Annotated in this window: 49 protein-coding genes (1 of these 49 running past the window's edge); 23 read left to right on the top strand and 26 right to left on the bottom strand. The window is 68.5% G+C overall.

The window, feature by feature from the left end; translation table 11 throughout:
- Positions 1-341, top strand: partial view of an isoleucine--tRNA ligase gene (ileS, locus tag ACFWUR_RS23940; protein WP_378909722.1) — the 3' end only. 2,866 nt of this gene lie to the left of the window's left edge; the window shows 341 of its 3,207 coding nt (coding positions 2,867-3,207); its start codon lies off the left edge, out of view; its stop codon occupies positions 339-341.
- Positions 342-404: 63 nt separating this feature from the next.
- Here ileS and ACFWUR_RS23935 read toward each other — a convergent pair whose 3' ends face one another.
- Positions 405-818, bottom strand: coding sequence for an organic hydroperoxide resistance protein (locus tag ACFWUR_RS23935; protein WP_378909720.1), 414 nt, complete (start codon positions 816-818; stop codon positions 405-407).
- 110 nt (positions 819-928) lie between these two features.
- On the opposite strand from ACFWUR_RS23935, the gene ACFWUR_RS23930 reads away from it, so the two are divergent.
- Together ACFWUR_RS23930 and ACFWUR_RS23925 are read left to right on the top strand one after the other, a co-directional pair.
- The gene (locus ACFWUR_RS23930) at positions 929-1,462 is read left to right on the top strand and encodes a TetR/AcrR family transcriptional regulator (protein WP_378909719.1); all 534 of its coding nucleotides are present in this window, start codon (positions 929-931) and stop codon (positions 1,460-1,462) included.
- 273 nt (positions 1,463-1,735) lie between these two features.
- Positions 1,736-2,251, top strand: coding sequence for an NlpC/P60 family protein (locus ACFWUR_RS23925; protein WP_378909717.1), 516 nt, complete (start codon positions 1,736-1,738; stop codon positions 2,249-2,251).
- A 142-nt stretch (positions 2,252-2,393) separates the two neighbouring features.
- On the opposite strand, the gene ACFWUR_RS23920 is transcribed toward ACFWUR_RS23925, so the two are convergent.
- Entirely contained in the window at positions 2,394-3,269 is an 876-nt protein-coding gene (locus tag ACFWUR_RS23920; RefSeq protein ID WP_378909716.1) for a UTP--glucose-1-phosphate uridylyltransferase, read from the bottom strand.
- A gap of 177 nt (positions 3,270-3,446) precedes the next feature.
- Between ACFWUR_RS23920 and ACFWUR_RS23915 the strand changes: the two genes are divergently transcribed.
- The 3 genes from ACFWUR_RS23915 (at position 3,447) to ACFWUR_RS23905 (ending at position 8,668) form a co-directional block, all read left to right on the top strand.
- Positions 3,447-4,745 carry a DNA polymerase IV gene (locus ACFWUR_RS23915; protein ID WP_378909806.1) on the top strand — a complete coding sequence of 433 codons (1,299 nt, stop codon included), beginning with the start codon at positions 3,447-3,449 and terminating at the stop codon, positions 4,743-4,745.
- A gap of 59 nt (positions 4,746-4,804) precedes the next feature.
- Positions 4,805-5,302, top strand: a complete 498-nt coding sequence (locus tag ACFWUR_RS23910; protein WP_378909714.1) for a hypothetical protein — start codon at positions 4,805-4,807, stop codon at positions 5,300-5,302.
- A 105-nt stretch (positions 5,303-5,407) separates the two neighbouring features.
- The gene (locus tag ACFWUR_RS23905) at positions 5,408-8,668 is read left to right on the top strand and encodes an arabinosyltransferase domain-containing protein (protein ID WP_378909713.1); all 3,261 of its coding nucleotides are present in this window, start codon (positions 5,408-5,410) and stop codon (positions 8,666-8,668) included.
- Between the two features lie 181 nt (positions 8,669-8,849).
- Here ACFWUR_RS23905 and ACFWUR_RS23900 read toward each other — a convergent pair whose 3' ends face one another.
- A complete protein-coding gene (locus ACFWUR_RS23900; RefSeq protein WP_378909712.1) occupies positions 8,850-9,779 on the bottom strand; it encodes an ADP-ribosylglycohydrolase family protein in 930 nt (309 codons plus the stop codon).
- Between the two features lie 97 nt (positions 9,780-9,876).
- Positions 9,877-10,794 carry an EamA family transporter RarD gene (gene rarD, locus ACFWUR_RS23895; protein ID WP_378909711.1) on the bottom strand — a complete coding sequence of 306 codons (918 nt, stop codon included), beginning with the start codon at positions 10,792-10,794 and terminating at the stop codon, positions 9,877-9,879.
- Positions 10,795-10,828: 34 nt separating this feature from the next.
- On the opposite strand from rarD, the gene ACFWUR_RS23890 reads away from it, so the two are divergent.
- Positions 10,829-13,252, top strand: a complete 2,424-nt coding sequence (locus tag ACFWUR_RS23890; RefSeq protein WP_378909709.1) for an HAD-IC family P-type ATPase — start codon at positions 10,829-10,831, stop codon at positions 13,250-13,252.
- 125 nt (positions 13,253-13,377) lie between these two features.
- Positions 13,378-13,551, top strand: coding sequence for a hypothetical protein (locus tag ACFWUR_RS23885; protein WP_378909708.1), 174 nt, complete (start codon positions 13,378-13,380; stop codon positions 13,549-13,551).
- Between the two features lie 2 nt (positions 13,552-13,553).
- On the opposite strand, the gene ACFWUR_RS23880 is transcribed toward ACFWUR_RS23885, so the two are convergent.
- From ACFWUR_RS23880 to lspA, 3 genes are all read right to left on the bottom strand, one after another.
- Positions 13,554-14,432, bottom strand: a complete 879-nt coding sequence (locus ACFWUR_RS23880) for a hypothetical protein (RefSeq protein WP_378909706.1) — start codon at positions 14,430-14,432, stop codon at positions 13,554-13,556.
- On the bottom strand, positions 14,425-15,351 hold the full coding sequence (locus ACFWUR_RS23875; protein ID WP_378909705.1) for an RluA family pseudouridine synthase: 927 nt from the start codon (positions 15,349-15,351) through the stop codon (positions 14,425-14,427). The genes ACFWUR_RS23880 and ACFWUR_RS23875 overlap by 8 nt, the downstream gene beginning before the upstream one ends.
- Positions 15,352-15,424: 73 nt before the next feature.
- Positions 15,425-16,042 carry a signal peptidase II gene (gene lspA / locus ACFWUR_RS23870; protein ID WP_378909703.1) on the bottom strand — a complete coding sequence of 206 codons (618 nt, stop codon included), beginning with the start codon at positions 16,040-16,042 and terminating at the stop codon, positions 15,425-15,427.
- 148 nt (positions 16,043-16,190) lie between these two features.
- Between lspA and ACFWUR_RS23865 the strand changes: the two genes are divergently transcribed.
- Both ACFWUR_RS23865 and ACFWUR_RS23860 read left to right on the top strand, forming a co-directional pair.
- Entirely contained in the window at positions 16,191-17,081 is an 891-nt protein-coding gene (locus ACFWUR_RS23865) for a hypothetical protein (RefSeq protein ID WP_378909702.1), read from the top strand.
- The gene (locus tag ACFWUR_RS23860; RefSeq protein WP_378909700.1) at positions 17,078-17,794 is read left to right on the top strand and encodes a hypothetical protein; all 717 of its coding nucleotides are present in this window, start codon (positions 17,078-17,080) and stop codon (positions 17,792-17,794) included. The genes ACFWUR_RS23865 and ACFWUR_RS23860 overlap by 4 nt, the downstream gene beginning before the upstream one ends.
- A gap of 12 nt (positions 17,795-17,806) precedes the next feature.
- On the opposite strand, the gene ACFWUR_RS23855 is transcribed toward ACFWUR_RS23860, so the two are convergent.
- The gene (locus ACFWUR_RS23855; RefSeq protein ID WP_378909699.1) at positions 17,807-18,655 is read right to left on the bottom strand and encodes a TIGR03619 family F420-dependent LLM class oxidoreductase; all 849 of its coding nucleotides are present in this window, start codon (positions 18,653-18,655) and stop codon (positions 17,807-17,809) included.
- Positions 18,656-18,850: 195 nt separating this feature from the next.
- Here ACFWUR_RS23855 and ACFWUR_RS23850 point away from each other — a divergent pair, with 195 nt between their 5' ends.
- Positions 18,851-19,318: a VOC family protein gene (locus ACFWUR_RS23850; RefSeq protein WP_378909697.1), complete on the top strand. Its 468-nt coding sequence runs from the start codon at positions 18,851-18,853 to the stop codon at positions 19,316-19,318.
- 60 nt (positions 19,319-19,378) lie between these two features.
- Here ACFWUR_RS23850 and ACFWUR_RS23845 read toward each other — a convergent pair whose 3' ends face one another.
- Positions 19,379-19,801: a ubiquinol-cytochrome c reductase iron-sulfur subunit gene (locus tag ACFWUR_RS23845; RefSeq protein ID WP_378909696.1), complete on the bottom strand. Its 423-nt coding sequence runs from the start codon at positions 19,799-19,801 to the stop codon at positions 19,379-19,381.
- A 304-nt stretch (positions 19,802-20,105) separates the two neighbouring features.
- Here ACFWUR_RS23845 and ACFWUR_RS23840 point away from each other — a divergent pair, with 304 nt between their 5' ends.
- Positions 20,106-21,050 (top strand): NAD(P)-dependent alcohol dehydrogenase, encoded by a 945-nt coding sequence (locus ACFWUR_RS23840; RefSeq protein ID WP_378909805.1) that lies wholly within the window; start codon positions 20,106-20,108, stop codon positions 21,048-21,050.
- Positions 21,051-21,052: 2 nt separating this feature from the next.
- On the opposite strand, the gene ACFWUR_RS23835 is transcribed toward ACFWUR_RS23840, so the two are convergent.
- From ACFWUR_RS23835 to ACFWUR_RS23785, 11 genes are all read right to left on the bottom strand, one after another.
- Positions 21,053-21,673 (bottom strand): LON peptidase substrate-binding domain-containing protein, encoded by a 621-nt coding sequence (locus ACFWUR_RS23835; protein ID WP_378909694.1) that lies wholly within the window; start codon positions 21,671-21,673, stop codon positions 21,053-21,055.
- Between the two features lie 133 nt (positions 21,674-21,806).
- A complete protein-coding gene (acs, locus tag ACFWUR_RS23830) occupies positions 21,807-23,711 on the bottom strand; it encodes an acetate--CoA ligase (protein WP_378909693.1) in 1,905 nt (634 codons plus the stop codon).
- Between the two features lie 76 nt (positions 23,712-23,787).
- Positions 23,788-25,425, bottom strand: coding sequence for a cation acetate symporter (locus tag ACFWUR_RS23825; RefSeq protein ID WP_378909691.1), 1,638 nt, complete (start codon positions 25,423-25,425; stop codon positions 23,788-23,790).
- On the bottom strand, positions 25,422-25,778 hold the full coding sequence (locus tag ACFWUR_RS23820; RefSeq protein WP_378909690.1) for a DUF485 domain-containing protein: 357 nt from the start codon (positions 25,776-25,778) through the stop codon (positions 25,422-25,424). Before ACFWUR_RS23820 ends, ACFWUR_RS23825 begins: the two co-directional genes overlap by 4 nt.
- A gap of 150 nt (positions 25,779-25,928) precedes the next feature.
- Positions 25,929-27,683 carry a cation acetate symporter gene (locus ACFWUR_RS23815; RefSeq protein ID WP_378909688.1) on the bottom strand — a complete coding sequence of 585 codons (1,755 nt, stop codon included), beginning with the start codon at positions 27,681-27,683 and terminating at the stop codon, positions 25,929-25,931.
- Between the two features lie 45 nt (positions 27,684-27,728).
- Positions 27,729-28,094 (bottom strand): hypothetical protein, encoded by a 366-nt coding sequence (locus tag ACFWUR_RS23810; protein WP_378909687.1) that lies wholly within the window; start codon positions 28,092-28,094, stop codon positions 27,729-27,731.
- On the bottom strand, positions 28,091-28,888 hold the full coding sequence (locus ACFWUR_RS23805) for a LytR/AlgR family response regulator transcription factor (RefSeq protein ID WP_378909686.1): 798 nt from the start codon (positions 28,886-28,888) through the stop codon (positions 28,091-28,093). Before ACFWUR_RS23805 ends, ACFWUR_RS23810 begins: the two co-directional genes overlap by 4 nt.
- 170 nt (positions 28,889-29,058) lie before the next feature.
- Complete coding sequence (locus tag ACFWUR_RS23800; protein ID WP_378909685.1) at positions 29,059-29,970, bottom strand: trypsin-like serine peptidase; 912 nt, start codon at positions 29,968-29,970, stop codon at positions 29,059-29,061.
- 165 nt (positions 29,971-30,135) lie between these two features.
- Complete coding sequence (locus tag ACFWUR_RS23795) at positions 30,136-30,783, bottom strand: TetR/AcrR family transcriptional regulator (RefSeq protein ID WP_378909683.1); 648 nt, start codon at positions 30,781-30,783, stop codon at positions 30,136-30,138.
- A gap of 52 nt (positions 30,784-30,835) precedes the next feature.
- Entirely contained in the window at positions 30,836-32,119 is a 1,284-nt protein-coding gene (locus tag ACFWUR_RS23790) for a M20 family metallopeptidase (protein ID WP_378909682.1), read from the bottom strand.
- A gap of 127 nt (positions 32,120-32,246) precedes the next feature.
- Positions 32,247-33,428 carry a sensor histidine kinase gene (locus ACFWUR_RS23785; protein ID WP_378909680.1) on the bottom strand — a complete coding sequence of 394 codons (1,182 nt, stop codon included), beginning with the start codon at positions 33,426-33,428 and terminating at the stop codon, positions 32,247-32,249.
- A gap of 265 nt (positions 33,429-33,693) precedes the next feature.
- Between ACFWUR_RS23785 and dnaE the strand changes: the two genes are divergently transcribed.
- From dnaE to ACFWUR_RS23765, 4 genes are all read left to right on the top strand, one after another.
- Positions 33,694-37,239 carry a DNA polymerase III subunit alpha gene (dnaE, locus tag ACFWUR_RS23780; protein WP_378909678.1) on the top strand — a complete coding sequence of 1,182 codons (3,546 nt, stop codon included), beginning with the start codon at positions 33,694-33,696 and terminating at the stop codon, positions 37,237-37,239.
- A gap of 109 nt (positions 37,240-37,348) precedes the next feature.
- Complete coding sequence (locus ACFWUR_RS23775) at positions 37,349-39,265, top strand: hypothetical protein (RefSeq protein WP_378909676.1); 1,917 nt, start codon at positions 37,349-37,351, stop codon at positions 39,263-39,265.
- Between the two features lie 45 nt (positions 39,266-39,310).
- A complete protein-coding gene (gene treZ / locus ACFWUR_RS23770; RefSeq protein ID WP_378909675.1) occupies positions 39,311-41,062 on the top strand; it encodes a malto-oligosyltrehalose trehalohydrolase in 1,752 nt (583 codons plus the stop codon).
- Between the two features lie 76 nt (positions 41,063-41,138).
- On the top strand, positions 41,139-42,389 hold the full coding sequence (locus ACFWUR_RS23765) for a serine hydrolase domain-containing protein (protein ID WP_378909673.1): 1,251 nt from the start codon (positions 41,139-41,141) through the stop codon (positions 42,387-42,389).
- Positions 42,390-42,451: 62 nt separating this feature from the next.
- Here ACFWUR_RS23765 and ilvA read toward each other — a convergent pair whose 3' ends face one another.
- On the bottom strand, positions 42,452-43,804 hold the full coding sequence (gene ilvA, locus ACFWUR_RS23760) for a threonine ammonia-lyase IlvA (RefSeq protein WP_378909672.1): 1,353 nt from the start codon (positions 43,802-43,804) through the stop codon (positions 42,452-42,454).
- An 89-nt stretch (positions 43,805-43,893) separates the two neighbouring features.
- Complete coding sequence (locus tag ACFWUR_RS23755; RefSeq protein ID WP_378909670.1) at positions 43,894-44,328, bottom strand: nitroreductase family deazaflavin-dependent oxidoreductase; 435 nt, start codon at positions 44,326-44,328, stop codon at positions 43,894-43,896.
- Positions 44,329-44,425: 97 nt separating this feature from the next.
- Here ACFWUR_RS23755 and ACFWUR_RS23750 point away from each other — a divergent pair, with 97 nt between their 5' ends.
- The gene (locus ACFWUR_RS23750) at positions 44,426-44,641 is read left to right on the top strand and encodes a hypothetical protein (RefSeq protein WP_378909668.1); all 216 of its coding nucleotides are present in this window, start codon (positions 44,426-44,428) and stop codon (positions 44,639-44,641) included.
- An 84-nt stretch (positions 44,642-44,725) separates the two neighbouring features.
- Here the strand turns inward: ACFWUR_RS23750 and ACFWUR_RS23745 are convergent, their stop codons facing one another.
- Positions 44,726-47,446 (bottom strand): ATP-binding protein, encoded by a 2,721-nt coding sequence (locus ACFWUR_RS23745; protein WP_378909667.1) that lies wholly within the window; start codon positions 47,444-47,446, stop codon positions 44,726-44,728.
- Between the two features lie 158 nt (positions 47,447-47,604).
- Between ACFWUR_RS23745 and ACFWUR_RS23740 the strand changes: the two genes are divergently transcribed.
- Positions 47,605-47,961 (top strand): nuclear transport factor 2 family protein, encoded by a 357-nt coding sequence (locus tag ACFWUR_RS23740; RefSeq protein ID WP_378909666.1) that lies wholly within the window; start codon positions 47,605-47,607, stop codon positions 47,959-47,961.
- A 26-nt stretch (positions 47,962-47,987) separates the two neighbouring features.
- Positions 47,988-48,407, top strand: coding sequence for a hypothetical protein (locus ACFWUR_RS23735; RefSeq protein WP_378909664.1), 420 nt, complete (start codon positions 47,988-47,990; stop codon positions 48,405-48,407).
- Between the two features lie 58 nt (positions 48,408-48,465).
- Here ACFWUR_RS23735 and treY read toward each other — a convergent pair whose 3' ends face one another.
- The 3 genes from treY to ACFWUR_RS23720 form a co-directional block, all read right to left on the bottom strand.
- Positions 48,466-50,853: a malto-oligosyltrehalose synthase gene (treY, locus tag ACFWUR_RS23730; RefSeq protein WP_378909803.1), complete on the bottom strand. Its 2,388-nt coding sequence runs from the start codon at positions 50,851-50,853 to the stop codon at positions 48,466-48,468.
- Positions 50,854-50,902: 49 nt separating this feature from the next.
- Positions 50,903-53,005 carry a glycogen debranching protein GlgX gene (gene glgX, locus ACFWUR_RS23725; protein WP_378909663.1) on the bottom strand — a complete coding sequence of 701 codons (2,103 nt, stop codon included), beginning with the start codon at positions 53,003-53,005 and terminating at the stop codon, positions 50,903-50,905.
- 66 nt (positions 53,006-53,071) lie between these two features.
- Positions 53,072-53,617 (bottom strand): cupin domain-containing protein, encoded by a 546-nt coding sequence (locus tag ACFWUR_RS23720; protein WP_378909662.1) that lies wholly within the window; start codon positions 53,615-53,617, stop codon positions 53,072-53,074.
- 29 nt (positions 53,618-53,646) lie between these two features.
- Here ACFWUR_RS23720 and ACFWUR_RS23715 point away from each other — a divergent pair, with 29 nt between their 5' ends.
- The 4 genes from ACFWUR_RS23715 (at position 53,647) to bioD (ending at position 57,374) form a co-directional block, all read left to right on the top strand.
- Entirely contained in the window at positions 53,647-54,114 is a 468-nt protein-coding gene (locus ACFWUR_RS23715) for a MarR family winged helix-turn-helix transcriptional regulator (protein WP_378909661.1), read from the top strand.
- A 60-nt stretch (positions 54,115-54,174) separates the two neighbouring features.
- Positions 54,175-55,452, top strand: coding sequence for an adenosylmethionine--8-amino-7-oxononanoate transaminase (locus ACFWUR_RS23710; protein ID WP_378909659.1), 1,278 nt, complete (start codon positions 54,175-54,177; stop codon positions 55,450-55,452).
- A gap of 90 nt (positions 55,453-55,542) precedes the next feature.
- Positions 55,543-56,697 carry an 8-amino-7-oxononanoate synthase gene (locus ACFWUR_RS23705; RefSeq protein ID WP_378909658.1) on the top strand — a complete coding sequence of 385 codons (1,155 nt, stop codon included), beginning with the start codon at positions 55,543-55,545 and terminating at the stop codon, positions 56,695-56,697.
- Entirely contained in the window at positions 56,694-57,374 is a 681-nt protein-coding gene (gene bioD, locus ACFWUR_RS23700) for a dethiobiotin synthase (protein WP_378909657.1), read from the top strand. The genes ACFWUR_RS23705 and bioD overlap by 4 nt, the downstream gene beginning before the upstream one ends.
- Positions 57,375-57,671: the final 297 nt, after the last annotated feature.

Raw genomic sequence — 57,671 nt, 5'->3', positions numbered from 1 at the left:
CCCAGCGCCTGGTGGCCGCCGAACCGGAGTCCACCGCCGCCCTGCCCGGCAATGCCGGCCTGGTGGTGCTGAACTCGGTGGTCACCGAGGAGCTGGAGGCCGAGGGCTGGGCCCGCGACCTCATCCGCGACCTGCAGGAGACCCGCAAGTCGCAGGGTCTCGAGGTGTCCGACCGGATCAGCGTGGTTCTGGACGTGCCCGCCGAACGGGTGCAGTGGGCCGCGACCCACCGTGACCTGATCGCCGGGGAAATCCTGGCCACCGCACTGACTTTCGGTGATGCCGGTGCCGATGCCGCCGAGATCACCGGTGGCGTCAAGGTTTCGGTCGCGAAGGCCTGAGTTCTGCGCAGCGCGAAAAGGTCCGGGCTCGCCGAGCCCGGACCTTGTGTGTGCGGTGGACAGTTACTCGACGACCAGTTCCACCGGGATATTGCCCCGGGTGGCGTTGGAGTACGGGCACACCTGATGGGTGGTCTCGATGAGTTGGGTGCCCTGCTCGTTGTGCAGGTGCTCGGGCAGTTCCACGCGCAGCACGACCGAGAGTCCGAAACGGCCGCCCTCGAGGGGGTTCAAACCGACCTCGGCAGTCACCGACGCGTCGCTGGCTTCGATCTTCATCCGCTTGGCGACCAGTTGCAGCGCGCTGGCGAAACAGGCCGAGTAGCCCGCCGCGAAGAGCTGCTCCGGATTGGTGCCCGCGCCGTCGCCGCCCATCGCCTTGGGGGCGGCGAGCGTCAGATCGAGCACGCCGTCGTCGCTGTAGGAACGGCCTTCGCGGCCGACCGAGGTTGCGACCGCGGTGTAGATAGGTGCCATGGTGTCCTCCTAGACAGAACTGTCTGTTCTCTTGTGATCATCAGAGTAGACAGATCTGTCTGATATCGTCAAGGGGAAGCGCTGAATTTCTGAAAGGACGCAGGTCACCGATGAGTGCCGCTCGCGAACGTCTGCTCGACACGGCCACCCGGTTGTTCTATGCCGAGGGTGTCCACAAGGTGGGCATCGACCGGATCATCGCCGAGGCCGGTATCGCCAAGGCGACCTTCTACCGGCACTTCAAAACCAAAGACGACCTGGTGGTCGCCTACCTGCAGCGTGAGTACGCGCGCCAGCGCAACGCGCTGGAATCGGTGCCGGGTGAGGGCTACGCCACCATCACCACCATCTTCGACACGATCGGCGGCATCAGCTGCGGCCCCGGCTTCCGTGGCTGCCCCTTCCTCAATGCCGCGGTGGAATTCCCCGACCCGCGACATCCGGTCCGCCGCGTCGTCGACGACTACCGCACCTGGTTCCGTGAGCTCATGGCCGAACACCTGCGCGCAGGTGGCCACCCGGCGCCCGACGACGCCGCCCGCGCCCTGCTCCTGACCCGCGACGGCGTGACGATCAGCGGCGGCGTCGGCGACGACGACACGGTTCGAGCCGGCGTTCGCGCAGCATTGACGCTCATCACCTGAGCGTGTGCGAAAAGATGCTGGAAAGTTGCTGAATTCTGTGACATCGGCGAGCCGGTCGGGCAGAATTGTGATGTTACTGCTGATGCGCATGGAACCGCTGAGGCGACAGTGACTGCTCGTGACGATTGTCCTGTGGAAACGGTGCGCGCCGGTGATGGCGACATCTCGGCGCGACACCGGATCAGTGGGTGGCACACCCGAGGATCAGGCGACGCCGCCCGATAGCCGACCAGCCGGAGTCCTGGGCTCCCGGCCGTGAGGAAGGGCGCGCACATGAAGCGAAAACTCTCGAGACGGATGGGTATCGGCTTCGTCGCCACCGTCACCGCGACAGTCGTCCTGGCCGGGCCCGCGTGGTCACAGCCCGGCAGCGCGTCGGGCTCCGGCGCATCAGGCTCGTCGTCGGGAAGCTCCAGCGGCTCCGGCATGATCCCGCTGCCCAGCGCCACCGGCATCGGCGCCCTCACCGCCGCCATGACCCAGCTCGGCAAACCCTACGAGTGGGGTGCGGTGGGCCCACACTCCTGGGACTGCTCTGCGCTGGTCCAGTGGGCATTCCGGCAGGTCGGCGTCAGCTTGCCGCGCACCACCTGGGAGCAGGCGAAAGTCGGCCTTCCGGTGACCTTCGGCGGCCTGGCCCCAGGCGATGTCGTCATCCTCAACGGCGACGGCTCCCACGTCGGCATCTACGCGGGAATGGGCCAACTCCTCGACGCCCACGACTGGGGCGTTCCGGTCGGCCTGCACCCGTTGCGCGAGTTCGACATCTTCGCGATCCGTAGATTCTGAGTTCTTGGCGGCCGGGGCCGCGGGTCGCGGCCCTTCGGGCCCCGATTCTTCCCTCCCGGCGGGCGCTCCTTCGTCGCACCCTCTGGTCAGTCCAGAATCGGGCGGGCCGCGAGAAAAGAGCCCGTCCGGTGAGAAAAAGACCTCAGTCCACCAGTTGACGCAGTAGCGGGCCGTATTCGGGATGGGCCAGGGCCGAGGCGAACTGGGCCACCAGGTAGTCGGCGGGGTTGCCGGTGTCGTACCAGCGGCCCTGGATGACCTGGCCGTACACCGCGTGCTCGGCGGCGTAGTTGTTGATCGCGTCGGTCAGGTACACCTCGCCGGACTGGTGGGTGTACCAGTTCTCGGTCTGAGTGCGCAGCTCGTCGATGATGCCGGGTGTCACCACGTACCCACCGATCGCCGCGAAGGCCGACGGGGCGTCTTCGGGCTTGGGCTTTTCCATGAGGCCGGAGATGCGCAGCAGCCCGTCGTCGAGGTCCTCGCGCACCACGGGCACGCCGTAACGCTGCGACTCACCCGGCGACATGGGCAGCAGCGCCAACACCGGGCACCCCGTCGATTCGTAGGCGGTGATCAACTGCTGGGCGCGCGGTACTTCGGCCACGAACACGTCGTCGGGCCACAGCACCAGCATCGGTTCGTCGCCCAGGTGTCGCGCGGCGTTGAGCACCGGCGTGCCGTTGCCGTACGGGCCGTGCTGGTCGAGGTAGGTGATGTGGCCCTCGCGGGAGAGCTCACCGACCTCTTCCACGGCGTCGGCGTAGGCGGACTTGCCGTCGGCGCGCAGTTGTGCGACCAGGGCCGGATTCGGCCGGAAGTGATCCTGGATCAGCGACTTGCCGCTGCTCACGACGATGGTGATGTCGGTGATCCCGGAGGCCACCAGTTCACGCACCGTGTGCTCGATGACCGGCTTGTCCCCGACCGGCAGCATCTCCTTCGGCGTCGCCTTGGTCAGCGGAAGCAGCCGGGAGCCGATTCCCGCCGCCGGAATGACAGCCTTGCGGATCTTCATCCCCCGATCATCACACATTCGGCTGTGTCATCGGTGTGCGACGGCTGGCAACGGCTGGAGGAATTGTCGGAGCTGCGGCGTAGATTGCGGCTGGTGAGCACCCACACTCCCGCCGCCGGGGCTCCGGCCAGGCCCGATGCGGCGGCGACCGCCCGTCGCTGGGTGTTGCACATCGATATGGACGCCTTCTTCGCCTCGGTCGAACAACTGACCCGCCCCACCCTGCGCGGCCGCCCGGTGCTCGTCGGCGGGGCGAGCCAGCGCGGTGTCGTCGCGGGGGCCAGCTACGAGGCCCGGGTCTACGGCGCGCGCTCGGCCATGCCGATGCATCAGGCCCGGCGCCTGATCGGCGTGTCGGCGGTGGTCGTGCCGCCGCGGGGCGCGCTGTACTCGGTGCTGAGCGCGCGGGTGTTCGACACGTTGCGCGGCTGTGTTCCGGTGCTCGAGACATTGTCGTTCGACGAGGCCTTCGCCGAGCCCGCCGAACTGGCGGGCGCGAGCGTCGCCGCGGTCGAGGACTATTGCGCGATGCTGCGCGCTCTGGTTCGAGCCCAGACCGGGCTCACTGCTTCGATCGGTGCCGCGACCGGGAAACAACTCGCCAAAATCGGTTCCGGCCTCGCCAAACCCGATGGGATGCGGGTCATTTCACCCTCGGAACAGGGTGAGCTGCTCGCGTCGTTGCCGGTGCGCGCACTGTGGGGGATCGGGCCGGTCGCCGAGGCCAGGCTGCGCAGCCTCGGCATCGAGACGGTCGGCGCGTTCGCCGCGCTGCCGGAATCGGAGGCCGTGTCGACCCTCGGTGGCAGCGTCGGCGCCGCACTGCACCGGCTCGCGCGCGGGATCGACGATCGCCCTGTCACCGAACGCGCCGAGGCCAAGCAGATCAGCGCCGAGAACACCTACGAGCGCGACATCGTCACCATGGCCGACCTGCGCGCCGCCGTCACCGCGATGGCGGCGTCGGCACACCGCAGGCTCGAACGCGACGGTCGCGCCGCCCGCACCGTGGTCCTCAAATTGAAGAAGTCGGATATGGGCATCGTGACCAGGTCGTTCACCCTGCCCTACGCCACCGCCGACCTCACCACGCTGGCCGCGGCCGCGCAACGCTCCGCGATCGACCCCGCCGAACTCGGGCCGATCCGCCTCGTCGGTGTCGGGTACGGCGGGTTGTCGCTGGTGCGCCAGGAATCGCTGTTCCCCGAACTCGATCAGGCGGTGCCCGCCGATCTCGGCACCGTCGAGGACGCCCCGCCGCCGCCGGACGAACTACCGAATCCGCCTGCGGGACTGTGGTTTCCGGGAATGGATGTGAATCATTCGGAATTCGGGCACGGCTGGGTGCAGGGTGCGGGCTACGGCGTGGTGACCGTGCGCTTCGAGACCAGCTCGACAGGTCCCGGCCCGGCGCGTACCTTTCCAGCCGACGACACGGGGCTGACACGGGCCGATCCGCTGGCAAGCCTCGCCTGAGGAGTAGCCTCGGCTACCGCGATGGAACCACTCCCACCTCGAACGCAAAGGACGAGCAGTTGAAGCTTCGTACGACCGGACGTGTAGCGATCGCCGGACTGGCCGTGGTCGCCGCCCTCGGCCTGAGCGCGTGCAGCGACGACAAGGGCGACAAGCCCGCCGCCAAAACCACCACCAGCGCGAAGGCCGCGGCCTCGGCGACGGCGGAGCTGCCCCCCGTGCCGACCGTGGAGCAGCTCAACGAGCAGCTCAACACCGCGCTGGACCCGTCGGTCCCCAACGAACAGAAGCTGGACTTCGTGCAGGGCGGCGAGGCCGACCCCGAACTGCCCAACCGCTTGGCCCAGGCCGCCTCGGACGCCAATGTTCAGGTGCAGGTCACCGAGGTGACCTCCTTCGGTGACAGCGTCAACGCGAAGGCCGACTTCACCGTCAACGGCCAGACCAATGTCGTCGACGTGCCGTTCGTGGCCGAAGAGGGCAAGTGGAAGGTCCAGAAGTCGTGGGCCTGCGGGATGATGACCAACCTGGGTCAGACCTCGGTCGCCTGCCCCTGATCTTGTTCGCGCCAGCCCCGTCCGGACCTGTCCGGGCGGGGCTTTCGCCTACGAGTCGCTACGGTGTTTCGCCTGCTGTCGGTGGCGCGGCTACTATCGGGCCCCGTGGTAGAGACGATCGTGCGTCAGGGGCATCCGCCCAAGGATGTTTCCGGCTCCGCGCGACGTGATCGCGCGGGGTGGGCGCGCATCGTCGCGATCGTCGCGGGCCTGATCGGCATTCTCACTGCCGCCGTGCTCCCCTTCCTGCCCGTCCGGGTAGATGCCGCGACGGTGTCCTGGCCCCAACAAGGCTCACCCGCCGCCGTCGAATCGCCACTGATCGCCTACGCGCCCGCCGCCTTGTCCGCCACGGTGCCGTGTGCGGCGTTGAGTTCCCTGGCAGGCACCGGCGGTGTGGCTGTCTCCACCGTGCCGCGGCAATCGGCCGACATGGAGAAGTACGGCTTCGTCGTGAAGGTGGTCGCCGACACCGACCAACGCCCAGGTCGGGTCGACGTCGTCTCGCGCTCGACGCTGATCTGGACCGCGCCGCTGGCGCAGGTACTCGACCGCTCCTGCGCGCTCACGATCGCGATCACCCCGCAGGAATCCACGGTCACCACAACAGGTCTCGGTGAAGGCGCCGCGGTGGCCGCCGATCTGCGTCCCCAGGTCGTCGGCGTGTTCAGCGAACTGACCGGTGCCGCGCCCGCGGATCTCGCGGTGCGCGTCGACGTCGACGCGCGCTACACATCGTCGCCGACCTGGCTCAAACTGGCCGTGATCGTGCTCTGCCTGCTGGCAACGGTGGTGTCGCTGTTCGCGCTGCACCGCCTCGATGCCCTCGACGGCCGGTCCGCCCGCCGCTTCCTGCCGCAACGCTGGTGGCGACTGCGCCCCGTCGACTGGCTGGTGTTCTCGGTCCTGCTCGTCTGGCATTTCATCGGCGCCAACACCTCCGACGACGGCTACATCCTCGGCATGGCCAGGGGCGCCAGTAGTTCGGGCAACATGTCGAACTACTACCGTTGGTTCAGCGTCGACGAGGGCCCGTTCTACACCCCCTACGTCGACATCATCGGATGGCTCACCCATATCTCGGCGGTCAGCCCGCTGGTCCGGCTGCCTGCCCTCGGCGCCGGCGTGCTCACCTGGTGGTTGATCAGTCGCGAAGTGCTGCCCCGCCTCGGCGTGGCTCTGCGCCGCGAACGCGTCGCCACGTGGACCGCAGCCCTCGTCTTCCTGGCCTTCTGGCTGCCCTACAACAACGGTCTACGCGCGGAATTCGTTGTCGCACTGGGTGTTCTGGTCACATGGGTTTCGGTCGAACGAGCGATCGCGACCCGGCGGCTGCTGCCGTTCGCCGTCGCGGTGATCGTGGCCGCGTTCACCCTCACCGGCGCACCGTCGGGATTGATCTGTCTCGGCGCGCTGGTGGCTGGTGCGCGCATCGTCACCGCAGTGATCGTGACGCGGGCGAAGACCGTGGGTTATCTCGCGTTGCTGCTGCCGATTCTGGCGGCGGGTTCGGTGGTGCTGACCGTGGTCTTCGCCGACCGAACCTTCGCCGGTGTGCGCGAGATGTTCGCCGTGCACGGTGTGATCGGGCCGAAAGAATCCTGGTTCTTCGAATTCCTGCGCTACCAGTACCTGCTGCAACTCAATGCTGACGGCTGGCTGACCAGGCGTTTCGGTGTCTTTGCGATGCTGATCGGGCTCATCGTCTGCACCGCTGTCCTGCTGCGCCGCGGCGGACATATCCCCGGCACCGCGGTCGGCCCGGTCCGGCGCATGCTCGGCATCACCCTCGCCGCCATGGTTCTGATGATGTTCTCGCCCACCAAGTGGACCCACCAGTTCGGTGTGTTCGCGGGCCTGGCCACCTGTGTCGCCGCGGTGACCGCGGTCGCGGTGAGCTCGCAGGTCCTGCGACCGATGCGCAATCGCGCGCTGTACGCCGCAGGTGTCTTCTTCGCCCTGTCGATGACCTGGGTCGGTGCCAACGGGTACTGGTACGTCTCGTCGTGGGGAGTCCCGTGGTGGGACAAGCCGCCGACGGTCGCGGGGTACGGCGTTTCGACCTTCTTCGTCGGCCTGACTCTGCTTGCGCTCGCCGTGGCGGCGTGGTTCCACGTTCATCCGAATCCGAAACCGCAGCCCAAGGCTGAGCGGTTGGCCGGGCTGCCCGTTCTCGCGGTGGCCGCCGCGATGATGGTGCTGTTCGAAGTGGCCTCCTTCGCCAAAGCCACAGTGTCCCAATACCCCGCGTACTCCTTGGCCGGTTCGAACCTCTCTGCGGCGTTCGCGGGCGGATGTGGGATGGCCGACGAGGTGCTCGTCGAGACCGACCCGAATGCCTCGATGCTCGCCCCGCTGTCCGGTGACGTGACCACCGCGATGAACGGCGCCGAATCCACCGGCTTCCGGGTCGATGGTGTCGCTCCGGTGCTCACCTCCGACGAGGTGGAATCGACCACAGGCCAGGCCAACTCGGTGTCCGATGATCCCGAAGAATTGCGTGATGCCTCGACCTCGGCGGGCTCGGAATCGCGGCAGGGGTCATTGCAGCTCCCGTTCGGTCTCGACCCCGCGACCACCCCCGTCGTCGGTAGCTACCGCGCGGGCGCCCAGGAACCGGCGGCCCTGACTACGGGCTGGTTCCGCTTGCCGAACGGTCCGCGCGGCCCGCTGCTCGCGATGTCGGTGGCAGGCCGGATCCGCTCGGTCGACGCCGACGGCATCGTCCACCCTGGGCAGGAACTAGCGGTCGAATACGGCACTGCGGCCGACGGAGTGGCCGCTGCCGAGGGCACTGCTGATGTCGCCGTGACCGGCCGGATCGCGCCGATCGATATCGGTCCCGCCCCGATGTGGCGCAACCTGCGCGTCCCGCTCGACCAGCTGCCTGCCGACGCGAACGTCGTCCGACTGGTCGCCGCCGACAAGGATCTCGGCGGCGACCAGTGGCTCGCAGTGACCCCGCCGCGCATGCCGCAGACCACCACGCTCAGCGCGCTGGTCGGCCGACAGGCGCCGGTTCTGCTGGATTGGGCTGTGGGACTGCACTTCCCGTGCCAGAACCAGATGCCGACCTACAACGGCATCGCCCAGCTCCCCGAATACCGCATCCTGCCCGACCGCAACGGCGCCACCATCACCAACCTCTGGCAGGGCCACGACGGCGGCGGCCCACTCGGCTGGACCCAGCTCCTCTTCACCGCCCGCACCCTGCCGACCTATCTGAACAACGACTGGGATCGGGACTGGGGTTCGCTCGAGCAGTACCTCCCCCTCGACACCACCGCCACCCCCGCGAAGGTGGATATCGACTCCGGCAACCGCTGGGGCACATGGACTCCCGGCCCCACCATCACCGCCTGGTAGTCGCCGGTCGCGGTCGAGTACACCCCGCCCGGAGCTCTCGGCCGGTGCGGTCACCGACATTTCGCGCCGCGGCTCGGACGGGAATGTCAGGCGAGACGGGCATGTGCACACCGACTGTGGCGGCCACGCGGTATCGGCACGGTTGCCGGTCCGGTTGCCGTCGAAGCGTTTCGCGGACGGTCTAGCGGGAGTTGGTGGCGATGCGTAGGGCGAGGTCCGGGAGATCGGCGCCCGTGAGTCCGGGGTAGCCGTGGAGGAGGGCGCGCCAGCGGGCAGGCACGGCCGAGGCGCCCCATCGGGCGCCGAGCAATCCGCCCGCGATGGCCGCGGTGGTGTCGGTGTCGTTGCCCGCGCGCACGCACGCCTGCAGCGCCAGTGGGAGGTGTTCGGGCGTGGCGGCATCGGTGGTGGTGATCGCCCACCACGCGGTCTGCAGGGCATGCACCACCCAGCCGTTGTTCGGGAAGTCGGCGGGCGTGCCCTGCTCGGCTTCATCGAGGCGTTCGGTCCAGTACGCCGATTGCGGTGAGCCGCTGACGTATTCGCGAGCCCCGCCGAAATCGGCGTTCAGCACGGCATGCCGGATCGCGTAGGTCCACATCTTGCACGCCTCGACCGCGTGCTCGTCGTGGTGGGTGAGCAACCCGACCCGGCCCGCCGCCGCCACGCATTCCGCGGCGTCGTCGAGATAGGCCAACGCCACCGGCGCCGTCCGCATCAGCGACCCGTTGCCGCCGGTTCGACCTGTCAACGACATCGCCACGGCCTGCATGTCCAGCGCGGAAGAAGGGCGAGCGGACAGCACGGCTCGGGTCTGATTGCCGATGTCGGGTGGCTTCGAGTCGTACCAGGAGACGAATCCCGCCGCGACCGCGTCGAGATCGATTCCCGGTCCGCCGGTAGCGGCTACCGCTACGGCTAGCGCCATCGACGTATCGTCGGTCCACTCGCCCGGAGCCCAGCCGAACACCCCGCCGCCGACCATGTCGATCACCGTGTCCGGGCCCGGATGTGTGAACTCGTAGCCCGCCCCCAGCGCGTCCCCGGCCGCTGTACCCACCAGCACGCCGGCGACCCGATCCGAGAACCCCGCATCGTGCACAGAATCCACCCCTCTCGGGTGTCCATCACCGGATCGTCCGATCAGCGAGCCTACCGGTCGGCTTGTGCCGCACCGGCGATGCACGCCGGTGCGACACCGAATCGAGCTATTGCGCGACGACGTCGGTCGGCTCGACCACCGAGTGCCGCCGGTGCCGGCGCGCCCGCAGCAGGGCGTCGGTGGTGAACACCGCCAGCGCCGTCCAGATCAGGGCGAATCCGGCCCACCGTGATGCCGGCATGGGTTCGTGCATGACCGCGACGCCCCAGGCCATCTGCAGGGCCGGGGTGAGGTACTGCAGGATGCCCATGGTCGAGAGCGGGACCCGCTTGGCCGCGACAGCGAACAGCAGCAGCGGCAGCAGGGTGACGGGTCCGGTGGCGAGCATGAGACCGAAATGGGCGGGGCTGGAGGTCATTTCACTGCTGCCGGTGGCCATCACGACGATCAGGAAGGCCAGCGCGAACGGCACGGCCACGATGCCCTCGGCCGCGATGCCGGGGAGCGCGTCGAGCCGGATCACCTTCTTCACCAGCCCGTAGGTGGCGAACGAGCAGGCCAGGATCAACGCGATCACCGGTGGTCTGCCGTAATCCACGGTCAACACCACCACCGCCAGCGCCCCCAGTCCCAGCGCCACCCACTGCGCCCTGGTGAGCCGTTCCCGGAACAGCAGCACCCCGACGGCGACGGTGACCAGCGGATTGATGAAGTAACCCAGCGCGCATTCCACGATGTGTCCGGTGGTGACGCCGAAGACGTAGACGCCCCAGTTCAGCGACAACGCCGCCGAGGCGGCCGCGGCCAGGCGCCAGGTCCTGGCATCGATCCCCCGCAAGCCACCCAGTCGCCCGGTCAGCGTGAGCACCAGCAGCACCACTACCAGCGTCCAGACGATCCGCTGCGCCACCACTTCGGCCGGCGAGGCAAACGACAGCAGCCCGAAGAAGGCGGCGAACGAACCCCAGATGAGGTAGGCGCCCGCACCGAAAACGACACCGGGCGGGGATGAGCTGCGCTGCATTCATCCCATGATACGACCGGCTAATCTGACGGGCATGTCCATATCCGTGCAGGAACCCGCGGCCACGGGCCTGACCGCAGCACAGGTCGATGAGCGCCGCCGTGACGGACGAACCAACGACGTCCCCGCGAGGGCGAGTCGCTCGGTCGGCGAGATCGTTCGCGCGAACGTCTTCACCCGCATCAATGCCATCCTCGGCGTGCTGTTCCTGCTCGTCCTGTCGACAGGCTCGATCATCGACGGCATGTTCGGGCTGCTCATCGTGGCCAACAGCGCGGTCGGCATCATCCAGGAGGTCAGGGCCAAGCGGACCCTGGACGAACTGGCGATCGTCAGCCAGGCCAAGCCGACGGTGCGCCGCGACGGCACCGCCCAGCAGGTCTCGCCCGGCGAGGTCGTCCTCGATGATCTGATCGAGCTCGGCCCCGGCGATCAGATCGTGGTCGACGGTGAGGTCGAGGAAGCCGCCGCGCTCGAGATCGACGAGTCGCTGCTGACCGGTGAGGCCGACCCGATCGACAAGGGCGTCGGCGCGCCGGTGATGTCGGGCAGCTTCGTGGTGTCGGGGTCGGGCGCCTACCGCGCTACCAAGGTCGGCAAGGACGCCTACGCCGCGAAGCTGGCCGAGGAGGCCAGCAAGTTCACGCTGGTGCACTCCGAACTGCGTTCGGGCATCAACAAGATCCTGAAGTTCATCACCTACCTGCTCATTCCCGCCGGCCTGCTGAGCATCTACAACCAGCTGGTCTCGAGCGGGGAATCGTGGCGCCCGGCCGTCACCGGCATGGTCGCCGCGTTGGTGCCGATGGTCCCCGAAGGCCTGGTGCTCATGACATCGATCGCCTTCGCGGTCGGCGTGGTGCGCCTGGGCAAACGCAAGTGCCTGGTGCAGGAACTGCCCGCGATCGAGGGTCTGGCCCGGGTCGACGTGGTGTGCGCCGACAAGACCGGCACTCTCACCGAGAACGGCATGCGTCTGGCGCAGGTCGAACCGCTCGGCGAATTCGACGAAGCGCAGGCCGAGGCCGCCCTGGCCGCGCTCGCCGGCGACGATCCGCGCCCCAATGCCAGCGTCCAGGCCATCGCCGAAGCGCTGCCCGACTCGCCGGGCTGGTCGCGGACCGCCGTGGCGCCGTTCTCCTCGGCCAAGAAGTGGAGCGGCATTTCCTATGGCGCCCACGGTGATTGGCTGCTCGGCGCCGCCGACGTGCTGCTCGATCCCACCTCCGCCGACGCCTCCCGTGCCGAGGAGCTGGGTTCCTCGGGCCTGCGCGTGCTGTTGCTGGCGCGCGGCGACCGCCCGGTCGACGCCGACGACGCACCCGGTCGGGTGGAGCCCGCCGCGCTGGTCGTGCTCGAGCAGAAGGTGCGTCCCGACGCCAAGCAAACCCTCGAATACTTTGCGAGCCAGCAGGTGTCGATCAAGGTGATCTCCGGCGACAATGCCGTGTCGGTCGGCGCGGTCGCCTCCTCGCTCGACCTGCCCGGCGGCGACCACGCCGTCGACGCCCGCACTCTGCCCGACGATCCGGCCGCGCTCGCCGACGTCCTCGATCACGAAACCACCTTCGGCCGGGTGCGACCCGATCAGAAGCGCGCCATGGTCGGTGCCCTGCAGTCGCGGGGGCACACCGTGGCCATGACCGGTGACGGCGTCAACGACGTCCTCGCGCTCAAGGATGCCGATATCGGTGTCGCGATGGGCGCGGGCAGTCCGGCCACCCGCGCGGTGGCGCAGATCGTGTTGCTGGACAACAAGTTCGCGACCCTGCCGTATGTGGTGGGGGAGGGGCGCCGGGTGATCGGCAATATCGAACGCGTCTCGAACCTGTTCCTCACCAAGACCGTCTACTCGGTGCTGCTGGCGTTCCTCGTCGGCCTGGCGGGCGTAGGTTCACAGATTTTCGGCTACGACCCCATCGGGTATCCGTTCCTGCCCCGCCACGTCACCATCGCGGCCTGGTTCACCATCGGCATCCCCGCGTTCGTGCTCTCGCTCGCACCGAACAACGAGCGCGCCCGCACCGGTTTCGTCGGCCGGGTGATGCGCCTGGCGGTGCCCTCGGGCGTGGTGATCGGCGTCGCGACGTTCGTGTCCTACCTCATCGCCTACGCCGGGCCGGAAGCCTCGGAAACGCAGAAGGTGCAGGCGGGCACCACCGCGTTGATCACGCTGATCATGATCGCGGTGTGGGTGCTCGTGCTGGTGGCGCGCCCGTATGTGTGGTGGAAGGTGGTGCTGATCGTGGTGTCGGTGCTGGCCTACGTCGCGCTGTTCACGATCCCGTTCACCCGCGAGTTCTTCAAGCTCGACCCGTCCAACCCGCGACTGACCCTCGCGGCGGTGGTCTCGGGTGTGATCGGCATCGTGCTGGTCGAGCTGGCATGGTGGGTGCAGGCACGGCGCTCCGGCGGCGCGGGCAAGCTCTTTCCCGCGGTGGGTGCGCAGGGCGCGTGACCGCTCGCTGACCAAGGCCCGGGCGGCTTCGAGAACCCTTGCGGCGGACGAACATTCGGTGTTGGAGTACCTTTGCCGACTATGGAGGCAAAGCTGTCGATGTCGCATCGTCTCGGGGTCATCCGGTGACCCCCGACGAACTGGACGATCTGTTTTCCGACCTCATCGCGCAGATCGACCGGCTCGACGCCGGTGCGCTGGAATTGATGGCAGATGCCTACGACAGCGCCGGCGATGTGGACCGGGCGCGCGCGTTGTGGGAGCTGGCCGACACCCGCCGCGACGTGGATCGGCCGTAGCGCTATTCGGCGGGAACCGGCCCGTCGTCGGGGCTCGGTGTGACGGTGTCGCTGCTGCCCGGCAGCAGCGGACTCACGGCGAACCGGCCCCCGACGGCGTCGGCCGGTAGTGCCTGTACCGCTCGGACATCGGGCCGGTTCGCGAGATCACGCAATCGAGGTAGCGTGCCGCGCACCACGATGCCGGCCGTGCACGCGCAGCCCGCGCGCAGCCGGTTCTCGGTGACGCGGGCGATGTCGGCGCTGCGCTGATCGCGGAACTGTTGTGCCGCAACCAAACCCGCGGCCGCCTCGGCCGACTTCAGTGCGGGCTCGTCACCGGCAGGCGTCGCGACGGTGATCACCGGCGTCTGGACCCGCTCGATCGGCACGTGTTGGATCACCCCGGCGATCCGCAATCCCTCGGCCGCGGCCGGAAGTTGTGGGGGCGTGAGGTATTCGGTGAACGACACCAGCGCCCAATGCTGGTCGCCGTCGACCCCGTCGAGGGAGGTCCGTGCCTCGTCCAGGTATCGCTGAACCTGCTCACCGGGCGCGGGCCCCAGGCGATCGGTGGCCACCGCCGACGCGGGTGGCGGTGCGCGGAACGCGGCGACCAACAGGATCACCGCGCCGATCGCGGCGATACCGATGATGGCGGCATTGCGTAGCGAGAACCCTCCGCTGCCCGAATCGCCTTCTGCGCCAGCCGATCCGGCGACGCCTGCCTGCTCGGGGGGCATGTTGCCGAGTTCATCGGCGGATGTAGCCGCGCGGTCGTCGGCGGGTGCCCGCTCGGCCGGGGAGCCCTCGGGAGTTCCCGCGTGCCCGGTAGGTGAATCCCCGCGGTCGTCCGACGCCGTCTCCGGCGCCGGTTCGGACGACCGCGGGTCGTCAGGCATTACGTAATACGTCCAAGGCGCCCGCCAGATCGTCGGGGTACTCGCTGGTGATCTCCAGCCAGCGCCCGTCGGCGGGGTGGTGGAAGCCGAGCTGACGCGCGTGCAGCCACTGCCGTTCCAGGCCGAGGCGCTTGGCCAGCGTCGGATCGGCGCCGTAGGTCAGGTCACCCGCACAGGGGTGGCGCACCGCGGAGAAGTGCACCCGGATCTGATGCGTGCGACCGGTCTCCAGATGGACATCGAGCAGGCTGGCCGCCTGGAACGCCTCGATGGTGTCGTAGTGGGTGACACTGGGCCTGCCGTCGCCGGTCACCGCGAACTTCCAGGCATTGCCACGCGCACGCCCGATCGGGGCGTCGATGGTGCCGCTGCTCGGATCCGGGTGTCCCTGCACCAGTGCATGGTATTGCTTGTCGACCGTGCGTTCCTTGAAGGCGCGCTTGAGCATCGTGTAAGCGTGTTCGGATTGTGCCACCACCATCACACCGGAGGTGCCCACGTCGAGGCGGTGCACGATGCCCTGCCGTTCGTGCGCGCCCGAGGTGGAGATGCGATAGCCCATCGCCGCCAGGCCGCCGACCACGGTCGGGCCGGTCCAGCCGACGCCGGAGTGCGCGGCGACGCCGATCGGCTTGTCCACGGCGACGATGTCGTCGTCGGCGTAGAGGATGTTCATGCCGTCGACCGGGGTGGCCTCGACCGTCAGTTCGCGCTTGGGTTCGGGGAAGATCACTTCCAGCCACGCGCCCGCGGTCAGCCGATCGGACTTCCCCGCGGCGATCCCGTCGATCTGCACCGAGCCGTCCTCGGTCAGCGCCACGACCGCGGTGCGCGAGAGGCCGAGCAGGCGGGCGAGTCCCGCGTCCACCCGCATCCCGTCGAGCCCGTCGGGAACGGGCATGGTTCTGGTTTCTCTCATACGGTGTCCTCCTGCGTACGCCCGAGGGGCCCTCCGTGGTTACGCAAGCTGCCGCCTCCGGGCCCTGACTCGGTCATACGGTGTCCTCGGTGTGTTTGCGACCGCTGCGGGTGCCGTCCGGTTCGAAACCGAACACGGTGAGCGCGACCAGCAGGATCGCCCCGCACACGATGGCCGAGTCGGCGACGTTGAAGACCGGCCACCAGCCGATGGCGACGAAGTCGACCACATGGCCCTGCAGCGGGCCCGGGTATCGGAAGATCCGGTCGACCAGGTTGCCCAGCGCCCCGCCCAGCACCATGCCGAGGCCGATGGCCCACCACAGTGAACGCAGGGTGCGCCCGATCCGGATCACGCCGATCACCACCGCGACGGCGATCAGGGTCAGCAGCCAGGTCATGCCGGTCGCCATCGAGAACGCCGCGCCCGGGTTGCGTACCAGGGTGAACCGCGCGAAATCGCCGACGATCGGCACAGATTCGCCCGGGTCGATGAGGGCGACCGCGAGGCACTTGGTCAACAGGTCGAGCCCGAACAGCACGACTGCGATGATCAACAGCGTCGGCAAACGGCGGCGACCAGCGGGTTTCGCCGTCTCCGCAGCCCCGGGCACCGCAGCGGCCGCCGGAAGGCCTGAGTCGTCGCCGGCGTCGGGAACGGCAGCGTTGTCGGTTGGCCGGTCTTCACTCACGCGTCCATCATTCCCTAGTGGTGATCCGGCCTTCGCCGCGGTGCCGGGGAGTCCCAGGTGTTACTCAGGAAGCGGTCGTACCCTGATGCCTGTGACGGTGTTGTCTAGATCTCGCTTACCCCGCGTTGCGCGCCCCGGGGTGTTACTGGTGGCGCTCGTACTCGGGTTCGCGACCTTCGGCGCCGGGTGTGCCGATCGCTCGGCCCCGGCCGCGGAGGTCGACGGCACCGAGCCGCTCGGTATCGGCAAGGAAGTCACCGTGCCGATCTCGGCAGCGGTCACCACCATGGTCTCGCCCGGCGAGGAGCCGCGCGATCTGCTGCGGCCGCGCTACGCCGCGGGCACCACCCAGGAGGTGACGCTGCGCACCGACTACCGGATTCAGCAGCAGGTCAACGATCAGCCCGTGCGCGACTTCTCGCCCGCCGCGCTGACCATCCCGATGACCGCGCGCGCGGATGCCGAGGGCGTCGATCTCACCGTCGGCGCGGTCACCACCCCCGACCCGGCGCTCAACAAGGCGTTCACCTCCGCCGACGGTTCTCACGCCGGACTGGGGATGAGCGACCTCGGTGCGATCACCGAGCTGCGCATGGCCCCGTCGCCGGACACCCCGAATACCGCGCGGGCCGCACTCGAACAGGCCTTCTACCAGGCGGTGTACCAGTCGATCGCGTTCCCGGACGAGCCGGTCGGGGTCGGTGCGGTGTGGACGGTGCATCAGACGATCACCGGCGGGGTCACCCTGGACCAGATCGCCACGGCCACGCTCACCAGCCGAGAGGGCGACCGCCTCACCATCGATCTGCAGGTGAATCAGACGCCCACCGACAACGTGTGGGAGTTACCCAACGACGCGGGTGAACTCGACATCGACGGCTACGTGATGGAAGGCGTCGGCTCGATCGAGATCGATCTCGGTCTGCCGCTGCCGGTCTCGGGCTCGATCGAGATCGGTGGACAGCAGACCTACCGCGACGCCCGCAGTGTGAGCACCCTGGTACAGACGCAGTCGACGCGCGTTTCCTGGACGGAATGATGCGGACGGTTGCGCTGCGCGTCGGCGCGGCTGTTTCGGCATGTGCGGGACTGGTCGGGATCGCGGGCTGTGGGTCCGACGACACGGTCGACACGCCGGGATCGAGCCCGTTCTCCGCCCCGGTCACGGCCGCCCCGGGAACCGGGGTCGTGGTGCGTGATTCGGCGCGGCTGTCGGCTGGTCTGCTCGCCGCCACGGATCTGCCCGGTGATTTCGCGGTGGTGCCCGCGCGCGATGAATCCCACGCGCCCGCGGTGCCGACGGTGGCGCCCACGGATCCGCCGGACTGCGGTCGTCTGCTCGCACCGATCGCCCAGCAGTGGCCGGGGTCGGCCGCCGCCGCCTCGGTGCAGTTCGCGGGGCCCAGCTTCGCCACCATCGATATCGACGCCGCGAGCTATCCGGACTCAGCGCTCGGTCCGGCCTTCGATGCGCTCCAGGCGCAACCGCGGCGCTGCACCAGCTACTCGGGTGCGGACGACGACGTGCGCATCGAGTATCGAACCACCGCGTTGAGCCAGCCTGCCGTGGGTGACGCGAGCTCGGCCTTCACCGTGACCGCTACCAGCGAAGGGCTCACCCTCACGTCGGCGACCGCGCTTGTCCAGGTGGGGAACATGCTGGTGCAGGTCGTCGTCACGGCACCGGAGACCGTCGATCCCGGCGTGCTCGCCGATCTCACCGCGGCGCAGGTGCGCAAACTCCGTGGTTGAATCGGCTCGGGCTCACGCCGAGACGGCGAGTTTCCCGCCGAGGTGGCCGAGGTAACCACGGACGTCGTCGGCGCTCTTGTCGGGAAGCCCGAAGACCACCTCGGTGACGCCGACGTCGGCCCAGCCGGCGAGCTGCTCGGCATTGTGACGACCGGCCAGCGCGATCACCCGCGGGGTGCCGCCGCGGCCCGCTTCCTTCCAGACGCGTTGCAGGAGTTCGATTTTGGCGCCGAGGTCGCCTTCGGTCGGTGTCGTGATCCACCCGTCGGCGTTGGCGGCCAACCACCCGAAGGATTTCTCGGTGCCGCCCGCTCCGAGCAGTACCGGCACCCCGGCGCGCACCGGCTTCGGCCAGGACCAACTCGGGCCGAATGTCACGAAGTCACCGGCGAATTCGGCTTCCTCCTGCGACCACAACGCCCGCATCGCGTCGAGGTTCTCGCGCAACACCGTGCGTCGCTTGTTCGCGGGCACGCCGTGGTGGGCGAGCTCATCGGTGTTCCACCCGAACCCGACACCCAGCTCCACCCGGCCACCGGACAGGTGATCGAGGGAGGCGATGGTCTTGGCGAGGGTGATCGGGTGGTGCTCGGCGGGCAGCGCCACCGCCGTCGACAGGGTGATCCGCTCGGTGACCGCGGCGGCGGTGGCCAGCGCGACCCACGGGTCGAGCGTGCGCAGGTAGCGATCGTCGGGCAGGGAGGAGTCACCGGTCTGCGGATGGGCCGCGGCGCGCACCACCGGAATATGGGTGTGCTCGGGGACGTAGAACGCGTCGAATCCCGCGTCCTCGGCGGCCTTGGCCGCATCGGCGGGCGTGATGCCCCGGTCACTGGTGAACAACACAACCCCGTACCGCATGTCCCGACCCTCCGGCATCGACTGCAAAACTGAAACAGGTTCCATAAGAACTGCACCAAGTTCTACAGGACTAGAACCAGTTCTACTAGTCTTGACATCTCGGCAGGGGCCCACCGCGCGACGGCCTTTCCCCGGGCACACGAGGGGAATACGCTGGGGGTCGTCCGAGCATCACTCTCGACACGGAGGTATCCGATGTCTGATGTTTCCCCTTTTCCCGACGGTTATCCGCGGATCTGTCCCGGCCTGGCGTGCGCGGGAGCGGCCGCCGCGATCGACTTCTACACCTCGATTTTCGGCGCCACCGTGCGCATGAAGATGGACGGCCCCGGCGGCAGTGTCGTCCACAGTGAACTGCTCATCGGCGACTCGGTGCTGATGGTCGGTGACCCGGTCCCCGAGATCGGATTCGTCGATCCGAAGGCCGTCGGCGGATCCCCGGTGAACCTGATGGTCTACGTCGCCGACGCCGACGCCGCCTTCGCCGCGGCGCTCGACGCGGGTGCCACCGCGATCACCCCCATGACCGACCAGTTCTACGGCGACCGCAGCGGCGCCTTCGAAGACCCGTGGGGTCACCGCTGGACCGTGGCCACCCACATCGAAGAGGTCTCGCCGGAAGAAATGGAACGGCGGATGTCGGAAATGATGGACGCGGGCTGATCGGACCGTCACGCCCGCACTGCCGATGATCCCGCGGTGTGGGCGTGACGCGCGTTCGGATCACGCGGGAACGATCGATTCCCCCTCGACGCGAACAGGTTTGGCAGCCAGCGGCTCGCTCGCGGGACCGCCGCGCACGGCACCGTCGAGCCCGAACCGGCTGCCGTGGCAGGGACAGTTGATGGTGCCCTCGGCCACGGTGGCGACCTTGCATCCGGCGTGCGTGCAGGTCGACGACAGCCCGACGAAAGTGCCCGCGGTCGGCTGGGTGAGCACTGTATCGCCGACGATCACCCCGCCACCCACCGGAATATCCGTCACCCTGGCCAGCGCGCCCGCGGGTGCCCCGGGTTCGGCCGGTGCGGCGGGTGCCGATTCGCTCGTCGCCGAGCTACCGCACGCGGTCAGCGTCGCCGCAACGGCCAGCGCGCCCGCGCCGACGACGGCGGTGCGCCGGTTCAACGAGAAATCATCGATGGTCATCGGTCGTCTCCGATCAAAGTTTGGCCGTCACGCCGACCGGCTCCTTCCCTGTCAACGATCTATATGCGCTCCCGGTTCGACCGAATCCGAGACCGAGCGACGACCTTGGGCTGCCTTATTGAAGATTGACCGATAACTTCCGGCGCGCAGGAGATCGCCGAGGCCTTCCCTGCGAGCGCGGCCATCGCGCGGGAGCGGAATCTCCGCCGAGCATCGGGGGATTCCCTGATGTGGGTGGGTGGTCGGGGCGCCTAGCGTTGGCGGTGTGAAGGCGATCGTGCAGCAGGTTTACGGGTCATCGGCGATGTTGACGGTGGCGGAGGTCGGGAGGCCGCGGGCGAGGGCGGGGGAGGTGCTGGTTCGGGTACGCGCTGCGTCGGTGAATGCGCGGGATTGGCATCTGATGCGCGGAGATCCGAAGATCGCGCGGTGGATGAATCGGTCGCTGTTCGGGCGTCGGGGACCGGCGAATCCGGTACAGGGCGGCGATTTCGCGGGGACGGTCGAGGAAGTGGGGGAGGACGTCAACGATCTGGTTGTCGGTGACGAGGTCTTCGGGGAGGCGGTCAGTGGGGCGTTCGCGGAGTATGTCGCGGTGCCGCGGGGGTTGCTCGACCGCAAACCGGCGAATCTGAGTTTCGAGGAAGCGGCGGCGGTGCCGTTGGCCGCCAATACCGCCCTGACCTGTTTGCGCCATGTCGGCGGCGGCGAGCGGGTGCTGATCATCGGCGCCTCCGGTGGGGTCGGCACCTTCGCGGTCCAGATCGCCAGGGCGCGGGGTGCGCGGGTCACCGCGGTGTGCAGCACCCGCAATGTCGAGGCGGCGCGATCGCTGGGCGCCGAACACGTCGTCGACTACACCCGCGACACCGTGACCGGTCGCTACGACACCGTCCTCGACCTGGCCGGCACACGGACCCTGCGTGCGCTGCTGCGCTTGGTCGAACCCGCCGGCACGCTCGTCCTGTCCGGCGGCGGCAATTTCGACGGTGGCAGCTGGTTCGGTCCGGTCGGCCTGCTCGCGCGCGGTCAGCTGGCTCGACCGTTCGTGAAACCGGCCGTCCGTGCTCCCCTCGCCGAGCAAACTCCGCGGTCGTTGACCGAGTTGCGCGACCTGATCGAGTCGGGCGTGCTCCGCCCGGCCATCGATCGGACCTATCCGCTGGCCGAAACGCCCGCCGCCATCGAGTACATGGAGACCGAGCACGCTCGCGCGAAAATCGTGATCACCCTCGCGTCGACGAGCTGACATCACAGCAGGCGGAACTCCATCATGGCGATCGCGTCATCGACGGAGGTGGACAGGGTTTTCAGCCGACCGTGTGGATCCGGGGCGGCCAGGGCCGCCTGGCGGTCGGTCGGGCCGATCGGCAATCGTGCGGCGAGTTCGTAGGAGCGGGTGGTCGGGTCGTCGGACAGCCCGTCCAGCGATGCCGACGGCGGCGGGCGGCGGATGCCGTTGCGACGCGCGAACTCGGCGGTCAGGCTGTGCAGGCGGTCCGCGCGTTCACGCAAGCCCGCCAGCAACGCGCTGTCGTCGGCGCCGAGGCCGTCCGGCCAGAGTTCGGCGACCGCAAGGGGATAGGGGTCGTCGTCAAGCCAATTCTCGATGCGAATGCGGTCGGTTCCCTTGCAGCGCAGCCGGTATCGCGAACCGGGAAGTTCCATCACCTCGGTGATCCGGGCGACGGTGCCCACCTCGGTGCGCACCTCGCCACCGCCCACCTCGTGCCCGCGGGCGATCAGCACGACACCGAACTCCGGCTCCCGCCGCCCCTCGGTGCAATCGGTGACCAGCGCCACGTACCGGGGCTCGAAGATCTGTAACGACAGCGACTCACCGGGTAGCAGCACCGCACCCAGTGGGAACATTGGTATCTCCACCGCCCCAGCATGCCCGGTACCCCGCACCCCGGGCCCATCCGGCGCGCTCACGCTGTGTCGTTTCGGCAGATTCGGGTCCGCTCGATGGTGACATGAGCGGACCCGACGAAGCGCTGATCCATCACGCGGTAGCGATCGCCTCGAACACCGTGGGGTCGACCAGCGTCGAGGTGTCGCCGAGTTCGCGGCCCTCGGCGACATCGCGCAGCAGCCTGCGCATGATCTTGCCGCTGCGCGTCTTGGGCAGTTCCGGCACGATGTGGATCTCGCGCGGCCGCGCGATCGGACTGATCTCGAGCGAGACCGCCGCCTTGAGCTCGGACACGAGATCCTCGGGCGCACCGGCCGAACCGGTGAGAATGACGAACGCGACGATCCCCTGACCGGTGGTTTCGTCGGAGGCGCCGACCACGGCGGCCTCGGCGACAGCCGGGTGTCCGACCAGCGCGGATTCCACCTCGGCGGTGGAGATCCGATGTCCGGAGACGTTCATGACGTCGTCGACGCGCCCCAGGATCCACAGGTCTCCGTCGGCGTCGAGCTTGGCGCCGTCCCCGGCGAAATACCAGCCCTCGGAAGCGAAACGCTGCCAATAGGTTTCGCGGTAGCGGCCCATGTCGTTCCAGATGCCGCGCAGCATCGACGGCCACGGCTGATCCAGCACGAGCAACCCGGATTCGTCGGATCCGAGGGGCGTGCCTTCGTCATCGACGACCTTGGCGGAGATACCGGGCAGCGGGCCCATCGCGGCGCCGGGCTTGGTGGCGGTGACGCCGGGTAGTGGGGAGATCATGATGGCGCCGGTTTCGGTCTGCCACCAGGTGTCGACGATGGGGGTGTTGTTGGCGCCGAATACTTCTCGGTACCAGCGCCAGGCTTCGGGGTTGATGGGTTCGCCGACGGAGCCGAGCAGGCGCAGGGTACTGAGGTTGTGGGCGTCGGGGATCTCGCGACCCCACTTCATGAAAGTGCGGATCAATGTCGGCGCGGTGTAATAAATGGTGACGCCGTACTTTTCGATGATCTCGAAATGGCGATTCTCGTCGGGGAAGTTCGGCGTGCCCTCGTACACGACCTGGGTCGCGCGGTTGGCGAGGGGGCCGTAGACGATGTAGCTGTGTCCGGTGACCCAGCCGATGTCGGCGGTGCACCAGTAGACGTCGTGTGCGGGTTTGTGGTCGAAGACGTTGTGGTGGGTGTAGGCGGTTTGGGTGAGGTAGCCGCCGGTGGTGTGGAGGATGCCTTTGGGTTTTCCGGTGGTGCCGGAGGTGTAGAGGATGAACAGGGGGTGCTCGGCGGGGAAGGGTTGCGCTTCGTGGGAAGGCGAAGCGACAGCGACGGTTTCGTCCCACCACAGATCGCGAACCTCGGTCCACGGCACGTCCAGGCCGACCCGGCGCACCACCAGCACATGCTCGACGCTCGACGGATCCGAACCCAGCGCCTCGTCGACGGCGTACTTCAGCGCGGCGGGCTTGCCGCGTCGCCACTGGCCGTCGGTGGTCACGATCAACCGGGCTTCGGCATCGTCGACCCGCTGACGCAAGGCCGTGGGGGAGAAGCCCGCGAACACCACCGAGTGGGTGAGCCCGAGCCGCGCGCAGGCCAGCATCGTCACGATGGCTTCGGGCACCATCGGCATGTAGACGGCGACGCGATCACCGGCCACCAGGCCCAAAGCGGTGAAAGTATTCGCCGCCCGGCACACTTCATCGAGCAGTTCCGCGTAGGTGATCGCCCGGGAGTCGCCCGGTTCGCCCTCCCAGTGGATGGCGACCTGGTCGCCGTGCCCGTCGATGACGTGGCGGTCGAGGCAGTTGTAGGCGACGTTGAGTTCGCCGTCGCCGAACCAGCGCGCGACCGGCGCGTCGGTCCAGTCGAGCACCTCGGTGAAGGGCTTGTGCCAGTGCAACCGGTTGGCCTGCTCGGCCCAGAAACCGTCGCGATCGGTGCGTGCCCGCTCGTACAGCGAGACATCGGCATTGGCCGACGCGGCGAACTCGGGGGCAGGCGGGAAACTGGTCACAAGAAACTCTCCTTCGAAAAACGGGGGGTACAGCCCGTGCCGGTGGGGCGAACCACCGGCACGGGCAGGGTTGGCGTCAGTGCGAGATCGCCTTCTCCGCACCGACGCCGGTCATGGACCGCACTTCCATCTCCGCGGCCTTGGCCAGGTCGACCTGCTCACCACGGCCACCCAGGTAGGTGCCGAGCACGCCGAGCGCGAACGCCAGCGGAATGGACACGATGCCCGGGTTGGCCAGCGGGAAATAGTCGAAATCCGCGCCCTTGATCATCGCGGTGCTGTTGCCCGACACCGCGGGCGAGAACACGATGAGCACGATGGTCGAGATCAGGCCGCCGTACATCGACCACAGCGCGCCGGTGGTGTTGAACCGCTTCCAGAACAGCGAGTACAGGATCGTCGGCAGGTTCGCCGCCGCCGCCACCGCGAACGCCAGTGCCACCAGGAACGCGATGTTCTGGCCGTTGGCGAGGATGCCGAGCCCGATCGCGAGCACACCGATCACCACGGCGGTGATCCGTGAGACCCGCACCTGCTTGATCTCGTCGACCTTGCCCTTCTTGATCACGCTGGCATAGATGTCGTGCGCGAACGAGGCCGAGGCGGTGATGGTCAGGCCCGCCACGACCGCGAGGATCGTCGCGAACGCCACCGCCGAGATCACTCCGAGCAGGATCACCCCGCCGAGTTCGAACGCCAGCAGCGGCGCCGCCGAGTTCTGGCCACCCGCCGCGGCGAGGATCTTGTCCGGACCGACGATGGCCGCCGCGCCGTAACCGAGCACCAGGGTGAACAGGTAGAAGGAACCGATCAGCGCGATCGCCCACACCACCGAGCGCCGAGCCTCTTTCGCGGTGGGGACGGTGTAGAAGCGCATCAGCACGTGCGGCAGGCCCGCGGTGCCGAGCACCAGGGCCAGGCCCAGCGACAGGAAGTTCAGCTTGGACATCTCGCTGCCACCGTATTGCGCGCCGGGAGCGAGCACGTCGCGTGCGGCGACCGCCTTGCTGGTGGATTCGCTCACCGATTCCTGTGCGGCACCGAGGATGTCGGAGAAGTTGAAGCCGAACTTGGCCAGCACCATCACCGTCATCAGCGCGGCGCCCGCGATCAGCAGCACCGCCTTGATGATCTGCACCCAGGTGGTGCCCTTCATGCCGCCGACGAGCACGTACACGATCATCAGCACGCCGACGGCGGCGATGACGACCGATTGTCCCGCGCGACTGGAGATATCGAGCAGCAGCGCGACCAGACCGCCGGCGCCCGCCATCTGCGCGAGCAGATAGAACAGCGAGACCGTGAGGGTGGTCAGCGCGGCCGCGGTGCGCACCGGGCCTTGCTTGAGCCGGAAGCTGAGCACGTCGGCCATGGTGAATTTGCCGGTGTTGCGCAGCATCTCGGCCACCAGCAGCAGCGCGACCAGCCAGGCGACGAGGAACCCGATCGAGTACAGGAACCCGTCGTAGCCGTACACGGCGATCGCGCCCGCGATGCCCAGGAAGCTCGCGGCCGACAGGTAGTCACCGGCGATGGCGACGCCGTTCTGCGGGCCGGAGAAACCACGTCCACCGGTGAAATAGTCCGCGGCACTGGCGTTGTTGCGGCTGGCCCTGATCACCACGACCATGGTGACCGCGACGAACAGCAAGAAGATGGCGATATTGGCGACGGGGTTGCCCACTGTCGAAGACGCGGCGAGGGTGACGCTCATGCCTGTCCCCCTTCGAGTTCTTCGCGGATGGCCGCAGCACGCGGATCCAGTTCACGGTTGGCGAAACGGACGTAGAGCCCGGTGATGAGGAACGTGGAGACGAACTGCCCGAGGCCGAGCAGCAGGCCCACATTGACGTTGCCGAAGACCTCCTGTGCCATGAAGTCGTGCGCGTAGGCGCCGAGCAACAGATAGCTCAGGTACCACACCAGAAACAGTGCGGTCATGGGGAAGACGAAGCGGCGCAGCCGGTTTCGCAGGTCTTGGAACTGCGGGCTCGCCTGTACCGCGAGCCATTCGTCGGCACTCGGCGCGCGCCGGTCGGGCGCTTCTTCGGTGTCGGTTTCGGTCATGCCTGGGTCCTAGCGTGAGGAGTGTCGTGCGTGGAGATGACCGTAGGACGCGCGACACACTCCAGGGGCCCTGTGGCCCAGGTCACTCGGTGAAGGTGGCCGCTCGTGCGGTGAACGGTCGCTGTGGTGCGCTGAGCGGTCCGACGATGATCACGGGTGCGCGCTGGTCTCGGGATCGCGGTCGGCGCTCATCCCGAGCCGTTCGGGCGCGTGCATCCGCACGAAGATCCCGGCCACGGTGCGTCGATCTTGGCCCGTGGTCGCCAGGCTGACCAGGATCGTCACCGCGAACGCGAGCGGGACGCTGACCGCGCCGGGGTAGTCGACGATCGCCGACGCCCAGCCGTCGGCCAGGTCGGGGGAGACCCCGCCCAGCACCGCGAGCACGGTGGCACCGCCTGCGGTGACACCACCGACGAGCATCCCGCTCGCCGCGCCCGTGGCGGTGAGCCCGCGCCACCAGATGCCGAGCACCAGCAGCGGGCACAGCGTCGACGCGGCCACCGAGAAAGCGAGTGCGACAGTGCGCGACAGGTCGAGGGAGGCCACGGTCAGCGCCAACGTCAGCGGGACCAGGCCGGCGACGATCGCGGCGGCCCGGAAGTCGCGGATCCGGCCACGCAGGACATCGGTGCTGAGCACGCCGGCCAGGCTGACCAGCAGACCCGACGAGGTCGACAGGAACGCCGCGATCGCACCGGCCGCGGCCAGCGCGGCCAGCAACTGCCCACCGAGCCCGCCGAGCACCGCGCCGGGGAGCAGCACCACGGCGGCGTCGGAGGCGCCGGTGATCAGCAGTTGCGGAACGTAGAGGCGGGCGAACACCCCGAGCAGGATCGGAAAGAGATAGAACACCCCGACCAGCCCGATCACGGTGAGCGCGGTTCTGCGCGCGGACGGGCCGTCGCGGTTGGTGTAGAAGCGGACCAGCACGTGCGGCAGCCCCATGGTGCCGAGAAAGGTCGCCACGATCAGCGAGAACACCTGGTATCGCGGATGTTCGCCGCCGAACCCGCCACCGGGCGCCACCCAGCTCACGCCGTCGGCGGGCGCGCCCGCGACGACCGGGACCGCCGAGCCCGCCTCGAGGATCAGCTCGGTGCCCTCGGTCAAGGTGTGGTCGCCGGGGGTGAGCAGCACCGGGCCGTCCTCGGACCGCCCGTCGACGGTGCCGCTCACGCGCACGTGCTGCGAAACGTCCAGGTGCACCACCACATCGGTCGAGATGTCGACGGTGGTGCGCTGATCGACCGTGGGGGGTGCCTGCGTGCCCATCGGCCGTTCGTCGGCGAGGAAGTGCAGCCCGAGCACCAGCGCGGGGACCGCCACCGCTGTCAGCTTGAGCCAGTACTGGAATGCCTGCACCAGGGTCACCGACCGCATCCCACCGCCGATCACATTCGCCAGCACGATCGCCCCGACCGCCAGCGCGCCCACCCAGGCGGGCAGGCCGAGCAGAATGTGCAACGTCAGCCCCGCGCCCTGGAACTGGGGGATCAGATACACCGCGCAGACCACCACCACGAGCCCGGCGGCCATGCGCCGCAACCGGATCGAACCCAGCCGGAATTCGGCGAAGTCGGGCACGGTGTAGGCGCCGGAGCGGCGCAGCGGCGCGGCGACGAACATCAACAGCCCGAGATAGCCGGCGGTGAAACCGACCGGATACCAGAGCGCGTCGGCGCCGTACTTGGCGATCAGACCGGCGACGCCGAGAAACGAAGCAGCCGAGAGGTACTCCCCGGAGATGGCCGCGGCGTTCCAGCGTGAACCGACGGTGCGGGAGGCGACGAGGAAGTCGGAGGTGGTGCGGGACAGGCGAACTCCGTAGAAGCCGATCCCGATGGTGGCGAGCGCGGCGAGCAGGAGAGCGCTCACGGTGAGCGCGGGGTTGTCGGCGCTCATCGGCTGCTCACTGCGACCACGGTGAACGGGTGCCTCGACATCGAGTCAGTCCCCGGCCAGTTCGAGGAAGTCGTCTTCGTTGCGTTGTGCCAGGCGCACGTAGATCCGGCCGACCGCGTAAAGGGCGGGGAAAGCGACGACTCCGAGGATCAACCACGGCAGTCGGACGCCGAGAACCGCCGCCTCGGCGATCGCGTCGACACCGAACAGCAGCGGCAAGGCGCCGAACACGGTCACCACCACCAGCCCGAGGCGTAACGCCAAGCCCAGTTGCGCGCGGATCAGTCCACCGATGAGCGCGGCGCCGAGATCGGTCTGCTCGACCACTTCGGTGCGGGTCCGGGCCTGCCGGGCTCCGCGACGCTGCGCCAGCACCACCCGCTCGCGGGGCGGGCGCTGCGGACCGGTCACCGCTGCGACCAGTTCTGCCGCGGGCCGTGGACCAGTCGCTGCTTGAGTTCGCGCACCTGGCGTCGGCTCACCGGCAGCTCCACCGCGCCGACCGCGCCTTCGGCACGCAGGCACACCACCGTCCCGGCGCCCGTGCTGCGCAGTCCGGTGACCAGTCGCAAGGCCACCAGATACGACCGGTGCACGCGCAGGAATCCGGCGTCCTCCCACCGTGCTTCGAGCGCCGAGAGCGGAATCCGGACCAGGTGCGACCCGGTCCCGGTATGCAGGCGCGCGTAGTCGCCGTCGGCCTCGACCCACGCCACATCGGCGCGGTTCACCAGGGTGGTGACTCCGCCGAGTTCCACCGGAATCACCTCGCTCGGATGCGGTTGCTCCGGCGGCGCCACCGCGGGCGCCGACGCCCTGGCCGCCACGATCCGGCGCACCGCCTCCGCCAGCCGGGCTCCGCGTAGCGGCTTGAGCAGATAGTCCACCGCACCCAGATCGAACGCCGCCACCGCGTGATCGTCGTGCGCCGTCACGAAGACGACCGCGGGCGGCTCGGCGAACTCCGACAGAATTCCCGCGAGCTCGATTCCCGTGAGTCCCGGCATGTCGATATCGAGAAACACCGCGTCGATCGGGTGCGCGCGCAGCAACCGCAACGCGCTCGTCGCCTCGCCCGCTCGATGAATCTCGCCGACTCCCGCCTGGGTGCCGAGCAGATACACCAGCTCGTCGAGCGCGGGCTTCTCGTCGTCGACGGCGAGCACCCGCAGAGCGGTCGGGGGTTCATCGGTGTTCCAGGTCACAGCCCATCCATGGTAACCGGCCGTCTTCTGCGCAGCCGGGTCCACCGGGTACTCGTCCGAATTGCGGTCCGGCCGAGGGCTACCCGAACCACCGGATCGCGGTAGCGCTCGGTCCGGTCGGGTGGTGGGCGCGCAACCACCCACCACCTGCGCGGAGTCAGCTCACCGTGTCAGGAACCGGAGCCGGTGGAGGGCAGCCCGCCGCCCCGGCTGAGGTTCGGATACTTGGCGAAGACCCAGTTGTCGGCCTCGGTGATCAAGCTGGGGGCCACGCTCGAGATCACCGAGCCGCCGTTGCTGTTGAGCACGGTGATGATCTGCGGGCCCGCCGCGGTAGCGGTGACGTAGGGTCCGCCGCTGGATCCACCGCCGACGTGACATTCGGACTGGGTGTTGACCCGCTGCACAGCGCCGCGACCCTTGCCGGGGTAGTAGGTGTAGTCACCCACGCACGCCGACATCAGCACCGCGTTGTAGGGGGCCGGGCCGGGGTAGCCGAGCAGCGTCGACTGGACCGACTGGGTGCTCGACAGCGCGGGATGGATCTTCAGGCCGCCTCCGGTGGCCGCCGAGACGACGCGATCGGTGCCCTCGGCGGGACGGATCGCGAGTACCGCGACATCGGGCACGCTGCCGTCCACGGCCACGTCGGAGGTGAAGGCCTTGTCGACCACCCAATCGCCGTAGGGGCGCTGCCCGTCGTGCCAGGCCGGAGTGAATGTGGCCCTGCCCGACTCGATCAGGGCCGCGTCGCTGTCGATGCAGTGGCGCGCGGTGATCGCCAGCGTGCCGCTCGGGCTGTCGAGGACCGTCGCGGTACACAGCCCGCCCGCGGTGAGCCTGCCGACCTTGCGGGTCACGTCATTGCCTGTGTACGGCGTGGTGACGAAGTAGCCGCCTTTGCCGTTGGTCTTCAATGATCCGTCGTCGTTGTGCACCAGTCGGCTGTAGAGCAGTGAGCCGCTGGGGTCCGGCTGTACCGCGCTGTCGGCCGCGGCTTCGGGCATACCCATGATCGTGGAGATGGCGATCGTGACCGAGGCCGCTGCGATCCATCGACCTGTCCGGCGAGTCTTGTGCACTGAGATTTCCTGTTCGATGAAGGCGCGGTCGCCGACACGTGAGGTCGGGACTGCCGCGGGGGAGCGAGAGCCCACGGGCGCCGTCGTCACCCCAGCGCCTCGATGGGTGAACGAGATGTTAGCGAGCACCGGCGGCGGCGGGGAGGTTTTCTGAAACGTTGATGTTTAAGAGTTTGTGACGAACCATGATCGCGACGACTCCACCGCGCGATCGTGGTCGTCGCCGAGACCGACGACGAGGTTGAGCATCAGCGGAGCGAGCACGTTGCGCACGCCCGCGTCCGGTGGTGTGAAGTAGCCGGCCAGCTCGAGGGTCATGTAGCCGTGCAGCGCGCTCCAGATCTGGGCGGCGACGGCAACCGGGGCAAGGGGTTTCAGTCGCCCGGCCTCGACCGCGCGCTCGGCTCCCGCGGCGATGAAGTCGAAAGTGTGGCGCCCGAGGCTGTGCAGATCCTGGGCATCGGTCCGGTAGCCGCCCAGCGACGCCGAGCCGAACATCACCACGTAGAGGTCGGGATCGGCGCGACCGCTGGCGATGTAGGCGGCGAAGACGCTGCCGAGGTCGGCGATCGGATCATCGGTCTCGACAACGCGGTCGAATTGTGTTGCCAGCCGGGCGAAACCCTCGTCGACGACGGCCCGCACCAGCTCGGGCATCGAGCCGAACTGCGCGTACAGCGACATCGTCGATGTGCCCGCCTGCGCGGCAACCTTGCGGGTGGACAAACCGCTCGGCCCTTCGGTGGCCAGCAGATGCGCCGCGCTCTCCAACAACCGTGCGCGCATCGGCGATTCGGTCTTGCGGCTGGTCACCGTGCTTGTTTATCACAGGGCCGTGGTCACGGCCGTGGACCACCGACTCCGGTCATGGTTCGGCGACGATCACGCCGGTCAGATGGTCGTAGGCGACCTGGCAGTGCAGTCGCACCCCGGTGACCAAGGTGTCGTCGTCGGCGTAGAAGTGCGGGTTGTGGTTGGGCACCACGCCTCGGCCACCTTCGATCACGCCCAGGTGGCCCGCCGCGTCGATGGTGCTGTCCTGCACGCCCAAGGTCACATACAGACCGCCGTAGGTGTTCACGAACTCGGAGACGTCGTCGTAGCCCAGCGTCGCGCTCGTTTCCACGACATGGTCCGCGCCGACGACGCGGCGGAAGGCCGGCAGCGCGGCCTCCATCCATTCCGCGCCGTTGTGCACCGCGGGCACATCCTGGAGGAAGTCGACTTCGGCGGCACAGTTGTAGGCCTGCGCGGTGTGCTCGGCCAGCGTTCGCAGCCGTTGCTGTACCTCCGGCATATCGGATTCGACCGCGCAGCGGATGGTGCCCCACAGCGTCACCGTCTCGCCGATGATGTTGAACCGGCCGACGTCTTGGACGTGGCCGATGGAGACGGTGATCGGGTCGAAAGCGTTGAGCTGCCGGTAGAGCTGGCCGATTCCGGTCAGTACCGCGCCCGCGGCGGGCATCGGGTCGATGCCGAGCCACGGCGTCGACCCGTGCACCTGCTTGCCGGTGATGACGATCTCGACCAAGGTCGACGCGCCGAACTGGTTGCCGACTCGGTAGCCGATGTAGCCCTTGGGATAGGGCGTGACGTGAAACCCGAACACCATGGTCGGCGCCGGATCGTCGAGCGCGTGTTGCGCGAGCATCTCGGCGGCGCCGCCCTTCTCGTCCACCGGCGGCCCCTCCTCGGCCGGCTGGAAGACGAACAGCACGGTGCCGGGCAATGTTTCGCGCACCCCGGCCAGCACCGTGGCCGCACCCATCAGCATCGCCGTGTGGCAGTCGTGGCCGCACGCGTGCGATACCGGGAAGGGGCCGCCGGGATAGTCGTCGTCGACGACCTCGGAGGCGAAATCGACCCCGCACAGGTCGGGCACGGGCAGCGCATCGGTGTCGGCGCGCAACGCGATGACGCGTTCCCCACCCTGTCCGCCCCGCAGGACACCGATCACACCGTGGCCCGCGATGCCGGTGCGAACCTCGTCGAGTCCCAGGGTGTTCAGATGGTCGGTGATCAGCGTTGCCGTGGCCGCCTCCCGGTTGGACAGCTCCGGATGCCGGTGCAGGTGCTGACGCCACGTCACCACCTGGTCGGCGACCGCCTGCGCGCGCCGGTCGAGATCGTCGTGCATCGTGCTCATCGACAGCTCCGTTTCGGTGAACCTTCCGAGAGTGCTCTGCAGTCCCAAGAATGCACCCGGCGGGCACGAGTCACGACGATGCCGAGCGCTCTCGGCGGGTCGCCGATCGTGCGTGCGGTGGGGGTCCTCAGGCGCGGATGCCCGGGCGGAACTTGGGCACTCGCATGCTCACTTTCGTGCCCGCGCCGGGGGCCGTCTCCACGACCAAGCCGTAATCGTTGCCGAAGGCGGCCCGCAAACGGTCGTCGACATTGGCGAGACCCACATGGGCGGCTTCGCCGGTGCGGGCGGTGCCGGTGTCGGTGTCGACGGCGTCGAGGGCACCGGAGCGCAGCAGCGCGGGATCCATGCCGATGCCGTCGTCCTCGACGCTGATCAGACAGTCGGTGCCCTCGTCGCCTGCCACGATGTTCAGCTGCCCGCCGCGACCGCCGCCGCCGAGTCCGTGCCGCACCGCGTTCTCCACCAGTGGCTGCAAGGCGAGGAAGGGTAGCACCACGCCGAGCACCTCCGGCGCGATCTGCAATCGGACATCCAGGGCGTCACCGAAGCGAGCCTGTTCGAGGGCGAGGTAGCGCTCGATATTGCGCAGTTCGTCGGCCAGGACGGTGAATTCGCCTGCGGCGCGAAAGGAATAGCGGGTGAAGTCGGCGAATTCGAGGATGAGTTCGCGGGCGCGGTCGGGGTCGGTACGAACGAACGAGGCGATCGTGTTGAGCGCGTTGTAGATGAAATGCGGGCTGATCTGGGCCCGCAGCGCACGCACCTCGGCCCGGTCGACCCGGGCGCGGGCGGCGTCGAGCTCGGCCAGTTCCAGTTGGCCACAGGCGTATCGAGCGACCTCACCCGCCGCACCGAGCATGCCGGGCCCCGGTTTCCCGGTGGTCACCATGCCCAGCGCCCCCACCGCGACCCCGGCGTCGATCAGCAGCGGCTGGGTGATCAACGTGTATTCCTCGCCGGTGACCAGCACCGCGCGCGCGTCGGCCATCGCCCGTCGCGCCGCGTCGGCGAACGACTCGCGCATCGCGGTGGTCGGGCCGTCCCAGGCCAGCAGCGTCGCCTCGGCGTCGGCCACCCCCAGCGCCTCGGCCGCGGCGAGCGTTCGCAAATGCGGAGCCGCCTCCCGTGCCGAGTCCTCGGTCAGCCCCCGCCGCAACGGCACCGCGGCCAGCGACGCGGTGTGCAACGCCTGATGCACGGCCCGCTGCGCCGGCGTTGTCACCACACGCTGGGTCCGGCGCCAGATCAGCCCTACCACGACGAGCAGGGCGACCGTCGCGACAACAGCCACGATGAACGTGGTCATGGAGTGAGCCGGTCCGAGTGCACGCCCCGATTATGACGGCGAGGGCACCTGTCGCGAATCAGGCGGGCATCGTCGCGCGGTCGAGGCTCGGCGAACCAGCGGAAATCGGACACCGCCGAGGACGCGCCGGTGACCTTCACCACGACACGCCGGTGCACCCGGTGGCCGAGGCCGGGCTAGCCGCGTGGTCGGGCAAACATGTCGTACCCACGTGCCTAGAATCGCTAGGCCAACCCCCGCCGACTCAATGGGAGGAAGGACCGTCTTGGCTCCGTCCGGATCGTTCGTTCACCTGCACAACCACACCGAGTACTCGATGCTCGATGGAGCGGCGAAGATCTCGCCGCTGTTCGCGGAGGCGGACCGGTTGGGCATGACCGCGGTCGGCATGACCGACCACGGCAACATGTACGGCGCCTCGGAGTTCTACAACTCGGCCAAGAAGGCGGGCATCAAGCCGATCATCGGCATCGAGGCCTACATCGCGCCCGGCTCGCGTTTCGACACCAAGCGAGTGAAGTGGGGTGACCCCGGCCAGAAAGGCGACGACGTCTCCGGCTCGGGTGCCTACACCCACATGACCATGGTCGCCGAGAACGCGACGGGCCTGCGCAACCTGTTCAAGCTGTCGAGCCTGGCCTCGATCGAGGGCCAGCTGGGCAAGTGGGCGCGCATGGACGAGGAGATCATCGCCCAGCACGCCGAGGGCATCATCGCCACGACGGGCTGCCCGTCGGGCGAGGTGCAGACCCGCCTGCGCCTCGGTCACGATCGCGAAGCGCTCGAAGCCGCCGCGAAGTGGCAGGAGATCTTCGGCGCCGACAACTTCTTCCTCGAGGTGATGGACCACGGTCTGTCGATCGAACGCCGGGTCCGCGAGGGCCTGATCGACATCAGCAAGCAGCTCGGTATTCCGCCGATCGCCACCAACGACTGCCATTACGTCACCAAGGACCAGTCGGTCAACCATGAAGCGCTGCTGTGCATTCAGACCGGCAAGACGCTGTCGGACCCGACCCGGTTCAAGTTCGACGGTGACGGCTACTACCTCAAGTCCGCCGCGGAGATGCGCGCCATCTGGGATGCCGAAGTCCCCGGCGCGTGCGACAACACCGAGCTCATCGGCGAGCGCGTACAGCCCTACGACGAGGTCTGGGAACACCGCGACCGGATGCCCGTCTTCCCGGTGCCCGAGGGTCACACCCAGGCCACCTGGCTGCGCAAGGAAGTTTTCGACGGTCTCGATCGCCGTTTCCCCGACGGCCCGTCGCAGGAGTACATGGCGCGCGCGGACTTCGAACTCGGCGTCATCTGCGAAATGGGTTTCCCCGCCTACTTCCTCGTCGTCGGTGACCTGATCAAGCACGCGCTCGAGGTCGGCATCCGGGTCGGCCCGGGCCGTGGTTCGGCCGCGGGTTCGCTGGTCGCCTACGCGATGGGCATCACCAATATCGACCCCATCCCGCACGGGCTGCTGTTCGAGCGATTCCTCAACCCCGAGCGCGTGTCGATGCCCGATATCGATATCGACTTCGATGATCGCCGCCGCGGTGAGATGGTCCGCTACGCCACCGAGAAGTGGGGCAGCGACCGCGTCGCCCAGGTGATCACCTTCGGCACCATCAAGACCAAGGCCGCGATCAAGGACTCCGCGCGAGTGCTGTTCGGCCAGCCCGGTTTCGCTATCGCCGACCAGATCACCAAGGCGCTGCCGCCGCCGATCATGGCCAAGGACATCTCGGTCGCCGGGATCACCGATCCTGATCACGAGCGGTACAAGGAAGCCACCGAGGTCCGCGAACTCATCTCGAGCAACCCCGATGTCGCCAAGATCTACGAAACCGCACGCGGTCTGGAAGGCCTGATCCGCAACGCGGGCGTGCACGCCTGCGCGGTCATCATGTCCTCGGAACCGCTCACCGACGCGATCCCGGTGTGGAAGCGCGCCCAGGACGGCGCGATCATCACCGGCTGGGACTACCCGTCGTGTGAGGCCATCGGCCTGTTGAAGATGGACTTCCTCGGCCTGCGCAACCTCACCGTCATCGGTGACGCCCTGGAGAACATCAAGGCCAACCGCGGCATCGACCTGGACATGGACAACCTGCCGCTCGACGACCCGGCCACCTACGAACTGCTCGCCCGCGGCGATACCCTCGGCGTTTTCCAGCTCGACGGCAGCGCCATGCGCGACCTGCTGCGCCGCATGCAGCCCACCGGCTTCGGCGATATCGTCGCCGTCCTCGCGCTGTACCGCCCCGGTCCGATGGGCATGAACGCCCACAACGACTACGCCGACCGCAAGAACAACCGGCAAGAAGTCAAACCGATCCACCCCGAGCTCGAAGAGCCGCTGAAAGAGATCCTGGCCGATACCTTCGGCCTGATCGTCTATCAGGAACAGATCATGCAGATCGCCCAGAAGGTGGCCGGATACTCGCTCGGCCAAGCCGATATCCTGCGCCGCGCCATGGGTAAGAAGAAGCTGTCGGTCCTGGAAGAGGCCTACGCGGGCTTCCGCGACGGCATGCTCGCCAACGACTTCTCCGAACCCGCCATCAAAGCGCTGTGGGACACGATTCTCCCGTTCGCCGGGTACGCGTTCAACAAATCGCACGCCGCCGGCTACGGTCTCGTCTCCTTCTGGACCGCCTACCTCAAGGCCAACTACCCCGCCGAGTACATGGCGGGCCTGCTCACCTCCGTCGGCGACGACAAGGACAAGGCCGCCATCTACCTGTCGGACTGCCGCAAGATGGGCATCACGGTGCTGCCGCCCGATGTCAACGAATCGGAGCTGAACTTCGCCTCCGTCGGCACCGACATCCGCTTCGGCCTCGGCGCGGTCCGCAACGTCGGCACCAACGTGGTCGGCTCGATCATCTCCGCGCGCAAGGAGAAGTCGAAGTTCACCGACTTCTCCGACTACCTGAACAAGATCGACGCCATCGCCTGCTCCAAGAAGGTCACCGAATCCCTGATCAAGGCAGGCGGTTTCGATTCACTCGGGCACCCACGCAAGGGCCTGCTGCTGATCCATTCCGATGCGATCGACGCGGTGATGTCGACCAAGAAGGCCGAGGCGATCGGCCAATTCGACCTGTTCGGCGGCCTCGACGACGGCGACGACTCGATGGCGTCGGTGTTCAACGTCAAAGTGCCCGAGGACGAATGGGAGACCAAGCACAAGCTCGCGCTGGAACGAGAGATGCTGGGCCTGTACGTGTCCGGGCATCCGCTCAACGGCGTCGAGCACGTGCTGGCAGCCCAGGTCGACACCCCCATCCCGGCCATCCTGGAAGGCGACGTCAAGGACGGCGCGCAGGTGACGATCGGTGGCATCCTCGCCTCGGTGAACCGGCGGATCAACAAGAACGGCCTGGCCTGGGCGTCGGCCCAGCTCGAAGACCTCACCGGTGGCGTGGAGGTGCTGTTCTTCCCGCAGTCGTACTCGGTGTACGGCATGGATGTGGTCGAAGACGCCGTGGTGCTGGTGAAGGCCCGCGTTTCGGTGCGTGACGACCGCATCTCGCTGATCGCCAACGACCTCGTCGTGCCCGACCTCTCGGCCATCGGTGTGGCCAAGCCGGTGGCGGTGGTCATGACGACCCGGATGTGTACCCCCGACAAGCTCGGCGAGCTCAAGAAGGTCCTGTCCCGCCACCAGGGCACCTCCGACGTGTTCATCCGCCACGTCGGCGCCCGCGAGAAGACCACCATGCTCAAGCTCGACGACGCCTGGCGGGTCTCCCCGTCCTCGGCGCTGATGGGTGACCTGAAGGCACTGCTCGGCCCCGGCTGCCTCGGCTGATCCTGTGGCACCGGTCCCCGTGACCGGTGCCGGATCACACCGCGGCACCGACACTCTTGTGACGGGTGGAGATGGCCGCCCCGCGAACGAGGAGCTAGCGTCGGCAGACGTGACGTCCGCGCCGCTGCTCGACTCGCCACCACGATCGGGGGACTCGTCGCGCCCGGTGCGGTGGCCGATGTCCGGGCGGACGGTGCTGCTCGTCGCCGTGACGCTGATCGTGGCGCAGCTGGTACTGCGCGGCTGGGTGGCCGGAATCGGGTTCTTCTACTGGGACGATTTTCTGCTGATCGGGCGGGTGAGCAGTCAGCCGGTGCTGTCGACCGAGGTGCTGTTCACCAGTCACGACGGGCACGTGATGCCGCTGGCGTTCGTGCTGACCTGGCTGATCACCGAGGTGGCCCCGCTGAACTGGGCGGTGGCGGCGGTAGTGCTCGTCGGGCTGCAGCTGCTCGCCTCGCTGGCCGTGTTGCGCCTGGTCGTCGTGGTGGTCGGCGTGCGGGCGCGAATGCTGGGACCGCTGGCGTTCTTCCTCTTCGTGCCGTTCACGGTGCCCGCGTTCGCTTGGTGGTCGGCGGCGGTGAACGCGCTGCCGTTGCAGATCGCGCTGGCCTGGGTGAGTGCCGACGCGGTGCGCCTGGTGCGGACCGGGCGGCGTGGGTACGCGGTGTCGGGCGCTGTGGTGTTCGCGGTGGCGCTGCTGTTCTTCGAGAAATCGGTGGTCGTGCTGCCGGTGGCGGTCGCCGTCGCGGTGCTCGTCGCCCACGTCTCGGGAGAGTCGGCGCGGGTGGCGCTGCGCCGGGGCGCCGCGCTGTGGACGGCGGCGGGTGCGGTGTTGCTGGCATGGTCGGCGTGCTTCCTGCTCGTCATCCAGCGCCCTCGCGGCCTCTCCGCTCCCGAACATCCGGGATCCCTCTGGAGCCGAGCTCTGTCGGACGGGCTGGTGCCCGCGCTGTTCGGCGGTCCGTGGCGCTGGGAACGCTGGCAACCCGCCACCCCATGGGCTGATCCGCCGGGACCGCTGGTCGCGCTGAGCTGGCTGCTGCTGATCGTATTCGCGGCGTGGACGATTCGCACCCACCACCGGGTGGTCGCGGTCTGGGCGTGCACCGCCGGCTACGCGGTCCTCACCATCGCACCCGTCGTGCTCCTGCGCGACGGCCCGAGCACCGCGGGTCTGCTGCTCCAATCCCTGCGCTACTTCGCCGATTTCGCCGTCGTGGCCACGTTCGCGCTGGCGCTGATCGCCCTGGCGCCCCGTCGGCACCCGTCGCATTCGAGGAATGGATCGAACACATTCGCACGACAAGAGGACGCCCACTCGGCACAGGCAAGCTCTGGCGGCGGGTCGGTTCCGATCGAGGCCGGGCGTGCCGGTCGAGCACGGCAGATAGCGGGCATCGCGGCGACCGTGCTGTTCCTCGCGAGCAGCGTGTACTCGACGATCACTTTCGCCCGATCATGGGAACCGAGCCCGGCCCGCACCTACGTCACCGGCGTGCGAGCCTCGCTCCCCGACGCCGCCGACGCACCACTGCTGCCACAGGAAGTTCCGTGGAATGTGTTGAACCCCTTGGCTTTCCCTGAGAACATGACCGATCGTGTCCTCGCCCCGATCGCGACATCCACCACCTTCTCCCTCGCGACCGCGCGCCTGCGCATGATCACCGACGAAGGCGCCGTCGTCGACGCGCAGGTCTGGTGGAACCGCGCCATCGTCGAGGGCCCCGAACCTCGTTGCGGCCACCGCGTGCGCGGCACAACCGGCGTCAACCTCGCACTCGACGGCCCCATGCAGATCCGCGACTGGACCGCTCAGCTGAATTACCACGCCGAACGCGACGGCCGGATCGCCTTGTCCTTCGAAGGCGAGACCGAGACGATCGCCGACGTGCGCGCGGGCCTGAACACCGTCTACGTACGGCTGCTCGGTGGTGGCGACACCTTGCGGATCAGATCCCTCGACGAGCGGCAGTCGCTGTGTATCGGTGCCGGGCCGGTGGGGGTCACCGCACACGCGCGGTGAATCGTTGACCGAGCACGTCGGCGCGGGGCATGCGATGCTGGGCCGATGAGGCAGTTTCGGGTGTGGGCACCGGAGGCGGGAGCGGTGCGGCTGCAACTGGACGGGGTCGAGCATCCGATGCGACGAAACGGCGGCGGTAACTGGTCGGTGCGCGTCGACGCAGGTCAGGGGGCACGCTACGGCTTCTTGATCGACGACGACCCGACGGTGCTGCCCGACCCGCGCTCGCCCCGCCAACCCGACGGCGTGCACGAGACCTCGGCGGTCCACGACCTGGACCCGGCGGCCTGGACCGATCAGAACTGGACCGGCCGACCCCTGGCAGGCTCGGTGTTCTACGAACTGCACATCGGCACTTTCACGCCCGAGGGCACCTTCGACGCGGCGATCGCGCGCCTGGACCACCTCGTCACCCTCGGTGTCACCACCGTCGAACTCATGCCGGTGAACGCCTTCGACGGCTCCCGCAACTGGGGTTACGACGGTGTCCTCTGGTACGCGGTGCAGGAGAGCTACGGTGGCCCCGACGGGCTGCAACGGTTCGTCGACGCCTGCCACGCCCGCGGTCTGGCCGTCTGCCTCGACGTGGTCTACAACCATCTCGGACCCTGCGGCAACTACCTGCCACGCTTCGGCCCCTACCTCTCCACCGGTCGCAACACCTGGGGTCAGAGCCTCAACCTCGACGGCCCCGGCTCGGACGCGGTTCGCGCCTACATCATCGACAACGCCGTGCGCTGGCTGCGCGACTTCCACCTCGACGCACTGCGCATCGATGCCGTGCACGCCCTCGTCGACCGCACCGCCACCCACCTGCTCGACGAGCTCACCGTCGAAACCACCGCGCTGGCGGCGCATCTGGGCCGCCCACTCAGCTTGATCGCCGAGAGCGACCTCAACGATCCCCGCCTGATCACCCCGCGCGCGGCGGGCGGCTACGGGCTGACCGGCCAGTGGAACGACGACCTGCACCACGCTGTGCACACGGCCGTCTCCGGCGAAAGGCAGGGCTACTACGCCGATTTCGGTTCGCTGGCCTGTCTCATGCAGACGCTCACCCACGGGTTCTTCCACGCCGCGACGTATTGCAGTTTCCGCGGTCGTACCCACGGTGCCCCGCTCCCGCGCGACCTCGTTCCCGGCAGCGCCCTGCTCGGCTACACCTGCAACCACGATCAAATCGGCAACCGGGCGATCGGTGACCGCCCCAGCGCCTACCTCACCCCTGGCCAACTCGCGGTGAAGGCGGCGCTGGTGCTGCTCTCGGCTAGCACCCCGATGCTGTTCATGGGGGAGGAGTGGGGTGCGCGCACCCCGTTCCAGTTCTTCACCTCCCATACCGACCCGGTCGTCGCCGCCGCTACCGCCGCCGGTCGCCGCGCCGAGTTCGCCGAGCACGGCTGGTCCACCGAGGCGGTGCCCGACCCGCAGGACCCGGCTACGTTCACCCGCTCCACCCTCGACTGGAACGAGGTCGGTCGCGAGCCGCACGCCCGTGTGCTGGCCTGCTACCGCGGCCTGCTCGCCCTGCGCAAATCCCGGCCCGAGTTCACCGATCCCTGGCTGGATCGAGTGTGGGCCGACTATGACGAAGCACAGCGTTGGTTCGTCCTGCGTCGTGGTCGAATCTCGGTGGTGTGCAACCTGGCCGAGGACGAAGTGGTCATCCCGGTACACGGCCGCGTACTGCTCGCCTGGTCTCCGGCCGCCGAAAGCGGTGCGGGAACACTCATTTCGGGTCACAGTTTCGCCGTGCTCGAAGAAGTCGACGCAGCCTCCACGGTGGTCACCGAATGATGACGAAGGGGCACGAGTCGGCCACAGTCGCCGAACACGGCGTTGCCGAATGGACATAACGCCGTATAGTCGGATGATGAGCAACGACGCTTACGGGCAGGAAAGCGCTGCCCTCCCGGCCGGTGTGCGAGGTCACGCCCCGGCTGGATTCGGTCCGCTGGTGCGCGCTTTCGCCACCTTGATCGGCCATCGCCGCGACGCGGGCGGCGCACTGGCGGTCTATCGGCACGGTGAACCACTCGCCCATTTCTGGATCGGCAGCGCGGGTGACCGGCCGTGGACCGCGGATACCGGGGCGATCGTGTTCTCCGCGACCAAGGGCGTCACCGCCACCGTGATCCATCGGCTCGCCGATCGCGGACTGATCGACTACCAGGCGCCGGTCGCCGAATACTGGCCGCGGTTCGCCGCGCACGGCAAGGGCTCGATCACCGTCGCCGACGTGCTCACCCACCGTGCCGGACTGTCCTCGCTGTCGGCGGTCGCGACCACCGCCGGCGAAGCCCTCGATCACGAACTGATGGAGGACCGGCTCGCGCTGGCCGCCCCCGACCGGATGCTCGGCATCCCCACCTACCACGCCCTCACCTACGGCTGGCTGCTCGCGGGCCTGGCCAGAGGCGTGACCGGTCGGAGCATGAGTGAGCTGATCCGCAGCGAGGTCACCGATCCGCTCGGCATCGACGGCATCCACCTCGGACGTCCCGCGGCGGACTCGTCGACCGAATACGCCCGGTTGGCGGGCGCGCACATGAGCTTCGCCGCGCACCCGATCGCCGCGGGCCTGCTCGCGAAGGTCGGATTCCGGCTGCCCGGACCGCTCGGTGCGGCCGCTCGCTGCCTGTTCGTGCCCGGCCTCGACGGCATCCTCGACGGTGACGACCCGACGATCCTGAACACCGAGATGCCCGCGGGCAACGGTGTCGCCACGGCGGCCGGGCTCGCGAAGATGTACGCCGCGCTGGCCGACGGCGTCAGCCTCGACGGCACGCCGTTCCTGCGGCCGAGCACCCACGCCGCGATCCGCCGGATCCAGACCTACCGGCTCGACCACGCGCTGTTCTACCTACCGATGATGTGGCACCTGGGCTACCACTCGCTGCCCGTCCCCGGCGCACGGAACGGTTTCGGCCACATCGGACTCGGCGGATCGTTCGGCTGGGTAGACCCGCAGTCGGGGTTGTCGGTGGCCTACGTCCACAACCGTCTCGACCAGATTCTGCTGCCCTACGACCAACTCGCCATGGGCTGGCTACTGCCGCTGGTCCTGTCGAGCGTGCGCGCGAGTCGCGAATCCGGACCCCGCGAGAACCGCGCGGCGGCCTAGGACGCAGACGCGACAGCGACCTGTGCTGCGCGAGCTGCGCGTAACCACCGCGCGGCGCGGCGCTATGTCAGGTAGCGATAGGCCGGGGAACCCGGTTCCAGGCGTTCTGCCTGGATCGGGGACTCCTCGATGCGGTGCATCAGCGAGGCCAAATTGTCGGTGGCGCCCAGTTCGATGCCGACCAGCGCCGCGCCGGTATCCCGGTTGTTGCGCTTGACGTATTCGAACATGGTGATGTCGTCGTCGGGGCCGAGGACATCGTCGAGGAAGCGGCGCAGCGCACCGGGTTCCTGTGGGAAGTCGACCAGGAAGTAGTGCTTGAGACCGCGGTGCACGAGCGAGCGCTCGATGATCTCGCCGTAGCGCGAGACATCGTTGTTGCCCCCCGACACCAGCACCACCACCGTGCTGGCGGGTTCGATATCGATCTCGGCCAATGCCGCGGTGGCCAGCGCGCCCGCGGGCTCGGCGATGATGCCTTCGCTCTGGTAGAGGTCGAGCATCGCCGTGCAGATGGCGCCCTCATCGACCAGCATCACCCGGAAAGGTGCTGTGCCGGTGGAGGATTCGGGTGTGGTGAGCAGCGGCAGCGAGGCATGCGAGACCATGCGGCCGCCGAACGAGGCCGCTGCCCGGTAAGGCAGTTCGCCGATGCGGCGCACGGCGGCGCCGTCGACGAACGGGTCGATCTCGGGCAGCGTCACCGGTGCGCCGGCGACCAGCGCTGCCGTGAGCGAGGCAGCGCCCGCGGGTTCGACGGCGAGCAGACCGGTGTGCGGGGCGCGTTCGCGCAGGTAGGTGCCGATGCCGGCCAGGCAGCCGCCACCGCCGACCGGGACGATCACCAGGTCGGGCGCGGTGCCGAGCTGCTCGAGGAACTCCGCGGCGATGGTGCCCTGACCCGCGGCGGTGCGCGGGTCGTCGAACGGCGGCACCATGGTGGTGCCGGTGCGGGCCACATCGTCGGCGGCGGCCGCGGCGGCCGCGTCGTAGGTCTCCCCGACCGCGATCAACTCGACGAACTCGCCGCCGTGCACTCGGATGCGGTCACGCTTCTGCTTGGGGGTGGTGGTCGGCACATAGATGCGCCCGCGCACACCCATCGCCTGGCAGGCGAAGGCCACGCCCTGCGCGTGGTTGCCGGCGCTGGCGGTCACCACCCCGGCCGCGCGCTCGGCGGCGGTGAGCTGCACCATCAGGTTGTAGGCGCCGCGCAGCTTGTAGGAACGGACCGCGGTCAGGTCTTCGCGCTTGAGGTATACCTGCGCACCGGTGCTCGCCGACAGTCGCGCGCTGTACTGCAGCGGAGTCGGCTCGATGATGTCGGAAATTCGCTTGGCGGCGGCGTCGATCTCGTCCGCGGTGAGCGGCGGACGGATTACGGACACTTCGGCGACGTCAGCGATAGGGGACACCCGCACAATGCTACCGAGACGGTTCGCGCGCTCGGCGAGCGGAACCACCCGCCGTGACGGTCACGGCGAGTGGGCTCGGACCTGCGACTTCAGCGCGGGGTGAGGACGAAGACCGGGATCACGCGATCGGTCTTCTTGGTGTACTCCTCGTAGTCGGGCCACACGGCGACCGCGCGCTCCCACCACAGCGCTCGCTCGTCGCCGACGACCTCGCGCGCGGTGTAGTCCTTGGTGGTGGTGCCGTCGCGCAGCTCCACGTGCGGATCGGCCTTGATGTTGTGGTACCAGACAGGGTGCTTCGGCGCCCCGCCCAGCGACGCGACGACGGCGTATTCACCGTCGTGCTCGACCCGCATCAGCGGCGTCTTGCGCAGCTTGCCGGTCTTGGCGCCCTTGGTGGTGAGCAGGATGACGGGTTTGCCTTGCAGTGAAGCGCCCTCGGTACCGCCGGATTTCTCGTAGGTCTCGGCCTGTTCGCGCGCCCAGTCCGAAGTGCTCGGTGCGTACTCTCCTGTCAGTGGCATGACCTACACAACGAGTCGGCGCCGGGTGATGTTCCCGACAGCGCACCGCACAGAAGTTCGGTAGCCCGAACTTCGATGTGCGTCTATCCTGGTCTGCATGGCAGTGCTCACCTCATCGGCAGCATCCGCGACCGTCGACATCGCGGGTAGCGATTGGCCGGTCTACAAGCTCGAGGCGCTGGTCGCCGCCCTCGTGGTCGGTGCGCTGTTGCTGCTGGTGGTCGGGTCACCGCAGGTCGCCGTGCTGGTCGCCGCCGCGGTCGCCGCGCTGCGCTGGACCATCGGCGCCACCCGCACCGCGTCACGCACCTGAGCTGCCGCGCGGCGACGATGTCGGTGCGCCGAGTGCCGCGTCAGCCTGGTCCGGGCGCGCAGGTCTCGGTTCCGGGTTCCTGAGCTACTCCGCGAGGTCGAGTGCGCTCAACTCCCCACGTGAGAGCACGCCCAGCTTCGGATACGCCTTGTACAGGTGATGGCCGACCGTGCGGTGGCTCAGGAACAGCCGTGCCGCGATCTCCCGATTCGACAAGCCCTGCGCCGCCAGCCGTACGATCTGCGACTCCTGCGGGGTGAGCAGGCTCAGCGGGCCCTCGCTCGCGCGCGCACCGGTGCCGACGCCCAGTGCGCCCAGTTCGGTGCGCGCGCGGGCGCTCCACGGTGCCGCGTCGAGCCGATCGAACAGGTCCATCGCCTGCTCCAGCTGGGCCCGCGCGTCGACCTTGCGTTTGTCGCGGCGCAGCCATTCGCCGTAGAGCAGGCGAGTACGTGCCTCGTCGAACGGACGGTTGGCGGCGAGCGCGGCCACGAAGTGCGGCTCGGCGTCGGGCCCCACGGCCAGCAACGCACGTCCGCGGGCCGCCAGCGCGGCGATCCACTCCTGCCCTGCCCGCTGCGACCAGTGGGCGAGCCGATCCAGTGCGTCGGTCGCGCGGTCCGGCGCGCCGAGGCGAACCGCCACTTCGATCTGATCGGGGAGTGTGCGCAGCCCGATGACATGGTGTCGAGCCGGTTCGATCGTCATATGCGCGAGCTCTGCCTGCGCCTGTTCGAGCCTGCCCTCTCCGAGTGCGAGCAGTGCCGTGGCCGCGTGCGCCCACGACGCACCGACCGCGCTCGTCCCCCCGAACTCCTCGGACACCGCACGGTCGGCATGGTCGCGGCACGAGGCCGAATCACCGTGCAGCGCGGCAAGATAGGCCAGATACGCGTGGATCTGACTGACCCACTGCGCCTGCCCGATATCGTGTGCGATTCGCAACCCCTCCTCGGCCGCGATGCGACTCTCCCGCGGCCGCCCCCCGAACAACAACCCCTCGGAGCGGAAGAACAACAGCGGAGCCAGCAGCCCGATCCGCCCCTGCTCCCGGCATTCGGCGATCAACTCACCGGCCAACTCCTCGACCTGCTCGTCTTGTCCGACAACCAAGCCGCTGCCACACAACTGCACGAGGTCGGCGGGACTGTCGGCCCCGCCGGTCCGGGCGGCGGCAGCCGCATCCCGCAGGTCAGCGACCCGCTGACCCGCCACCGACCCGGTCAGATACCGCACGATCGGTGTCGCGGGGTCGTCCTCGACCAGCCGCAGCGTCGCCAGTACGGTGGCGACCTCGTCGAGCTCGTCGAGGCCGAGGTACCACGCGGTGTGTACGGCCTTGGTCAGAATCCGGGCAGCGCGACGGGGATCCGTCGCACGCGCTGCGACGGCCGCCGACATCAGCCGCCGATGCGCGGAACCCGGTTTGCCACCGGCGAAGTCGGCCTGCGCGCGCACCAAGTCCAGCCGCGGTGCGAACTCGGTCCACGAGTCCGACCCCACCGCGCCGTCGACGAGCTGGATCGCGCTGGACAGGGACGCGGCACGGTCGGCCAGTCGCTCCGCCCGGTCGTGCAGGCCCGCATCGGTCGCGGTCTCGGCGGCGAGGACGAGTCTGCGCACGCGGGCGGCCTCGTCGGTGCTCAGCGCGGCCGCGCGATCGTAGGCGGCGACCGCGCCGTGGAGGCCGTGCCGACGCCGGGCGCGGTCGGCGGTGTGTTCCAGCGCGGTCGCGGTGATTTCGTCGGGGCCGGTCGCGGCGCACGCGAGATGCCACGCGCGCAGGTCGGCGGCGGCGTCGTCGACGAGCGCGCCGGCGAGGGCGCGGTGCGCGGCGAGGCGGTCGGTGAGCGCTGAGCCCTGATAGATCGCCGACCGCAGCAGCGGATGACGCCAGGTCAGCGCCCGGCCGTCGGTGGCGACCATGCCCGCGTCCTGCGCGGGTTGCAGGTCTGGCAGCGCGGCACCGAGCGTGGCCGCGGCACGCAGTACCGGCGCCAGGTCCGCGGAGCCCGCCGCCGCGGCCACCAGGAGCACGGTTCTGGTGGCGGCAGGCAATCGGGTGACCCGGCCGTGGAATGCCAGTTGCAACCGCTGTGTCAACGGCAGCGGGCTCGTCTGGTCGACATTGCCCTCGTCGATGACGGACGGAAGTTCCAGCAGCGCCAGCGGATTGCCGCCCGACTCGGCGAGCAGTCGATACCGCACGGCCGGACTCAACGGGGTGGTACCGGCGTCGAGCAGTGCCGCCGCCGCATCGGGACGCAATCCCGAAAGTGCGAGTTCCGCCAGCCCTGGGGCGGGGAAATCCTGCGGCCCCGAACGGGTCGCGAACAGCATCACCACCCCCTCCGCGTCGAGCCTGCGTGCCGCGAACAGCAGGGCTTCGGCGGTGGCCGGGTCCAGCCAGTGGGCGTCGTCGATCACGCACAGCAGCGGCCCCTGCGCCGCCTCCTCGGCGAGCAGAGTCAGCACCGCCAGCCCGATCAGCATCCGGTCGGCGGGAGCGCCGTCGCCCAGCCCGAACGCCGCCTCGAGTGCGTCGCGCTGCCGCGACGGCAGTTGCCGCACCAGTTCCATGCCGGGCCGGACCAGCAGATGCAGTGCCGCGAAGGGCAATTCGGCCTCGGATTCGATGCCCGCACTGCGCACGGTCGCAATGCCTTGCGCTGCTGCGTAATCCAGCAGCGCGGTCTTCCCGATCCCGGCCTCACCGCGCAGCACCAGGGCCCCGCTACGGCCCGCGCGAGCTGCGCTGAGCAGGTCATCGATCCTGGCCTGTTCGGCATCGCGTCCGTGCAGCATGGGCTCCACCGTATCGCCGTACCGGCATCGCCAGTAGTCGCGACGGAGAAAGTACCTATAGGCGACTGATTCGACCGACCCCGCTCGCGCCATAACGTTGTACCCATCGCAGCAACATCCAGCGAAACACCAGCTCAAAGCCTATTTCGGAGGTCGAGATGAACACCGTCGTCGCGCAGTACCTGGAAGCATGGAACACCCGCGAGCCCGCCGCCCGCCGCTCCGCCGTCGCCCGGCTGTTCACCCCGGATGCCCGCTACGTCGACCCGTTGGTCGCGGTCACCGGCCACGCCGAACTCGAAGCCGCCATCGCCGGTGTCCAGGCTCAGTTCCCCGACTGGACCTTCACCCTGGCCGGCCCCGTCGACGCCCACCACGACCAGGTCCGCTTCACCTGGGGCCTCGGTCCCGCCGACGCCCCCGCCGTCGTGATCGGCTTCGACGTCGCCATCCTCACCGACGGCCGCATCGACAGCGTCTACGGCTTTCTCGACCAGGTCCCCGCCACCACGTAACCCGTTCACAGCCAAGGAGATTCGCCATGACCACCACCGCCACGTCCCGTCTGTCCGCGCTGCTCGCCTCCGGCGAGAACCTGCTCCGTGTGTCGTTGCGCCTCGACGCGGTCGTCACCACCGCCAACGGCCTCGCCTACCTGCTGCTGGCCCAACCCCTGGAGGGTCTACTCGGCCTCGACGCCACGGTCGGCCTCGCGATCGGCGCCTTTCTCACTGCCTACGGCATCGGCGTCGCGATCGTCGGTCGCCCGGCACGCACCAACCGTGCCGCGGCATCGGCGGTGGCGATCGGCAATGGCGCCTGGGTCGTGGCCAGTCTCGCCGCCTTGGCGACTGGAGCTCTCGGGCTCACCGTGGTGGGGGCGGTGTGGGCGGTGATGCAGTCGGTGACCGTCGGCGGATTCGCCGCCTTGCAGTATCTCGGCCTGCGCCGCAGCCGCTGACCCCACACCAAGGACCGACGCACGCCGCGTCGGTCCTTCGTGCGGGAGCATCCGGTGTTCAGCGCACCAGCAGTGCCACCGGCAGCCGGGTGAACAGCTTGTCCAACCGGGCGCTGCCGGAGAACGTGTTGCCGGTCAGGCGATCGGTCCAATTCCCCTGCGGCAGAGGCAAGGTGGTGTCCAGCCAACCCGTCGCGGCGAGTCCTACCGAATGCCGGGTCGCCGCCACGATCACCTCCGGCGCCTCACCCGCGGGCCCCCGACCGTAGGCGACCAACCGATGCGCGTGCTCACCGATGGCATACAGCGGCCGGTACATTCCACCCACGAAGCACTCCGGCCGCTCCCGGCGCAGCCACAGCGCATAGGCCACCACCCACATCTTCGCGGCCCCGGTCGTATCCAGTGTCGGTGTGTCGGTCAGTGATTGGAGCATGCCGACCCGGGTGGCGAAGTTGACCGGGCGCCGGTTGTCGGGGTCGACGAGCGTGTCCTCCCACAGTTCGGTGCCCTGATAGATATCGGGAATTCCCGGCGCGCCCAACTGCAAGAGCTTCTGCGCCACCGCATCCGACCAAGCGTGCGGTGCGAGCTCATGGGCCAGGTCGCCGATCCCGGTACCGACCGGCCCGTCGATCACCGCGTCGAGCCACCCGTGCACGGCCGACTCGAACTGCGCGTCCGGCTCCTCCCACGAGGTCTTCGTGCCCGCCTCGCGAATCGACTTCTCCGCGAACATGTGCAGCCGATCCCGCAGGCCCGGCACGGACGAGGCCGGTCGCCCGTCGGCGGGCCACACCCCGAACATGTTCTGCAACAGGAACAAAGCCGTCGCCCCGTCCGGAGCGGGTGTTGTCTCGAGCCACCCTCGAACCCGCTGCGACCAGACACCGGCGACCTGCGACAGCACCCCGATCCGGGCGCGCACATCCTCACCGCGCTTGGTGTCGTGGGTCGAGATCGTCGTCATGGTCGCGGGCCAGCGCTGCGCGCGTTCACTGTTGGACAGGTGGAAGTCGTTGACGGAATGGCCGAACCGCGCCGGATTGCCACCCACCTCCTGCAGCGACACCAGCCGCGCGCCCTGGTAGAACATGGTGTCCTCGACCGACTTGGCGGTGATCGCCCCGCACACCTGCGAGAACCTGGTCGCCGCTTCACCACCCACCGACAGCGCCGTCACCAGCACGGAAAGTGGCGCGGTCAGTTCGGCATTGCGCTTCTCCACCTCGGCCACGACCGCGGCCGTCATTCCGGCCAGCGGCGCGTAGTCCACCCGGTACACCGGCATGAAGGCCAGCACCTCGATGGTCGCGTTGCTCACCGCGAGGGTGTCGAAGCTGCCCGCATTGCCGTCACGCTTGATCGCGGCGACCAAGCGCCGGATCTCCGGCGCCAGAATGGTTTCGGCGACCGCCCGTTTGATGCGATGCTCGGTCTCGCCGAACCACGCCCGGTCGCTGCCGTGCCCCGCGACGTGCTGGGACAGTTCGGTCAACGTCGCCTCACCGGCGGGATCGATCAGCACGCCCCCGATATCGGCCAGCGCGTCGTAGCCGGTGGTTCCGTCGACCGGCAACGTCGCGTCCAAGGGCTCGCGGTTGGCGAGGATCTTCTCGACCAGAAGGAGCCGCTGGGGCCCGATCAGTCTGCGCAGCCGGGTCAGATACGCGCTCGGATGGGACAGCCCGTCCGGGTGGTCGACCCGAACACCATCGATCAGATCGTGTTCACACCAGGCTGCCAGCTCGCGATGCGTGGCCTCGAAGACCTCCGGGTTCTCCTGCCGGATCGCGGCCAGACTGTTCACCGCGAAGAACCGTCGATACGTGCAGACCCCGGCCTTCCAGCTCACCAGCCGGTAGTGCTGGCGGTCGTGGATGCGCAGCGCGTTGTCGCCGTCGGTGCCCGCCGCGATCGGGAAGCGAAGCTCGTGCAGCGCCAGCATCGGCTCCGCCCCCGACCGGTCGACGGTCAGCGCGGCCGGGTCGTTCTCGTTCTGCAGGACCGGCAACGCCAGCCGTCCTCCCGCGCCGTTGCCCGAGCTCCAGTCGATATCGAAATATTTGGCGTACTGCGACTTCTGGCCGTTGCGCAGCACGTCCCACCACCACGGATTCTGCCGAGGATCGGCGACACCCACATGGTTGGGCACCATGTCGACGATCAACCCCATTCCCCGGCTGCGCACCTCGTCCGAGAGCGCCTTGAGCCCCGTCGGCCCGCCGAGCGCGGCCGAGACGGTGGTCGGATCGGTGACGTCGTAACCGTGGGTCGAGCCGTGCGTCGCGGTCAGGATCGGCGACAGGTACAGGTGCGAGATCCCCAGCTGCTGGAGGTATTCGGCGATGGCGCGCGCGTCGGCGAACGTGAGCGCGTCGGGGCGCAACTGCAACCGGTAGGTGCTGCGCACCGTGCCCGCCCGCACGGGCGCGCGATGCAGCATGGTCAACGGGTCGGTCACAAAGGTCTCGGTCATGGGTCTCGCTCGGCGGCTAGGCGGTTCGGCGCAATACGAGCAGGCAGCGGCTGGCCACCGGCAGCGTCGCGGCGGCGGTGTACACCGCGTCGGCCGCGCCGGTGGGGGTCGAACAATCCAGGGCGAGCGACCATTGCGCACCGAACTCCGGTCCGGGCAGCACGAAATCGATCGCTTCGTCGTGCGCATTGAAGCACAGCAGGAACGAGTCGTCGGTGACGCGTTCACCACGAGGACCCGGTTCGGCGATGCCGTCACCGTCGAGAAGCACGGCCAGTGACTTGCCGAAGCCGCTGTCCCAGTCGTCGTCGGTCATCTCGGTGCCCGCGGGCGCGAACCAGGCGATCTCGCGCCGGTGGCCCTGGTCGTCGCTCGGCCCGGCGGCCAGGAAGCGGCGGCGCCGGAAGATCGGATGCTCGGTGCGCAAGGCGATCACGGTCCGGGTGAAGTCGAGCAGGTCGGCATTGGTCCGCGCCAGCGACCAGTCCATCCACGCCAGCGGCGAATCCTGGCAGTACACATTGTTGTTGCCGAGCTGGGTGCGCCCGATCTCGTCACCGTGGGCGAGCATCGGCGTGCCCTGGCTCAGGATCAACGTGGCCAGCAGATTGCGTTGCTGCCGAGCACGCAGCGCGAGGACCCGGGGATCATCGGTCTCGCCTTCCACACCGCAGTTCCACGACCGATTGTGGCTCTCGCCGTCGCGATTACCCTCGCCGTTGGCATCATTGTGTTTCTCGTTGTAGGACACCAGATCTCGCAGCGTGAACCCGTCGTGCGCGGTGACGAAGTTGATGCTGGCGCCCGGGCGACGGCCCGTCGACTCGTACAGATCCGACGACCCCGTGAGTCGAGAGGCGAACTCGCCCAACGTCGCAGGCTCCCCCCGCCAGTAGTCACGCACCGTATCCCGGTATTTGCCGTTCCACTCGGTCCACAGACTGGGGAAGTTGCCGACCTGATAGCCGCCCTCGCCGACGTCCCACGGTTCGGCGATGAGCTTGACCTGGCTCACCACCGGGTCCTGGTGCACGAGATCGAAGAACGCGGAAAGCCGGTCCACGTCGTGCAATTCGCGCGCCAGCGTCGCGGCGAGGTCGAAGCGGAACCCGTCGACGTGCATGTCCAGAATCCAGTACCGCAGCGAATCCATGATCAGCTGCAGTGTGTGCGGATGCCGGACATTGAGGCTGTTGCCGGTGCCGGTGTAGTCCTTGTAGTGCTCGGGGGCGGTCTCGTCGAGCCGGTAATAGGCGGCATTGTCGATTCCACGCAGGCTCAGGACGGGCCCGAAGTGGTTGCCCTCGCCGGTGTGGTTGTAGACGACGTCGAGAATCACCTCGATGTCCTCGGCATGCATCGCACGCACCATCGCCTTGAACTCGGCGACCGCGCCGTCGCCGCGCTGCCGGGACGAATACTGATTGTGCGGCGCGAGGTAGCCGATGCTGTTGTAGCCCCAGTAGTTGCGCAATCCCTGATCGGTCAGCACATGATCGTGGAAGAACTGGTGCACCGGCATCAGCTCGATCGCGGTGACCCCCAACGACTTCAGATGGCCGATGATCGCCGGATGCGCCAAGCCCGCGTAGGTGCCGCGCAGATCCTCCGGGATGTCCGGGTGCGTCATCGTCAGGCCCTTGACGTGCGCCTCGTAGATCACCGTCTCGTGATAGGGCCGGTTCGGGGGGCGGTCGGGACCCCAATCGAAGAACGGGTTGATCACCACCCCGATCATCGTGTGGCCCAGCGAGTCCAGCCCGTAGGTATAGAGCGAGGGGTCGTTGACGAACTCGCCGTCGAACGCCTTCCCGTACGGGTCGAGCAGCAGTTTGCTGGCATCGCAGCGCAATCCGAGTTCCGGATCGTAGGGGCCGTGGATGCGAAAGCCGTAGCGCTGTCCCGGTGTCACGGAGGGCAGATAGGCGTGCCAGACATAACCGTCGACTTCGTCGAGCCCCACGCGGGTCTCGGAGCCGTCCTTGGCGATCAGGCAGAGCTCGACCTTCGTCGCGACTTCGGAGAACACCGAGAAGTTCGTGCCCCCGCCGTCGTAGGTCGCGCCGAGCGGATACGCGCTGCCCGGCCACACCTCGGGTCGGTCGTTCGAGCTCGACATGCTACGACAGTAATGGAACCCCGCGTGCCACCGCGCACGATGTGACTGGGCGCTCGCTCCCGCGGTTCAGCCGGGTGTGGCCGCGAGCAACCGCCGGGCATAGCCGGTGCGGCGCGCGAGCCCGGCCAATCCACCGAAGATCCACCGCTGCAACACCGCGGGCGGACCGGCGAGATAGCCGTCCTGGTATTCCCACAGCAGCCCGAGGGCGAGCGGATTGCGGGGCAGTCTGCTCGCTGTGGTCCTGTTCGCATTGTCGAGACCGCTCCAGAACTCGAACATCGCCCAGTGCCGCAGCGGCGGACGGATCACATGGTCCATCACGGTGTCGTGCGCTTCGTTCCAGAACTCGTGCACCGCGCGCGGGGGAGCGGTCACCGTCGCGCCCGGCCCGGCGACGGATTCCGCTCCGTCGACCCGAAACCGCACCTGACCGCTGCGAATGGTCCAGGTTTCGCTGATCTCGGGATGCCAGTGTGGGCCCGCTTGCCTGCCGATGTGGGGCAGCACGTGTTCGAGGCGCAGATAGGCGCCCTGCTCGTCGGCGCCGCGGTCGACGAGCGTGACCCGATGACCGTTGCGGAAGGTGAGGACGGAACCGATGTCAGCCATTGTCCAGATATAAAGGTAACCTTCCTATTATGTCAATGGTCGAACGGTCCTCTTTGTTGAAGCTGCTGGTGCAGGCGGCCGACGCTTACGAGCGCGCGCTGAACCCGTTGCTCCGCGCGGAGCTCGGAACCGATCTGCGTCCCGCGCACTACGCGGTATTCCGATACCTGGCCCCGGAGGGATCCCGGGTCACCGCACTGGCCGAGTCCGCCGGCATGACCCAGCAGTCGATGGGGGAGTTGGTCACGCACCTGGAGAAGTGCGGATATGTGGAGCGCACGGCCGATCCCGCGGACGGGCGTGCGCGGCTGGTCGTCACCACCGCGGCCGGGCGAGAGACGGTGGCGCTGGCCGGGCGGCACATCCAGCAGATCGAACAGGTGATCGCCGCCGAGCTCGGCACGGATTCGCTCGCCGTGGTCCGCGACGCACTCGCGCGGCTGCCCACCGCGATCGCGAATCACTCCGACAGCCGGTCCGCCGGCGGCGGCAAGTGATAACTTGAACAGCGTTCAAGGCTGTCGTCTCGGCGGCCCCGGGCGACGACGAGGAAACCTGTGGACCTGAGCCCCGAGCAGATCACCGCCCTCGATGCCGAACACGTCTGGCATCCCTACGGCGGCTTCCCCGCGACGACCGAGCCCCTGGTGGTGGCGAGTGCGGCAGGCACGCGACTCACGCTCGCCGACGGCCGCGAACTCGTCGACGGGATGAGCTCCTGGTGGGCGGCCGTGCACGGCTACTGCCACCCCGTCTTGGACGCGGCGCTGCTCGCGCAGTCGCAGCGGATGAGTCACGTGATGTTCGGGGGGCTCACCCACGAACCGGCCGCCCGGCTGGCCCGGTTGCTGGTCGAACTCACGCCCGCCGGTCTGGACAAGGTCTTCCTCTGTGACTCCGGCTCGGTCTCGGTCGAGGTCGCGACGAAAATGTGTCTGCAGTACTGGCGCAGCGTCGGCCGCCCGGCGAAGAACCGGCTGTTCACCTGGCGTGGGGGGTACCACGGCGACACCTTCACGCCCATGAGCGTCTGCGACCCTGACGGCGGCATGCACTCGCTGTGGACCGACGTCCTCACCGAGCAGGTCTTCGCGCCCGCGCCGCCGCGAGATTTCGAACCCGATTACGTCGCCGAACTCGAACGCGCGGTCGCCAACCATCGCGACGAGCTGGCGGCGGTGATCGTCGAACCGGTCGTGCAGGGGGCCGGCGGTATGCGCTGGCACGACCCGCGCTACCTCACCGAACTGCGCCGGATCTGCGACGACAACGACGTACTGCTCGTGTTCGACGAGATCGCCACCGGGTTCGGCCGCACCGGAGAGCTGTTCGCCGCCGACCACGCCGGCGTCACACCGGACGTGATGTGCGTCGGCAAAGCCCTGACCGGCGGCTATCTCACCCTGGCGGCGGCACTGTGCACCGCGCGGATCGCCGAAACGATCAGTGCGGCGCACGGCGGGCTGATGCACGGGCCGACCTTCATGGGCAATCCCCTGGCCTGCGCCGTGGCGGTCGCCTCGATCGAGTTGCTGTGCTCGCGGGACTGGCGGGGTGAAGTGGCCCGGATCGAGTCCGAGCTGCGGACAGGACTCGCGCCGCTGGCCGAGTTGCCCGGCGTCGTCGAGGTGCGCGTGCTCGGAGCGATCGGCGTCGTCGAACTCGCCGGACCTGTCGATATGCGCGCCGCGACCGATGCCGCCGTCGACGCGGGCGCCTGGCTACGCCCGTTCCGCAACCTCGTCTACACGATGCCCCCGTTCATCAGCACCACCGCCGACATCGCCACCATCACGGACGCCGTGCGGGCGGCGGTGAAGGTGTCGGTCGCCTGAACCTCGAAGCTGATCGGCACCGGGCCGCATTGCCAGCGTCACCCGGTGGGAGCTGACCTCCTGAACGGTGTTCAAGTATGCTGCTCAACTGTGAGTACGGATCCGTTGAGCTGGTTGGACGAGCGTGCGGCCGAACGGGTCGACGCCGGGCTACGCAGGCACTTGCGTGTGCGCGTCGCCGAGTCGCCCGCGATCGACCTGGCCTCCAACGACTACTTGGGCCTGCACCGGCACCCCGAAGTCGTCGAGGGTGCGATCGCGGCGGTGCGCCGGTGGGGAGCGGGGGCCACAGGTTCGCGACTGGTCACCGGAACCACCACCGAGCACGCGCTCCTCGAAGCCGAACTGGCCGAATTCGTCGGTGCCGAAACAGGATTGGTCTTCGCCACCGGCTACGCCGCCAACCTGGGTGTGGTCACCGCGCTGGCAGGCCGCGGCACCCTCGTGGTCTCCGACGCGGGCTCGCACGCCTCGCTGGTCGACGCGTGCAGGCTCTCCCGCGCCCGGGTCGCGATCGCGGCGCACCGCGATGTCGCCGCGGTCGAACGACTGCTCGCCGACCGGACCGAAGAGCGCGCGCTGGTCCTCACCGATTCGGTCTTCAGTGCCGACGGCGACCTCGCGCCACTGGCCGATCTGCATCGCGTCACCCGGGCCAACGGCGCCATTCTGATCGTCGACGAAGCCCATGGGCTCGGTGTGCGCGGCACGGGCGGGCGCGGACTCGTGCACGAGATGGGCTTGGCCGGGGAACCCGACCTCGTCGTCACCGCGACCCTGTCGAAGGCATTCGCCGCCCAGGGCGGGGTCGTCCTGGCCGATGCCAGGATCCGCGCCCACCTCATCGACGCCGCCCGCACCTTCATCTTCGACACCGGCCTCGCTCCCGCCGCCGTCGGCGCGGCCCGCGCCGCGCTGACATTGCTTCGACGAGACCCCTCGATGGCCACCCGCGTCCTCGACCGCGCCGCCGACATCGCGCGGATCGCCGGAGTGGCCGAGCCCGACTCCGCGGTGGTCTCGGTAGTTCTGGGCGAAGCCCAGATCGCCTTCGACGCCGCCCAGGCCTGTCGCGCCCGCGGCCTCGACGTCGGCTGCTTCCGCCCGCCCTCGGTCCCTGAAGGCACCTCGCGGCTGCGCCTCACCGCCCGTGCCGACCTCACCTCCGCCGAACTCGAGACGATCGCCGACGTCCTCGGCGATGTGCTCGCATCGGCCCGCGGCAAGGAATCGGTGACGGCATGACTGTCCTGCTGATCAGCGGCACCTCGACCGATGTCGGCAAAACCGTCGTCACCGCGGCACTGGCCGCCGCCGCACAGGCCGCGGGCCGCACCGTCGCGGTCTGCAAACCCGCCCAGACCGGCATCGCCCCCGGCGAACCCGGCGATCTCGCCGAAGTCACCCGTCTGACCGGGGTGACCCGCACCCTCGAGCTCGCCCGCTACCCCGAACCGCTCGCCCCCGATACCGCCGCGCGACGCGCGGGTATGCCGCTGCTGACGTTGAGCGACACGGTCGCCGGCGTCGATTCGCTCGCCGATGCCGACCTGGTGCTGGTCGAAGGTGCGGGCGGGCTGCTGGTGCGGATGGGGGAGTTCACCCTGCTCGACCTCGCCCACAAGCTGGGCGCCCCCGTCTTGATCGTCGCCGCTGCCGGGCTCGGCACCCTCAATCACAGCGAACTCACCACCCGCACGCTCGCCGCGGACGGCGTCCCGTGCGCAGGTTTGGTCATCGGCTCGTGGCCGACCGACCCCGACCTCGCCGCTCTGTGCAATCGCGACGACCTCCCGAGAGTCACGCAGACCCCCGTAGTGGGCACGATTCCGGCAGGCGCGGGGCAGTGGGATCGCCATCGCTTCACCGCGGCCGCACCGAGCTGGTTCACCGCCGGGCTGCCGCGTGGAAACCACCCTTGACCAGCCGATTTGACTTCGTGTTTGTCGGCACGTAACTTTATTCCAGTCAGAGCGACACGGACACCGACTCAGCCGCCCAGCGGCCGGGACACGAGGTAGTACGATGAGCGCCTGACTGACTGCGTGTTCAGAGGAACTCGGTTCGGATTTGCTTCCGGCCGGTTGTCTGAGCTAAGTTGGAACCCTTGCCTCACCGAAACCTCTACGAGAAGTTGTGGGTAGAAGTGTGTGCGTGTGTTCTTTGAGAACTCAATAGTGTGTCGATGAATGTCAGTGCCAATAATTATTATTGGTTCC

It is taken from the genome of Nocardia sp. NPDC058633, from assembly GCF_042717045.1.
In the GTDB taxonomy this organism is placed as follows: Bacteria; Actinomycetota; Actinomycetes; order Mycobacteriales; family Mycobacteriaceae; genus Nocardia.
Note: the sequence above shows the minus strand (reverse complement) of the source record. Positions and strands in the feature narration are given on the sequence as shown.

Bases quoted from the DNA above. Each gene is read 5' to 3' on its own strand.
- ACFWUR_RS23835 (WP_378909694.1), bottom strand. From the start codon at position 21,673: ATGTTCCCACTGGGTGCGGTGCTGCTACCCGGTGAGTCGCTGTCGTTA.
- ACFWUR_RS23920 (WP_378909716.1), bottom strand. From the start codon at position 3,269: ATGAAGATCCGCAAGGCTGTCATTCCGGCGGCGGGAATCGGCTCCCGG.
- ACFWUR_RS23915 (WP_378909806.1), top strand. From the start codon at position 3,447: ATGGACGCCTTCTTCGCCTCGGTCGAACAACTGACCCGCCCCACCCTG.
- ACFWUR_RS23735 (WP_378909664.1), top strand. From the start codon at position 47,988: ATGACCACCACCGCCACGTCCCGTCTGTCCGCGCTGCTCGCCTCCGGC.
- glgX (WP_378909663.1), bottom strand. From the start codon at position 53,005: ATGTCGAGCTCGAACGACCGACCCGAGGTGTGGCCGGGCAGCGCGTAT.
- ACFWUR_RS23820 (WP_378909690.1), bottom strand. From the start codon at position 25,778: ATGACCGAAACCGACACCGAAGAAGCGCCCGACCGGCGCGCGCCGAGT.
- ACFWUR_RS23840 (WP_378909805.1), top strand. From the start codon at position 20,106: ATGTTGACGGTGGCGGAGGTCGGGAGGCCGCGGGCGAGGGCGGGGGAG.
- ACFWUR_RS23740 (WP_378909666.1), top strand. From the start codon at position 47,605: ATGAACACCGTCGTCGCGCAGTACCTGGAAGCATGGAACACCCGCGAG.
- ACFWUR_RS23720 (WP_378909662.1), bottom strand. From the start codon at position 53,617: ATGGCTGACATCGGTTCCGTCCTCACCTTCCGCAACGGTCATCGGGTC.
- ACFWUR_RS23785 (WP_378909680.1), bottom strand. From the start codon at position 33,428: ATGACCACGTTCATCGTGGCTGTTGTCGCGACGGTCGCCCTGCTCGTC.
- ACFWUR_RS23930 (WP_378909719.1), top strand. From the start codon at position 929: ATGAGTGCCGCTCGCGAACGTCTGCTCGACACGGCCACCCGGTTGTTC.
- ACFWUR_RS23850 (WP_378909697.1), top strand. From the start codon at position 18,851: ATGTCTGATGTTTCCCCTTTTCCCGACGGTTATCCGCGGATCTGTCCC.
- rarD (WP_378909711.1), bottom strand. From the start codon at position 10,794: ATGCAGCGCAGCTCATCCCCGCCCGGTGTCGTTTTCGGTGCGGGCGCC.
- ACFWUR_RS23755 (WP_378909670.1), bottom strand. From the start codon at position 44,328: ATGCCACTGACAGGAGAGTACGCACCGAGCACTTCGGACTGGGCGCGC.
- ACFWUR_RS23790 (WP_378909682.1), bottom strand. From the start codon at position 32,119: ATGAGCACGATGCACGACGATCTCGACCGGCGCGCGCAGGCGGTCGCC.
- ACFWUR_RS23935 (WP_378909720.1), bottom strand. From the start codon at position 818: ATGGCACCTATCTACACCGCGGTCGCAACCTCGGTCGGCCGCGAAGGC.
- ACFWUR_RS23745 (WP_378909667.1), bottom strand. From the start codon at position 47,446: ATGCTGCACGGACGCGATGCCGAACAGGCCAGGATCGATGACCTGCTC.
- bioD (WP_378909657.1), top strand. From the start codon at position 56,694: ATGACTGTCCTGCTGATCAGCGGCACCTCGACCGATGTCGGCAAAACC.
- ACFWUR_RS23845 (WP_378909696.1), bottom strand. From the start codon at position 19,801: ATGACCATCGATGATTTCTCGTTGAACCGGCGCACCGCCGTCGTCGGC.
- ACFWUR_RS23765 (WP_378909673.1), top strand. From the start codon at position 41,139: ATGAGCAACGACGCTTACGGGCAGGAAAGCGCTGCCCTCCCGGCCGGT.
- ACFWUR_RS23890 (WP_378909709.1), top strand. From the start codon at position 10,829: ATGTCCATATCCGTGCAGGAACCCGCGGCCACGGGCCTGACCGCAGCA.
- ACFWUR_RS23825 (WP_378909691.1), bottom strand. From the start codon at position 25,425: ATGAGCGTCACCCTCGCCGCGTCTTCGACAGTGGGCAACCCCGTCGCC.
- ACFWUR_RS23815 (WP_378909688.1), bottom strand. From the start codon at position 27,683: ATGAGCGCCGACAACCCCGCGCTCACCGTGAGCGCTCTCCTGCTCGCC.
- ACFWUR_RS23860 (WP_378909700.1), top strand. From the start codon at position 17,078: ATGATGCGGACGGTTGCGCTGCGCGTCGGCGCGGCTGTTTCGGCATGT.
- ACFWUR_RS23750 (WP_378909668.1), top strand. From the start codon at position 44,426: ATGGCAGTGCTCACCTCATCGGCAGCATCCGCGACCGTCGACATCGCG.
- treZ (WP_378909675.1), top strand. From the start codon at position 39,311: ATGAGGCAGTTTCGGGTGTGGGCACCGGAGGCGGGAGCGGTGCGGCTG.
- ACFWUR_RS23880 (WP_378909706.1), bottom strand. From the start codon at position 14,432: ATGCCTGACGACCCGCGGTCGTCCGAACCGGCGCCGGAGACGGCGTCG.
- ACFWUR_RS23925 (WP_378909717.1), top strand. From the start codon at position 1,736: ATGAAGCGAAAACTCTCGAGACGGATGGGTATCGGCTTCGTCGCCACC.
- ACFWUR_RS23715 (WP_378909661.1), top strand. From the start codon at position 53,647: ATGTCAATGGTCGAACGGTCCTCTTTGTTGAAGCTGCTGGTGCAGGCG.
- ACFWUR_RS23875 (WP_378909705.1), bottom strand. From the start codon at position 15,351: ATGAGAGAAACCAGAACCATGCCCGTTCCCGACGGGCTCGACGGGATG.
- ACFWUR_RS23855 (WP_378909699.1), bottom strand. From the start codon at position 18,655: ATGCGGTACGGGGTTGTGTTGTTCACCAGTGACCGGGGCATCACGCCC.
- treY (WP_378909803.1), bottom strand. From the start codon at position 50,853: ATGCTGCATCGCGCGCCCGTGCGGGCGGGCACGGTGCGCAGCACCTAC.